This is a genomic window from Primorskyibacter flagellatus, from assembly GCF_048268605.1.
Lineage (GTDB): Bacteria > Pseudomonadota > Alphaproteobacteria > Rhodobacterales > Rhodobacteraceae > Primorskyibacter > Primorskyibacter flagellatus.
Genome location: NZ_JBLWVF010000023.1, coordinates 1 through 52206 on the forward strand (window position 1 = coordinate 1; position 52206 = coordinate 52206).

At 60.6% G+C, this 52206-nt stretch carries 52 protein-coding genes and 4 pseudogenes; 31 read left to right on the top strand and 25 right to left on the bottom strand.

The window, feature by feature from the left end; genetic code table 11:
* Nucleotides 1–71: 71 nt before the first annotated feature.
* Nucleotides 72–296 (bottom strand): annotated as a pseudogene (locus ACN0WV_RS17155) (transposase); the annotation flags it as partial.
* Between the two features lie 70 nt (nucleotides 297–366).
* Here ACN0WV_RS17155 and ACN0WV_RS17160 point away from each other — a divergent pair.
* Nucleotides 367–1269 carry a hypothetical protein gene (locus ACN0WV_RS17160; protein ID WP_417607402.1) on the top strand — a complete coding sequence of 301 codons (903 nt, stop codon included), beginning with the start codon at nucleotides 367–369 and terminating at the stop codon, nucleotides 1267–1269.
* A gap of 3 nt (nucleotides 1270–1272) precedes the next feature.
* Nucleotides 1273–1989, top strand: a pseudogene (locus ACN0WV_RS17165) (DUF932 domain-containing protein); the annotation flags it as partial.
* Nucleotides 1990–2014: 25 nt separating this feature from the next.
* Here ACN0WV_RS17165 and ACN0WV_RS17170 read toward each other — a convergent pair.
* Nucleotides 2015–2446: a hypothetical protein gene (locus ACN0WV_RS17170; protein WP_417607404.1), complete on the bottom strand. Its 432-nt coding sequence runs from the start codon at nucleotides 2444–2446 to the stop codon at nucleotides 2015–2017.
* Nucleotides 2447–2458: 12 nt separating this feature from the next.
* Entirely contained in the window at nucleotides 2459–3457 is a 999-nt protein-coding gene (locus ACN0WV_RS17175) for a hypothetical protein (RefSeq protein ID WP_417607406.1), read from the bottom strand.
* Between the two features lie 741 nt (nucleotides 3458–4198).
* Between ACN0WV_RS17175 and ACN0WV_RS17180 the strand changes: the two genes are divergently transcribed.
* Complete coding sequence (locus tag ACN0WV_RS17180; protein WP_417607408.1) at nucleotides 4199–4621, top strand: hypothetical protein; 423 nt, start codon at nucleotides 4199–4201, stop codon at nucleotides 4619–4621.
* 219 nt (nucleotides 4622–4840) lie between these two features.
* On the opposite strand, the pseudogene ACN0WV_RS17185 reads toward ACN0WV_RS17180, so the two are convergent.
* Nucleotides 4841–5191: pseudogene (locus tag ACN0WV_RS17185) on the bottom strand (DDE-type integrase/transposase/recombinase); the annotation flags it as partial.
* Between the two features lie 378 nt (nucleotides 5192–5569).
* Here ACN0WV_RS17185 and ACN0WV_RS17190 point away from each other — a divergent pair.
* The 7 genes from ACN0WV_RS17190 to ACN0WV_RS17220 all read left to right on the top strand — a co-directional run bounded on the left by ACN0WV_RS17190 (nucleotide 5570) and on the right by ACN0WV_RS17220 (nucleotide 9489).
* Nucleotides 5570–6232, top strand: a complete 663-nt coding sequence (locus tag ACN0WV_RS17190; protein WP_417607409.1) for a glutathione S-transferase family protein — start codon at nucleotides 5570–5572, stop codon at nucleotides 6230–6232.
* 51 nt (nucleotides 6233–6283) lie between these two features.
* On the top strand, nucleotides 6284–6706 hold the full coding sequence (locus ACN0WV_RS17195; RefSeq protein ID WP_417607410.1) for a VOC family protein: 423 nt from the start codon (nucleotides 6284–6286) through the stop codon (nucleotides 6704–6706).
* A 33-nt stretch (nucleotides 6707–6739) separates the two neighbouring features.
* Nucleotides 6740–7603, top strand: coding sequence for an alpha/beta fold hydrolase (locus ACN0WV_RS17200; protein WP_417607412.1), 864 nt, complete (start codon nucleotides 6740–6742; stop codon nucleotides 7601–7603).
* 62 nt (nucleotides 7604–7665) lie between these two features.
* Entirely contained in the window at nucleotides 7666–8148 is a 483-nt protein-coding gene (locus ACN0WV_RS17205) for a VOC family protein (RefSeq protein ID WP_417607413.1), read from the top strand.
* Between the two features lie 4 nt (nucleotides 8149–8152).
* Nucleotides 8153–8506: a GFA family protein gene (locus ACN0WV_RS17210; RefSeq protein WP_417607415.1), complete on the top strand. Its 354-nt coding sequence runs from the start codon at nucleotides 8153–8155 to the stop codon at nucleotides 8504–8506.
* A gap of 24 nt (nucleotides 8507–8530) precedes the next feature.
* Nucleotides 8531–8908: a DUF1428 domain-containing protein gene (locus tag ACN0WV_RS17215; RefSeq protein WP_417607416.1), complete on the top strand. Its 378-nt coding sequence runs from the start codon at nucleotides 8531–8533 to the stop codon at nucleotides 8906–8908.
* A 152-nt stretch (nucleotides 8909–9060) separates the two neighbouring features.
* Nucleotides 9061–9489 (top strand): SRPBCC family protein, encoded by a 429-nt coding sequence (locus ACN0WV_RS17220; RefSeq protein ID WP_417607418.1) that lies wholly within the window; start codon nucleotides 9061–9063, stop codon nucleotides 9487–9489.
* A gap of 451 nt (nucleotides 9490–9940) precedes the next feature.
* On the opposite strand, the pseudogene ACN0WV_RS17225 reads toward ACN0WV_RS17220, so the two are convergent.
* The 9 genes and pseudogenes from ACN0WV_RS17225 to ACN0WV_RS17265 all read right to left on the bottom strand — a co-directional run.
* Nucleotides 9941–10306, bottom strand: a pseudogene (locus ACN0WV_RS17225) (transposase); the annotation flags it as partial.
* 138 nt (nucleotides 10307–10444) lie between these two features.
* Entirely contained in the window at nucleotides 10445–10816 is a 372-nt protein-coding gene (locus ACN0WV_RS17230) for a Na+/H+ antiporter subunit G (protein ID WP_417607420.1), read from the bottom strand.
* Between the two features lie 8 nt (nucleotides 10817–10824).
* Complete coding sequence (locus tag ACN0WV_RS17235) at nucleotides 10825–11094, bottom strand: K+/H+ antiporter subunit F (RefSeq protein ID WP_084353267.1); 270 nt, start codon at nucleotides 11092–11094, stop codon at nucleotides 10825–10827.
* Entirely contained in the window at nucleotides 11091–11582 is a 492-nt protein-coding gene (locus ACN0WV_RS17240; protein WP_084353266.1) for a Na+/H+ antiporter subunit E, read from the bottom strand. Before ACN0WV_RS17240 ends, ACN0WV_RS17235 begins: the two co-directional genes overlap by 4 nt.
* A gap of 3 nt (nucleotides 11583–11585) precedes the next feature.
* Nucleotides 11586–13226: a monovalent cation/H+ antiporter subunit D gene (locus ACN0WV_RS17245; protein WP_417607422.1), complete on the bottom strand. Its 1641-nt coding sequence runs from the start codon at nucleotides 13224–13226 to the stop codon at nucleotides 11586–11588.
* Nucleotides 13223–13585 carry a Na+/H+ antiporter subunit C gene (locus ACN0WV_RS17250; protein WP_084353264.1) on the bottom strand — a complete coding sequence of 121 codons (363 nt, stop codon included), beginning with the start codon at nucleotides 13583–13585 and terminating at the stop codon, nucleotides 13223–13225. The genes ACN0WV_RS17245 and ACN0WV_RS17250 overlap by 4 nt, the downstream gene beginning before the upstream one ends.
* Nucleotide 13586: 1 nt before the next feature.
* Nucleotides 13587–16445: a monovalent cation/H+ antiporter subunit A gene (locus tag ACN0WV_RS17255; protein WP_417607473.1), complete on the bottom strand. Its 2859-nt coding sequence runs from the start codon at nucleotides 16443–16445 to the stop codon at nucleotides 13587–13589.
* A 567-nt stretch (nucleotides 16446–17012) separates the two neighbouring features.
* A complete protein-coding gene (locus ACN0WV_RS17260) occupies nucleotides 17013–17675 on the bottom strand; it encodes a nucleoside/nucleotide kinase family protein (protein ID WP_417607424.1) in 663 nt (220 codons plus the stop codon).
* Nucleotides 17676–17846: 171 nt separating this feature from the next.
* Nucleotides 17847–19463, bottom strand: coding sequence for an alpha-glucosidase family protein (locus tag ACN0WV_RS17265; protein WP_417607426.1), 1617 nt, complete (start codon nucleotides 19461–19463; stop codon nucleotides 17847–17849).
* A gap of 324 nt (nucleotides 19464–19787) precedes the next feature.
* Between ACN0WV_RS17265 and ACN0WV_RS17270 the strand changes: the two genes are divergently transcribed.
* From ACN0WV_RS17270 to ACN0WV_RS17300, 7 genes are all read left to right on the top strand, one after another.
* On the top strand, nucleotides 19788–20825 hold the full coding sequence (locus ACN0WV_RS17270; protein ID WP_417607427.1) for a TRAP transporter substrate-binding protein: 1038 nt from the start codon (nucleotides 19788–19790) through the stop codon (nucleotides 20823–20825).
* 5 nt (nucleotides 20826–20830) lie between these two features.
* Complete coding sequence (locus ACN0WV_RS17275) at nucleotides 20831–21331, top strand: TRAP transporter small permease (RefSeq protein WP_084353260.1); 501 nt, start codon at nucleotides 20831–20833, stop codon at nucleotides 21329–21331.
* 10 nt (nucleotides 21332–21341) lie between these two features.
* Nucleotides 21342–22697 carry a TRAP transporter large permease gene (locus ACN0WV_RS17280; protein ID WP_417607429.1) on the top strand — a complete coding sequence of 452 codons (1356 nt, stop codon included), beginning with the start codon at nucleotides 21342–21344 and terminating at the stop codon, nucleotides 22695–22697.
* A gap of 2 nt (nucleotides 22698–22699) precedes the next feature.
* On the top strand, nucleotides 22700–24391 hold the full coding sequence (locus ACN0WV_RS17285) for a thiamine pyrophosphate-requiring protein (RefSeq protein ID WP_417607431.1): 1692 nt from the start codon (nucleotides 22700–22702) through the stop codon (nucleotides 24389–24391).
* A gap of 23 nt (nucleotides 24392–24414) precedes the next feature.
* Nucleotides 24415–24573 carry a hypothetical protein gene (locus ACN0WV_RS17290; protein ID WP_417607433.1) on the top strand — a complete coding sequence of 53 codons (159 nt, stop codon included), beginning with the start codon at nucleotides 24415–24417 and terminating at the stop codon, nucleotides 24571–24573.
* Nucleotides 24574–25107 carry a uroporphyrinogen decarboxylase/cobalamine-independent methonine synthase family protein gene (locus ACN0WV_RS17295; protein WP_417607435.1) on the top strand — a complete coding sequence of 178 codons (534 nt, stop codon included), beginning with the start codon at nucleotides 24574–24576 and terminating at the stop codon, nucleotides 25105–25107.
* 230 nt (nucleotides 25108–25337) lie between these two features.
* The gene (locus ACN0WV_RS17300; RefSeq protein ID WP_417607437.1) at nucleotides 25338–26075 is read left to right on the top strand and encodes a sulfite exporter TauE/SafE family protein; all 738 of its coding nucleotides are present in this window, start codon (nucleotides 25338–25340) and stop codon (nucleotides 26073–26075) included.
* A gap of 87 nt (nucleotides 26076–26162) precedes the next feature.
* Here the strand turns inward: ACN0WV_RS17300 and ACN0WV_RS17305 are convergent, their stop codons facing one another.
* Nucleotides 26163–27230, bottom strand: coding sequence for a metal ABC transporter solute-binding protein, Zn/Mn family (locus tag ACN0WV_RS17305; RefSeq protein WP_084353257.1), 1068 nt, complete (start codon nucleotides 27228–27230; stop codon nucleotides 26163–26165).
* A 102-nt stretch (nucleotides 27231–27332) separates the two neighbouring features.
* Between ACN0WV_RS17305 and ACN0WV_RS17310 the strand changes: the two genes are divergently transcribed.
* Genes ACN0WV_RS17310 through ACN0WV_RS17320 form a run of 3 tightly spaced genes read left to right on the top strand, consistent with a single transcriptional unit; the run spans nucleotide 27333 to nucleotide 29349 of the window.
* A complete protein-coding gene (locus ACN0WV_RS17310) occupies nucleotides 27333–27815 on the top strand; it encodes a Fur family transcriptional regulator (RefSeq protein WP_417607439.1) in 483 nt (160 codons plus the stop codon).
* Nucleotides 27812–28561: an ATP-binding cassette domain-containing protein gene (locus ACN0WV_RS17315; RefSeq protein WP_417607440.1), complete on the top strand. Its 750-nt coding sequence runs from the start codon at nucleotides 27812–27814 to the stop codon at nucleotides 28559–28561. The genes ACN0WV_RS17310 and ACN0WV_RS17315 overlap by 4 nt, the downstream gene beginning before the upstream one ends.
* Entirely contained in the window at nucleotides 28561–29349 is a 789-nt protein-coding gene (locus ACN0WV_RS17320; protein WP_417607442.1) for a metal ABC transporter permease, read from the top strand. The genes ACN0WV_RS17315 and ACN0WV_RS17320 overlap by 1 nt, the downstream gene beginning before the upstream one ends.
* 9 nt (nucleotides 29350–29358) lie before the next feature.
* Here ACN0WV_RS17320 and ACN0WV_RS17325 read toward each other — a convergent pair whose 3' ends face one another.
* Nucleotides 29359–29826, bottom strand: coding sequence for a MarR family winged helix-turn-helix transcriptional regulator (locus ACN0WV_RS17325; RefSeq protein ID WP_417607444.1), 468 nt, complete (start codon nucleotides 29824–29826; stop codon nucleotides 29359–29361).
* 144 nt (nucleotides 29827–29970) lie between these two features.
* On the opposite strand from ACN0WV_RS17325, the gene ACN0WV_RS17330 reads away from it, so the two are divergent.
* The 4 genes from ACN0WV_RS17330 (at nucleotide 29971) to ACN0WV_RS17345 (ending at nucleotide 34805) form a co-directional block, all read left to right on the top strand.
* Nucleotides 29971–31809 (top strand): feruloyl-CoA synthase, encoded by a 1839-nt coding sequence (locus tag ACN0WV_RS17330; protein WP_417607446.1) that lies wholly within the window; start codon nucleotides 29971–29973, stop codon nucleotides 31807–31809.
* 85 nt (nucleotides 31810–31894) lie between these two features.
* The gene (locus ACN0WV_RS17335) at nucleotides 31895–32911 is read left to right on the top strand and encodes a TRAP transporter substrate-binding protein (RefSeq protein WP_417607447.1); all 1017 of its coding nucleotides are present in this window, start codon (nucleotides 31895–31897) and stop codon (nucleotides 32909–32911) included.
* Between the two features lie 60 nt (nucleotides 32912–32971).
* Nucleotides 32972–33511 (top strand): TRAP transporter small permease, encoded by a 540-nt coding sequence (locus tag ACN0WV_RS17340; protein ID WP_084353251.1) that lies wholly within the window; start codon nucleotides 32972–32974, stop codon nucleotides 33509–33511.
* 1 nt (nucleotide 33512) lies between these two features.
* A complete protein-coding gene (locus ACN0WV_RS17345) occupies nucleotides 33513–34805 on the top strand; it encodes a TRAP transporter large permease (protein ID WP_084353285.1) in 1293 nt (430 codons plus the stop codon).
* A gap of 156 nt (nucleotides 34806–34961) precedes the next feature.
* Here ACN0WV_RS17345 and ACN0WV_RS17350 read toward each other — a convergent pair whose 3' ends face one another.
* From ACN0WV_RS17350 to ACN0WV_RS17380, 7 genes are all read right to left on the bottom strand, one after another.
* Entirely contained in the window at nucleotides 34962–37154 is a 2193-nt protein-coding gene (locus ACN0WV_RS17350; RefSeq protein WP_417607448.1) for a 3-hydroxyacyl-CoA dehydrogenase NAD-binding domain-containing protein, read from the bottom strand.
* A gap of 66 nt (nucleotides 37155–37220) precedes the next feature.
* On the bottom strand, nucleotides 37221–38432 hold the full coding sequence (locus tag ACN0WV_RS17355) for an acetyl-CoA C-acetyltransferase (protein ID WP_417607450.1): 1212 nt from the start codon (nucleotides 38430–38432) through the stop codon (nucleotides 37221–37223).
* Between the two features lie 104 nt (nucleotides 38433–38536).
* Entirely contained in the window at nucleotides 38537–39175 is a 639-nt protein-coding gene (locus tag ACN0WV_RS17360; RefSeq protein ID WP_417607452.1) for a glutathione S-transferase family protein, read from the bottom strand.
* Between the two features lie 367 nt (nucleotides 39176–39542).
* Nucleotides 39543–40682: an acyl-CoA dehydrogenase family protein gene (locus tag ACN0WV_RS17365; RefSeq protein WP_417607454.1), complete on the bottom strand. Its 1140-nt coding sequence runs from the start codon at nucleotides 40680–40682 to the stop codon at nucleotides 39543–39545.
* 261 nt (nucleotides 40683–40943) lie between these two features.
* Nucleotides 40944–42722, bottom strand: a complete 1779-nt coding sequence (locus ACN0WV_RS17370) for an acyl-CoA dehydrogenase C-terminal domain-containing protein (RefSeq protein WP_417607456.1) — start codon at nucleotides 42720–42722, stop codon at nucleotides 40944–40946.
* A 31-nt stretch (nucleotides 42723–42753) separates the two neighbouring features.
* Nucleotides 42754–43161 (bottom strand): MerR family transcriptional regulator, encoded by a 408-nt coding sequence (locus tag ACN0WV_RS17375; RefSeq protein ID WP_084353245.1) that lies wholly within the window; start codon nucleotides 43159–43161, stop codon nucleotides 42754–42756.
* 220 nt (nucleotides 43162–43381) lie between these two features.
* Nucleotides 43382–43753, bottom strand: a complete 372-nt coding sequence (locus ACN0WV_RS17380) for a MerR family transcriptional regulator (RefSeq protein ID WP_084353244.1) — start codon at nucleotides 43751–43753, stop codon at nucleotides 43382–43384.
* Between the two features lie 118 nt (nucleotides 43754–43871).
* On the opposite strand from ACN0WV_RS17380, the gene ACN0WV_RS17385 reads away from it, so the two are divergent.
* Genes ACN0WV_RS17385 through ACN0WV_RS17395 form a run of 3 tightly spaced genes read left to right on the top strand, consistent with a single transcriptional unit; the run spans nucleotide 43872 to nucleotide 46166 of the window.
* A complete protein-coding gene (locus tag ACN0WV_RS17385) occupies nucleotides 43872–44300 on the top strand; it encodes a PaaI family thioesterase (RefSeq protein ID WP_417607459.1) in 429 nt (142 codons plus the stop codon).
* Complete coding sequence (locus tag ACN0WV_RS17390; protein ID WP_084353242.1) at nucleotides 44297–44806, top strand: PaaI family thioesterase; 510 nt, start codon at nucleotides 44297–44299, stop codon at nucleotides 44804–44806. The genes ACN0WV_RS17385 and ACN0WV_RS17390 overlap by 4 nt, the downstream gene beginning before the upstream one ends.
* On the top strand, nucleotides 44799–46166 hold the full coding sequence (locus ACN0WV_RS17395; RefSeq protein ID WP_417607461.1) for an MATE family efflux transporter: 1368 nt from the start codon (nucleotides 44799–44801) through the stop codon (nucleotides 46164–46166). Before ACN0WV_RS17390 ends, ACN0WV_RS17395 begins: the two co-directional genes overlap by 8 nt.
* Here ACN0WV_RS17395 and ACN0WV_RS17400 read toward each other — a convergent pair.
* The 3 genes from ACN0WV_RS17400 to ACN0WV_RS17410 all read right to left on the bottom strand — a co-directional run bounded on the left by ACN0WV_RS17400 (nucleotide 46110) and on the right by ACN0WV_RS17410 (nucleotide 49408).
* Nucleotides 46110–47297, bottom strand: coding sequence for a class I SAM-dependent methyltransferase (locus tag ACN0WV_RS17400; RefSeq protein ID WP_417607463.1), 1188 nt, complete (start codon nucleotides 47295–47297; stop codon nucleotides 46110–46112). The two genes, ACN0WV_RS17395 and ACN0WV_RS17400, sit on opposite strands and share 57 nt — an antisense overlap.
* 66 nt (nucleotides 47298–47363) lie before the next feature.
* Nucleotides 47364–47669, bottom strand: a complete 306-nt coding sequence (locus ACN0WV_RS17405) for a DnaJ family domain-containing protein (protein ID WP_084353284.1) — start codon at nucleotides 47667–47669, stop codon at nucleotides 47364–47366.
* 179 nt (nucleotides 47670–47848) lie between these two features.
* Nucleotides 47849–49408: a bifunctional metallophosphatase/5'-nucleotidase gene (locus ACN0WV_RS17410; RefSeq protein WP_417607465.1), complete on the bottom strand. Its 1560-nt coding sequence runs from the start codon at nucleotides 49406–49408 to the stop codon at nucleotides 47849–47851.
* Nucleotides 49409–49555: 147 nt separating this feature from the next.
* Between ACN0WV_RS17410 and ACN0WV_RS17415 the strand changes: the two genes are divergently transcribed.
* The 4 genes from ACN0WV_RS17415 to aroQ all read left to right on the top strand — a co-directional run bounded on the left by ACN0WV_RS17415 (nucleotide 49556) and on the right by aroQ (nucleotide 51949).
* A complete protein-coding gene (locus ACN0WV_RS17415; RefSeq protein WP_417607467.1) occupies nucleotides 49556–49894 on the top strand; it encodes a DUF952 domain-containing protein in 339 nt (112 codons plus the stop codon).
* A 37-nt stretch (nucleotides 49895–49931) separates the two neighbouring features.
* Nucleotides 49932–50990 (top strand): quinone-dependent dihydroorotate dehydrogenase, encoded by a 1059-nt coding sequence (locus tag ACN0WV_RS17420; protein ID WP_417607469.1) that lies wholly within the window; start codon nucleotides 49932–49934, stop codon nucleotides 50988–50990.
* A complete protein-coding gene (arsC, locus tag ACN0WV_RS17425; protein WP_417607471.1) occupies nucleotides 50990–51328 on the top strand; it encodes an arsenate reductase (glutaredoxin) in 339 nt (112 codons plus the stop codon). The genes ACN0WV_RS17420 and arsC overlap by 1 nt, the downstream gene beginning before the upstream one ends.
* Nucleotides 51329–51511: 183 nt before the next feature.
* Complete coding sequence (aroQ, locus tag ACN0WV_RS17430) at nucleotides 51512–51949, top strand: type II 3-dehydroquinate dehydratase (RefSeq protein ID WP_084353236.1); 438 nt, start codon at nucleotides 51512–51514, stop codon at nucleotides 51947–51949.
* Nucleotides 51950–52206 lie beyond the last annotated feature (257 nt).

The following is a 52206-nucleotide window of genomic DNA, read 5'->3' on the forward strand; positions in this document are numbered from 1 at the left end:
TGGTCCTCGCAAATGCCTTACTGCGCGATCAACGAAAATGGACAGAAAGCATGGCTTGACCAAGACGGATACTCCTCCGTCATCCGCGCCAGCTCACGCTTGAGCCGGCGGTTCTCAGCTTCATGGTCCACAGATGACGCATGTGACGCGGCCGTTGCGTACAACTTCATCCATTTGTAAAGCGAGTGGGTGCTGACGCCTAAGCGCTCTGAAACCTCACGAACTGGATATCCACGTACCGTGATCTGATGCACTGCGTCGCGCTTGAAATCCTCACTGAAATTTGGCTTCCCCATTATGGCATCCTTGCCTCAAAATTAGGGAAAAAAGCGTCTACAATACGAGGGGCTATTCAGGCTCCTTGGTGTGAAAATTCGACACCAGCGTGGGAAACCCTATGAAGAAGGCTTCCGTTCTGCTGCGCGTCGCAAAAAAGCGCGCGGCAAAACGGAAGCCAAGATCGGGAGAGCGACGAGAGGGGTGGCCCTTTCGTCAAAATTCTGGAACGGTATCCACGCAGCCATTATGCCGCGCGCGACTGTCCGCAAATACGGGACCGAATGCCAGGTGCTGCAGCCGTCGGCGCAACCACTAATCAGGAACTACGAGGCGGCGCAGGACAGCGTGGGTGAATGGTTCGGCGAAATCGGTCTCGTGCGTGGCGAACGGCGCAAGCAGGCAATCCGCGACGCGCTCAACGATGGGAGGACGCCCCCAATCAACCCGCGCCACGTTCGCCCGGCGGAATGGCGGGCGAAGGAAGAGCGACGCCTCGCCGAAAAAGCCGCTGAAGTTGAGGTGCGCGAGCGCGCCGTCGCCGAGCGGGAAGAGGATGCCGCGACGGTCCTGGCCTTCGCCGATGCGGTGTCGTCGGGCAAGATCTATACGGACGGGCGCGCGGTTAAAACCACCGACGCTGGCGCGAAACCTCCATCACCATTGCTGCTTCGAAAAGCCTCCCGCAGCTTTGCCGCTGCGAGGAAGGCCTTCCGGGCCGCTGCGAAGCGACTGCGCGCAAGCGCCGAAGCCAAGGCCCGGCGTGAGGTGCAGGAACGGGTCGCGGCCGAAATCGCCGAGATCAAGGCAGCCGATGACATCATCGTCGAAATCGGGAAAATGCTGCCCGCCGGACTGCGAGCCAAGATCGCAAATGTGCGAAAAGCGCTCATCGCGCGCATCATGTCACTCGACCCGGCGGCGAAAGGTCGACACACGCAGCCGTCGCCGCGAACGGACGGACCGCACCAGTATCAAAACTCATCTGAATGAATGTCCGAGAACGGCCGCACCGAACTGCACGCCGTCACCGGCCCCGGCGACACGCGCTGGAAGGTGCCGGGTGTGCTCGACTGGTCGACCGGTATCTACAATCCTCGCGTGGACGTCACGAAGGAGACGACGACGCTCTACGCCTCGGACCGCGACGTCTTCCTGTTTCTCGTCGACGACCTCAATCCGATCGAGGCGGGGCTGCTGCCCGATGGCTCACCCGACCTCTATTTCCGGGGGTTCTATTGCTGGAACTCGGAGGTGGGCGCCAAGACGCTCGGCATCGCCAGCTTCTACCTGCGCGCGGTCTGCCAGAACCGCAACCTGTGGGGCGTCGAGGACTTCCAGGAGATCACGATCCGGCATTCAAAGTACGCCGCTTCGCGCTTCGCGCAGGAGGCTGCCCCGGCGCTGAGCCGCTTTGCCGAGTCCTCGCCCACACCCTTCATCGACGGCATTCGTGCGGCGCGGGAGAAGATCGTCGCGCGATCGGACGATGACCGTCAGGACTTCCTCCGGAAGCGCGGATTCTCGAAGGCGGAAACGGGGCGGATCGTCGAGACGGTCCTGGCCGAGGAAGGCCGCCCGCCCGAGAGCGTCTTCGACTTCGTGCAAGGGATCACCGCGGTGGCTCGGTCGAAGCCGCAGCAGGACGCGCGGTTGATGATGGAGGGGAAGGCGAAAGTTCTTCTCGAGAAGGTTGCGCAGACCGTCAACTGAAAAAGATACAGACGGCAATACGTGTTTATCCGATCTGCTTCACTAAGTATCCTGTCATCGAGAGGCCGAGGCAAACAAGCATTGCTATGTAACTGATCCGCCAAATAATATCGACCATTTCGACCATCCAACGATACGGAACATAATCTATTCCGAGCCAAATTATGAGACAAACAACTGCGCACCCCAGAAAGCTCAGGAAAAACCGTTTTGAAACTACCGAGAGGCGATCAGCCTGAAGGTCTCGGTACATCATGGAAGCGACGAAGGAGGCTGGCACAGCAATTGCGAAACCAGTAATATAGGCCATTGCGTGCCAACTGGGGTTCGCCAGCATTGTATTTTCCGACCCCAAAAGAGACAAGTTCGCATCTAAATATATGAAGGCGGCAGATGGAACCATTGCAAGAAGGGTTTCCACCATGCTCTTCAGAAGCTTTAATATGATCTCAGGCATTATGCAGGGCTCTTACTTTTCTGAGAAAATTGGTGCGGCGAGTGTCGAAACCCGATTGTTCGCGCTGTCATTGAAACCAAAAGCCACATCTGCCATGCTCCAATTAGTCCCTTCCGCGGCATTAACAAAGAACGAAATATATCCCGAAGTCGAGCCTCCCGACTCAATCGGACCCGCTAACTTTAACGTCAATCCTTCCGGATAGGACGTGTTGAGAGCCTCCGCTACTGCCCCATCTCCATCCGGTTCTTGAAATACCGTGACAGTCATCGCAGACGGATCACCAGCATCATAACCGTCGACTCTTTCGATATCATAGGCCAAAGCCGCTAAGTAAGAAGACTCCGTTTCAGGATTGATTGAGTAATTGGCCGTTAGTCGCAGCATGGTTTTTTCTGCTGTATCTGCGCTAGATGGAAATAGAATTTCATATTCGAGTGCTATCGGAGACAGTGAGGCTTCTTGGCTCTCGGCCGTGTCGGTCCGGGGCGCAGGCGTTACTCGTCCATTTAGACCTTTGCATCCGTTGGCAACTTGCGCCTCTGAATACGTCAACTCCCGCGGTGTTCCCAAGAAATCTGCGATCAGCGAGCTGCCTTTATTGCCATAAGTAAGGCAACCCGAAATGGGCACTGGAAGGACGTCATCACGCATGCGTGGATATTGCTTTGATTGTGAGTTCGGTGTGATCCATTGATCAAATGTCGGCACATGCCAAACCACATGTAATTCTTTACCAGTTTGATTTGTAACTTGTACCCAGAACTGTCGTTTTCCGTTAGACCCTCTTGTAGCTGTTGAGTCCGTCGTGAAATCGAAAGCTGGTGGACTGTGATACTGGGGGTGCGGGATGCCGCTGAAATCCACATTGCTGGGATCTGCTGACGCAATTCCCGATAGAGTGATGGCTACAATTGATGCAACCCCGAGGTTGCTCCTATTTCGATCAGAATTTTTTCGAGGGTTGCGACCAGAAGGAACATTAGAAAACATCCGCTGAAAAATATGCATAAGTGAATCCCCGTACTGCTGGGCTAGCACCCACCAAAATCAGTCTAGCACGACGGACACCTGCGGACAAAGCGGAAGCGCTACCAGCAGCGACGTCCACGTGTTTCCGAATGTGGCATTGGAACTCGCACAAAGGGACTCAATTCTTCCCTGAGCGGCATACTCCATGGATCAGCGTGCGCATCAACGACTTCAGAGTGAGAGGGGTGCCGGGTTTTCCGTGACGGGTTTGGAGGTCGGGAGAGAGGCTCCCGGCTGGCCCGTCGCGGAGAAATCCTGATGACCACGCACCAGAAGATCACCCTCATCGCCTCGCGCGACATTCCCTTCAACAAGCTGATGCTCAGCTAGTCGAACCTGCGCCACGTCAAGGCGGGCGTGTCGATCGAGGACTTGCCGAGGACATCGCGCGGCGGACGCTGCTCAGCTCATCATCGCGGGGCCGGTGCTGGACGACATCAGCACCAAATTCGGCATGTATTCGGTTCCCACCGGATGTCGGCGGCTCCGGGAACTGGAGCTTCTCGTTAACTAGCAATAAGGTTTCGCCTGAAAGAAAGGGCGCTTTGGCGGAAAACATATTCAATCGGTTCAACTGCATAGTAGTCAATCCGCAAATTTTCTTCTTCGGTCCATTAGGTCTCGAAATTTTTCGCATCCATGTCCAGCGCAAGCCGGACGTGGCGGGCGAAAAACCCGAGGCTCCGGTGACACCGCAAACGCAAAACTGGAGTATCCCAAATGAAGAAATCGCTGTCCCAGAAACCCGCCCGCAAGCCTCGCTCGTCGCAGTTCCAGATGACCCCGGCCATGGAACTTCGAATGGTGAAAGCGATGGCCTCGGTCGGCAGTCTCGCCGACAAACAGGCCCGCAAGGACGACAAAGTCCAGCGCGAGGCCCGCATGGCCATCGCCGAGACCTTCGATGCTTGGCTCGAATGGCTGGAGGAAAACGCGCCCGAACAGGTCGAGGAGATGTTCTTCGAACTCGGCTGCTTCGCCACCGCCACCAACCGCCGCCGCCTCTTCAAGCATGCCAAGACGCCCGAGGGCGTCGCACAGCGCGCACAGGAGCAGGTCGATCGCTGGAAGGCCGAGGAGGAAGCGGCCAAGGCGGCTGCGGAAGTCGAAGCCGCGCAATCCGCTGCCGACGCCGACAACTGATCACCCCGCCAACATCAGTATTCTTCGCTTGAGTCCAAAACCTGCTCCCATAACCAAAATAAAACGCAATAACAAAAGCTTAGCGCCAGATCTAATCAGTCGGGCTTTTGGCGTTCCGATTTACATCAACACCGGACCAGAAAAACCGCATCCGCACGCATAAGCGGGGATTCGCAGACAGTGGATCTGTCGCGGTTTCGTGCCGCCCCAAGTGCTCGTTTAACCCACCTTTCGTTCGAATGAGACGGAGCTTTTCCAGCCGAGTGCTGAGTGTCGGCGGCGCGGATTGTAGAAGCCGCTGATGTATTCGAAGATTGCCATCCCGGCCTGCCGCCGTGTTTCCCACGGCCTCCGCCAGATCAGTTCAGCCTTGATGGTTTTGAAGAACGTCTCGACGGCCGCATTGTCATAACAATTGCCCTTGCCGCTCATGGATGTCCTGAACCCATGCTGGCGCAGGATCTTCTGATAATCATGCAAACAGTATTCGCTGCCGCGATCGGTGTGATGGATGCAGCCCTTGGGCGGTGTCCTGAATGCGATGGCCATGTTCAGCGCCCGGAAGGGTAAGCCGCTGCTGCACTGTTGAACCCGTGTCAGTTTTCCTCCAGATCAACCCGGGCAATTGATCTCGGGAACGGTAAATGGACATCTGCATTGACAGCAGACCAACTGGTTGGTATTTTTAATTTGAGCAAGGAGACGGAAAATGCCCAGTCGGGCTGCGAAACCGAATGCGAAACCGAATGCGAAACCGAAGCGGCGACGAAGGCGCGGGGATCATAGTCGGCTTGACCTCCGCCAGTCTCGTCGCCCACACTCAGGCGGTGCTGCAGGGTGCCTTCATACTCGCCAAGGCAACCGCGAAATCGTGCGCGACAGTTTCGATCATCTCAAACGCGACATTGAACTGCTTTTCGCGACAGGAAGCAAAACGGAGCGCTCCTGATGGCTTTCAAATCCAAACCCACCATCACCGTTTTCCAACGCTCGCCCGATCGCGGGCGCGGCCTGGCGCGCGACATGCGTGTGCGTTGGGCGCTGGAGGAGGTCGGCCAGTCCTACAATGTCCGCCCGGTCTCATTTGCGGCGATGAAGGAACCCGCTCATCGGGCGATCCATCCGTTCGGTCAGATCCCAACCTGTGAGGAGGGCGGGCTTGCGCTCTTCGAAACGGGGGCGATCGTGTTCCACATCGCAAGCCGTTGTGAAGGTCTGCTCCCCTCTGAAACCAACGCGCGCGTGCGTGCAATTAACTGGATGTTTGCCGCCCTCAGCAGCGTCGAACCGGTGATCGTCGATCGGGAAGTGGTCCTCTATCGCGAACGGAACGAAAGCTGGTTCGAACAGCGCCTCCGCTTGGTCGAGGATCGAATACGCGCAAAGCTGACCGACCTGTCCCGCCGCCTTGGCAATGCCGACTGGCTGGATGGTCAGTTCAGCGCCGGCGATCTGATGACGGTTGATGTGCTGCGCCGGTTGGGTGGTTCTGGATTGCTTGAAGAATTCCCCAATCTCGCGGCGTTCGTTGCGCGTGCCGAAGCGCGGCCCGCCTTCAAGCGTGCGTTCGAGGCGCAGCACGCCTTTTTCAACGCCGGGGCCAAGGTTTGAGCGACGGCAGAGCTTGACAGAAACACTTCGACAACAGGGGAGAACGCAGAAATGGAACCGACAATCTATCTTTTCTTCAAGGGCAACTGCCTTGAGGCGATGAACCATTACGCCGAAGTTCTCGGGGGCAAGATCAGCGGCGTGTTCCGGAACGGCGATGCGCCGGACCCGGAAAGCCGCATGCCGGGCGGCGATGACATGGTCATGAACATGGCCATGTCGCTGGGCAGTGCCATCGTCATGGCCTCCGACAATACCGAAGAGATGTATGAGAAGCCGCAGGGCTTTCGCATTTCGATCGCGCCGACGTCTCGCGAGGACTTCGACCGCATTTATGGCGCGCTGGCGCAGGATGTGGAGAGCGTCGAAATGGTGCCGGACGAGACTTTCTGGGCCGAACGCTTCGCCATGTTCACCGACAGATACGGCACGCCGTGGATGCTCAACTACGAAGGCAACAAGGCATCCGCCTGAACGAAAATCCGCTTCAGGAAAGGAGGCACAATCATGTTTCGTGCTGTTCTAGTCACTGCGGCACTCGCAGTAGCATGTCCGGCATTGGCAGACAGCAAGCCGATAGGTGACCGCGTCGATGTCAACGGCATGCAGATGTACTACGAGGTTTCCGGGACCGGCGATCCGCTGATCGTCCTGCACGGTGCCTATATGAATATCCCGTCGATGGGCAAAATCATCCCGATGCTGGCAGAGTCGCATCAGGTCTATGCGCTGGAATTCCAGGGGCACGGCCGCACGACCGACATCGACCGGCCGATCACCTATCCGAACCTTGCAGGCGATGTGGCCGCCTTCATGGATGCGGTCGGAATCGAGACGGCCGATGTGTTCGGTTATTCGATGGGGGCCGCTGCCGGGCTCCGGCTGGCGCTCGATTATCCCGAAAAGGTTGATCAACTCGTCGCGGCCTCCGTCGCCTACGATTTCGACGGCTGGCAGCCCGCGTTCAAGGACTTCGTCCCGCAGATGAGTGTCGAGATGTTCCTGGAGATGCCGTTCGCCGCAGAGTACCGCGAGTTGGCCGCCGATCCCGACGGGTTTCCGGCTCTCGTCGAAAAGCTGATCGCGCTCGAACATGAGCCGATGGCCTGGGGCGAGGCGGTGGAGGCGATGGAAACACCGGTGCTGGTCATCACCGGCGATGCCGACGTCGCGACTCTGGAACACACGGTCTCGATGTTTCGCCTGCTTGGTGGCGGCGGCATGGGCAACATGGGCCAGCCGCTGCCGGAGTCCCGCCTCGCGGTGATGCCGGCGACGTCCCACACTGCGGTCATCAACCAGCCCGAGCTTCTGCACGCCTTCATCGAACCCTTCCTTCAGGGCGAGACACCGAAGGGATTCTTTGAATAGCGCGGTACCAGACCCTCTGCGGGCGCAAGCCCTGGAACACTCAACACTGAGAGGAGAACCAAATGACCGATCTCTTCACCTGCCTGTGGTACGACCACGGCGAAGCCAAGAAAGCGGCCGAATTCTACGCCGTGACATTTCCCGACAGCCACGTCGACCGGGTGAATACCGCAGCCTCCGACTATCCCGGCGGAAAGCAGGGCGATGAACCGACCGTCGAATTCACTGTTCTCGGGCGCAAATTCGTCGCCCTGAACGGCGGTCAGACTTTCACTCCGAACGAGGCCGTCAGCTTTATGGTCGTCACCGAGAACCAGGAAGAGACCGATCGCTACTGGAACGCGATTGTCAGCAATGGTGGACAGGAAAGCGCCTGCGGCTGGTGCAAGGATCGCTGGGGGCACTGGTGGCAGATCACGCCGAAACTGTTGCTCGACCTGACGACAGGGGCCGACCGCGACAAGGCCAGGCGTGCCTTCGAGGCGATGCTGACCATGCACAAGATCGACATAGCCGCGCTGGAAGCGGCGGCAAAAGGAGAATGACCTGATGGCAAAGCATTACAAGGGCGGCTGCCAATGCGGGGCCGTGACCTTCGATGTCGAACTGAACCTCGATCAGTCGATCACCTGCAACTGTTCGCGCTGCCAGCCGCTCGGCGTCGTCCTGGCCTTTGCACCGCGAGATAGCTTCGTCTTGCACTCCGGCGCGGAGAACCTGACCGAGTACCGCTTTAACAAGCACGAGATCGCGCATCTCTTCTGCAAGACCTGCGGCATCCAGAGCTTCTCCTATGGCCATATGCCGGACGGAACCAAGATTGCCGCAATCAACGTGAACGCGCTCGAAGGGATTGATCCGCGGGAACTGTCCCCGACCCATGTCGACGGGCGTTCGATGTAAACGAAACCCGAACCGGAGGTCCAAATGTCATATATAGATGGCTTCGTTATCGCGGTACCGACCGCGAACAAGCAAAAATTCATCGACCACGCCAAGCTGGGAGACAGCGTGTTCATCGACCTCGGTGCAACTCGCGTGGTCGAATGCTGGGGCGACGATGTGCAAGTCGGAAAGGTCACGGATTTCGGAAAGGCGGTTCAGGCGAAAGAGGACGAAACGGTCGTCTTTTCCTGGATCGAATGGCCCGACAAGGAAACCCGTGATGCGGCGATGAAGACGATGTTTGACTGGATGGAATATCCGGTAAAGGCCGATCCACGCATGGATCCCGAAAAGAACCCGATGCCGTTCGACGGCAAGCGGCTGATCTATGGCGGCTTCGAACCCGTGGTCGAAGTCTGAAAATGCCGAAACGGCTATCTTGCGCGTAATCGACACTGGGCCGGTGTGTGACCAGACTTTGGATGGGCATCGCTGACTGCTGATGAGTAGAACGCTGCCGTTTCCCGCCAGTGGTGAATTTTGAAACACAACCAAGGACGAAGGAAAAGAGTATGAGCACCCAGAAGGTCACGATCGACGCCACGATCGACGCACCCGTCGAACGTGTCTGGAAAGGCTACACGACGCCGGCCGACATCACGCAATGGAACTTCGCTTCCGATGATTGGTGCTGCCCGAGCGCCGAAGTCGATCTGAGGGTCGGCGGCACCTACAAGGCGCGGATGGAAGCCAAGGACGGTAGTTTCGGCTTCGATCTTGAGGCCGTCTATGAGGAGATCGAACCTCATGAAGCGCTGACGATGGCGATGAGCGATGGGCGCAAGGCCCGAACGACATTCGAGTCCGCTGGCGGGAAGACGAAAGTCACCACCACTTTCGACGCGGAAGACCAGAACTCGATCGACATGCAGCGCGATGGCTGGCAGGCGATCCTGTACAACTTCAAACGCCATGTTGAAGCGAATCCAGTCGACGACTGAGGTGCGCGGCAAGTCGATTTGTGCCACTATGACGGCTGAGTACCTCCACCATTGAGCCATGCAACGCGCAGCGCAGGAAGTGGTACCACCGGCTTGATCGTCGGGAGCCCGACCTGGGTCCATCCCTTGGCACCCCATTTTTTTGGGGACGGGCGAAAACGTATCAGGAAGGAGATCGCACCAATGTTCTTGCTCTGATGGTGTGAGATAAAGGTTTTCCGTGTCGCCATCCGATACGAAGGACGCAAAGATACGGTGCGGCTTGAAGGCCCGTCTGTCAAAATGAGCCACCTTAGCCGCGCAACTCAGCAATCCGATCCAGTTCGCGGGCCACCGTCTCGCCTGAAAAACCACGCGAGTGCTATTCAGCATGAGGAGAGCCATCGTGCGCTGGCAGTCTGATTCTTCAAATACAAATCGAAGCTATTTATCAAGATCGGCTGATCCAAGGTCATGTTGGCAAAAAGCGCACCCAAAGTTGGATGGACGTGATGTCTATGAAGCCCAGGAAGCTTTCGGCGGCCTTATCGTAGCGGGTGGCGGCCCGGCGGGCGTTCTTCAACTTGTTGCAGCACCGCTCGGTGAGATTGCGCAAGGGAGACAGAAAATGATCCAAGCCGACGTGCAGCCTGCGTGATTTGCGCATGGGAATTTGGGTGCGCAGGTCCCGCGCCTGCATCGTTTTCCGAATGCGGCCAGCATCATAACCTCTGTCTGCCAACAGGACGCTTGGCTCTGGCAGGTTGTCGGCCATGATCAGATCGAACCCAAGGTAATCGGACGTCTGGCCTGGCGTGAACTCGGTTCTCATGGACAGCCTGGTGACGCTTTCAAATAATGTCCATTCCTCGTCCGACATCTGGTCTCGTGCCAAGTTGGTCTCCATTGCAGATACCAGCTTGACTCACGATCGGTGCCCGGTGGGAATTTCTTGTGTAAAAACGGCCTAGGGCTGTCAGCTCTTGGCGGCCGGTTCGTTCTCGGGATGGTCGAAGCTTGCCCAGGGGCGCGATGTGCCGGTGGGGGGAAGGGTGTCGGGCGTTTCGTTTCGGTGGATATGGGTCTTGGCGATGAAATGTCCGGTCACGGGGGCGGTCAGGAACAGGAACACCGTGATCATCAGCTCATGGAAGGACAGATGCGCCTCGACCAGTCCGAAATAGAGCATGGAGGCAATCAGCGCGCCGCCGACGCCCAGCGTGGTCGCCTTGGTGGGCGCGTGCAGGCGCATCATCGGGTCTGGTAGTTTGATCAGGCCGAAAGACCCGACAATGCCGAAAATACCGCTGATCACCAGTCCGACGGAGATGAGAAATTCTACGATCATGTCCAGCCTCACTCGATAATGTCGCCACGCAGCATGAAGCGCGTGTAGGAAACGGTGGAAACAAAGCCGGTCATTGCGATGATCAGAGCAGCCTCGAAATACATCGTCGTGCTTTGATGGATGCCAAACAGGGTCAACAGGGCGATGGCATTGATCACCAGCGTATCCAATGCCAAGATCCGGTCGCCGACGCCGGGGGCGATGACGATGCGGTAGATGTTCATCAACAGCGCCGCACCATAGCAGGCCAGCGCGAAAAGCAGGGCATATTCGATCATTCGAAAATCTCCTTCAGGCGGCGTTCGTAACGGTCCTTGATCTGGTCCCGCACGGCGTCGGGGTCGGGTGCATCAAGGCAATGGACCAGCAAAGCCCCACCATCACCGGACAGATCGCTGGACACGGTGCCCGGTGTCAGGGTGATCGTGCCGGCCAGGACGGTGATCGCTTCGGGTGTGCGCAATTCCAGCGGGATGGTGATCCAGGCGGGGTGGGTGTTGGCGTTGGATTTGAACAGGATGATATAGGCGACCTCGATATTGGCGACGATGATGTCCCAGATCACGATGCAGACATATGCCACGATCCCGACAGGGTTGCGCAGCCGAGCGCGGTTCGGCCAATACGCGGCAGTCACGAAAGGAATTGTCAGGCCAAGGATCAGCCCCAGCAACAGATTGCCCGGTGTCAGCTTGTTGACCAGCATCTGCCAGACCACGATCAGGGTCAGCGTCAACAGCGGGTGGGGCAGGAGTTTGCGCAACATGGCTTAGTGCTCCTTTTCAGCGGCAGGGGTGTCGGTCACGCCATGTCCATCCGTGTCGCCATAGGCGTCAGCCCCGTGGCCCTTGTCGCCCTTGTCGCCGCCGATCCGGTTCGGTCCTGTCAGCACCGCCGAGATATAGCCTTGCCGTTCGTAAAGCTGCGCGGAAGTGGCGTTCAGGTAGCCCATCACCGGTCCGGCAAAAACGGACAACAGGATGATGCCGGCAAGCAAGGAGAAGGCTGCGGTAAAGGCAAGGCCCTGCTTCGGCGCGGGGGGTGTCTCTACGGGGGCATTTTCGTCGGAAGGTTCTTCGTCCGCAGGGCGGGTCTTCCAGAATACGGCGCTGCCGCCCTGCCCAAAGCCCACGATGGCCACCAAAGACGTGATCAGGATCACGGCCCAGATTGCGGCAGCGCCCGGCAGCGGCCAGACGGATTTCAGGATCAGCAGTTTGCCGACAAAGCCAGACAGGGGCGGCATGCCAACCATGGCGATGGCCGCAGCAAAAAAGAGCGCCGCGATCAGCCCTTGCTGGTGAAATGCGGGCAGCGTGGCGTAGCCGTCGGAACTGCCCTGACGCCGCTCTCGTACCATGTCCACGGTCAGGAACAGCAACGCGGTCGCCAGTGTCGAATGCAGGATGTAATACAACGTCGCCGAGGTGGTTTCGGGCGTGAAGGAGGACATGGCCACAAAGACCGTGCCCATCGACGCGATCACCGAAAACGCCGCCAGCCGTCCCAGCCTGTTGGCTCCCAGAACGCCGATCATGCCGATGATGATGGTGATCAGGGCCGCGCCCATCAGCAGCGGTGTCACAACATCCGCCGTCGCCTGCAGGTCCGGCCCGAAGATCAGCGTATAGACCCGAAGGATCGAATAGGCGCCGACCTTGGTCATCACCGCAAAAAGCGCGGTCACCGGGGCAGGGGCCTCGGCATAGGTTTCGGGCAGCCAGAAATGCAGGGGCAGAAGCGCGGCTTTGATCGCGAAGACGGTCAGCAGAAGCACCGCCCCGATGCGGATCAGCGCAATGTCGGATTCAGGGATCTCGGCGACACGCACGGCCAGATCGGCCATGTTGAGCGTGCCGGTGGTGGCGTAGATCGTACCCAAGGCGAATAGAAACAGGGTAGAGCCCAGCAGGTTGAACACCACATATTGCAGCCCCGCGCGCAGACGCCGGGTGCCGCCCGCATGGATCATCAGACCGTATGAGGCAATCAGGAGGATCTCGAAAAACACGAACAGGTTGAAGATGTCGCCGGTCAGAAAGGCACCCATGATGCCCATGACCTGAAACTGCATGAGCGCATGGAAATGGTTGCCGCGCCGGTCCCAGTCCGTGCCCGTGGCATATAGCGTGACCACAAGCGCCAGCACCGCCGTCAACAGCACCATCATGGCCGACAGACGGTCCAGCACCAGAACGATTCCGAAAGGGGCGGGCCAGTTGCCAAGGTCGTAGACCTCTATCGTGCCGCCCGAGGACTGGACCGCCAGCCCGGCAGCGATGGCGATCAGGGCAGTCAGACCGGCAATGCTGAAGATGCGTTGCAGCAGCACATGGTGGCGCATCGACATCACGATGACGGCTGCCAGAACCGCCGGCAGCACGATGGGGGCAATGATCCAATGGGTCATTCGATGGCTCCCGGCTCTGCTTCGGGGACGGGATCGGGGTCGTCCATGTCAATCTCGTCGGTGCGCGAGGACAGGTAGGCGCCAAGCGCCAGCATCACCACCACCGCCGACATCCCGAAAGAGATCACGATGGCGGTCAGAACCAGCGCCTGCGGCAGCGGATCGGTATAGCCCGTCGCGTCATCGGTCAGGATCGGCGGCATGTTCACCACCAGCCTGCCGGACGAGAACAGGAACAGGTTCACCGCGTAGGACAGCAGCGATACACCTAGGATCACCGGAAAGCTGCGCAGCCGCAGCACAAGATACATGCCCCCGGCGGTCAGAACGCCGATTGCACTGGCCATGAGAAGCTCCATCTCAGGTCTCCTTTCCGTCGGCGGGCGGGTTTTCGCGGCCCGGATTTACATCCATCGGGAAGATGTTGACCTGTTCGCCGGTACGGCGCGACATGCTCGACAGGCTGTGCAGGGCCAGCATGACGGCCCCCACGACGGTCAGGAACACACCGGTGTCAAAAGCCATGGCGGTCGCCCATTCGAACTCCTCTATCGGGGGGATGTGAATATAGCCGTAGGACGAGCTGAGGAACTGCCGACCTGCCAGCCAGGAGCCCATGCCGGTCAGCGCGGCGAGCATCACACCGGCCGCGATCACGGCATGGTAGTGAAAGCGCTGGCGCTCTTCGGCCCAGGCGAAACCGGATGCCATATACTGCATCAGCAGCGCGATGGCGACGATCAGGCCCGCGATGAAGCCGCCGCCGGGCGCGTTGTGGCCCCGCAGGAAGATATAGGCACCGACCATGATCGCAATCGGCATGATCATCCGGGTGATGACCACCATCATCAGCGGGTGGCGGTCGCCCGCCTCGTCTTCGTCAGGGCCCCAGTTGACCAGCCAGCGACCACCGGGACCACGCAGTACGCCCATCGTCAAGGCGTAGATCACCAGCGCGGCGATGCCCAGGACGATGATCTCGCCGAAAGTATCGAAACCACGGAAATCCACCAGGATCACATTGACCACATTGGTGCCGCCGCCGCCCTTGTATGAATTGGCCAGATGATAGGCAGAAATGCTCTCTGCCGCGAAGTCTCGCATCAGGATGGCGTAGGTCAGAACCGACACGGCCAGCCCGGTGCCGCCCGCGATCACCGCGTCACGGACACGGCGGGGTGCGCCGCTTTCCACAGGCGTGCGCCGGGGCAGAAAGTTCAATGCCAGCAGCAGCAGAATGATCGTGACGATCTCGACAGAGATCTGCGTCAGGGCAAGATCCGGCGCCGAGAAGTAGACAAAGGCCATCGACACGGCCAGACCGATCACACCCAGCAGAACCAGCGCCAGGATGCGGTTGCGGTGGAAGGCGATGATACATCCGGTCGAGATCACCAAAAGCACCCAGCCGATTGCCATGATCGGGTTGATCGGCAGCGCGTCACGGGTTGTAGGCCCAATCGGGCTTTCGACCCAGGCAAAGACACCGGCTGCGGTGATGGCGGCGGCGAAGATCGCCCCGTAGCGGGTGATCGACCCGTTATGCAGCGTGTCGGTCAACCAATGCGAAGACCGTGTCGCCGCGCGTGTGATGGCGTCGAAAATCACTTTCGCTTCGGGGCGCGGGGCGGCATTCCAGCCGCGCGCCAGACGGCGGTGCTGCGACAGCAGCCCCGCCCCGGCTGCGACCGCGATCACCGACATCCAGAAGGCCGGAACCAGCCCATGCCAATGCGCGATATGCGCGTGCGGATGACCACCGGTCACCGCCGCCGCCGTCACATCGACCAGCGGACCGGCGATCAGGTTCGGCATCAGACCGATCAGGACGACCAGAACCACCAGCAGGGCAGGAGCCGCCCACATGCCGAAGCCCGGATCATGCGGCTTCGCGGGATAGTCGTCGCGTTTGGGACCAAGGAAGACATGCACGATCAACCGCAGCGAATAGGCGACCGAGAATACCGCCCCGAATGTCGCAAGTGCGGGCAGGATCCACGGGTTGTTCAGCCAAGCGGTATGTGACGCCTCCTCCAGCATCATTTCCTTGGACAAAAAGCCGTTGAGCGGCGGGATGCCGGCCATCGACAGCGCCGCGATCGTCACGATGACAAACGTCACCGGCATCAGATGGCGCAGCCCGCCCAGACGTTTGATGTCGCGCGTATGCGCCTCGTGATCGACGATCCCTGCGCACATGAACAGCGATGCCTTGAAGGTGGCATGGTTGATGATGTGGAACACGGCGACCAGTGCCGCAGCCTCTGTCCCGAAGCCCAGAAGCATCGTGATCAGGCCCAGATGCGACACGGTCGAGAACGCCAGCAGCGCCTTGAGATCATCCTTGAACAGCGCGATCACCGCACCCAGCACCATGGTGATCAGGCCCGTGGTGGCGACGATATAGAACCATTCGGGCGTGCCCGACAGAACCGGCCACATCCGCGCCATCAGGAACAGGCCCGCTTTCACCATCGTGGCGGAATGCAGATAGGCCGAAACGGGCGTCGGTGCGGCCATCGCATGCGGCAGCCAGAAGTGGAACGGGAACTGCGCGGATTTGGTGAAACAGCCGATCAGGATCAGGATCAGCGCGGGCAGGTAGTAGGGGCTGGCCTGGATCAGCTCCTTGTTTTGCAGGATCACCGACAGATCGAAGCTGCCGACGATCTGGCCCAGGATCAGCATGCCTGCAATCATCGCCAGCCCGCCAAGCCCGGTGACGGTCAATGCCATGCGCGCGCCCTGACGGCCCTCGGGCAGATGCTTCCAATAGCCAATCAGCAGGAAGGACGACAGCGATGTAAGCTCCCAGAAAACCAGCAAAAGCAGTATGTTGTCGGACAGAACAATGCCGACCATCGCGCCCTGAAACAGCAGCAGATAGGTGTAGAACTGACCCATCGGGTCTTCGCGCGACAGGTAGAAACGGGCGTAGAGGATGATCAGCATCCCGATGCCAAGGATCAACCCGGCAAACAGCAGGCCCAACCCGTCGAGCATGAAATTGACGTTCAGCCCAAGCGCCGGCAGCCATTCGAGCTGGAATTGCAGAACCTCGCCGCGCATCACCGCAGGGGCTGACAGCATCAGCAGGATGAAGGCAAGCGCGCTGGCCATGAATGTGTAGGTGGCACAGGCCGTGCGTCCTGCATGGATCATCACGCCCGGTATCAGGGCTCCGACAAATGGCAAGGCGGCAATGATGGGAAGATAAATGCCGCCGGTGTCCATTCAGCCTGTCCTTTCAGTCGTCGTTTCGTCTTTCCCGAAGCTTACCTGCCCGCTTTCATACCGCGGCCGGTTCGATTCTGGCCCGGATGTTTCCGGGAAATTTCATGGCAACCTCTGCTGCCCGGTCTGGGTCGAGGTCCGCCGCGCGCCCCTCTATGTGTTCTGCGCCAGCGTCGCCGCATCTCGGGCGCTTTTGGCCTGGGTGTGGTGAACCATAGCGGTTACCCGCTCTTGTGGCCCAAGCGCCGTTTCCGCGCCGCGTCCCATACGCTTGTTCAGCAACGACACCTTTGGCGCAAGACCCTTTTCTGCGGCTAACGCGCAGGTGATGTCCACCTCCTTGCGCAACAGCGACAATTTGAAGCCGGTCGTAAATGCGCTACCACGTTGGCGGTCGTTGATCCGCCCACGACGCCAAGTCCCATGAACGCGATCGGCATTCTGTCCCTTTCACCCACCTTCCTGTCCATCCGCAATGCAACACGCCAACGGATGCGGCGTCAAGCAGTTGAAACCGTGCAATTGATGCCGGAACGCCGTGTCATCGGGCATTCAGCCAGACGGAGATCGCAAACGGTTTTGTGCGTCAAAATGTTCCACCACCAGATCGGGGCGCCTGCTTTCGCGGATCACTGTCCGCGCATTGGGCAGATCATTGCCTTCCATTTTCGTAATCAACTCGTCCCCTTGTAGCGCACCCCAGCGTTCTGCCAGCCGTCTTTCCAGCTCTGCAAAGGGCACCTCCAGAAAGACGGTCAGGTCAAACTGCGCGGCCAGCTCGTCCCATGGCGCTTGGTTCAGGAGAAGATAATTTCCCTCAACGATGACGTGGCGCACCGATTGCGGGATCAGCCGGGCACCCGCGCGGGCGATCTCGATAGAGCGGTCAAAGACCGGAACGGCGATTTCCGGATCGCAATTCGCCCGCATCCGCGACAGCATATGCGCAAACCCGGCCACATCGAACGTGTGCGGCGCGCCTTTTCGCGGACGCCAGCCACGGGCGTTCAGAACGGTGTCATCATAGTGGTAGCCATCCATCGGCAGAACGGCGGCGCTTCCCGGCACCTCGTCGTTCAGCGCCTCTGCCAGCTTATCTGCCAAAGTCGACTTGCCTGATCCCGGCGCGCCCGCGATCGCCGTCAGGTATCTTTCGGTGCCGGGCTGCGCGCGCAGTTTTTTGCAAAGCGCGTCGATGGTGATTGTCTGTGGCATGACGGGCCTCCGGTGGGCGGATTGCAATGCGTCGGTGCAGCATGGGTGCATCTCGTGCAGGTCGCAAGCGGATCCGTGCCCGAAGCGTTCCTATGGCCACAGGCCCTTTCATCAACATCCGCCAGTCACGTCCTGCGATGTCGGGATAACGACGCAAACGGGAACTTGGGCTCAGGGCTTCAGCGTCAGATCGGGCGCGCCGGTCAGCCAGGCATGTCCGTTCGCCGGAAGGCTCAGCGACGATCCGTCAAGCTTGGCGGTTGAGGGCCCGACGAGTTCAGCAGCGCCGACCTCCAGCCTCTGCGGTTTCGGCGACAGGTTGAAGATGCAGGTCAGCGTCTGGCCATTGGCCTCTCGTGTGAAGGCAAGGATCGGTTCGGGCAGATCGATGAACCGCGTCTTGCCCGAGGCCAGCGCAGGGTTGGCCTTGCGCCACGCGATGATCTGTCGGTAGCCGTGCAACACACTGTCGTTTTGCGCCTCTTGTGCGCTGACCGCGCGGGCCAGATGCGGTTCCTTGACCGGCAGCCATGGCTTGGCAGCGGAAAACCCGCCATTGGTGGCCTCGGCGTCCCAAACCATCGGGGTGCGGCAGCCGTCGCGCCCCTTGTTTTCGGGCCAGAAACGCAGGCCGGGCGGGTCGGTCAACTCGCTGTATTCCAGCTCTGCTTGCGGCAAGCCCAGTTCCTCGCCCTGATAGATGCCGATGGTGCCTTCGAAGCTGAACAGCAAGGCCGCCATCTGGCGGGCCAGTGTATCCTGATCCAGCGCGTGTTTCGCCCAGCGGGTCACATGGCGGGGCACATCGTGGTTGGAAAAGGACCAGGACGGCCAGCCATCCGGCGCGCCTTTCTGGAAGCCTTCGATGGTACGGCGGAAATGCGCGGCGGTGAAGGTGGGGCCCAGCATTTCGAAGCTGTAGCACATGTGCAGCCTGTCGGTGCTGCGCGTGTAATCGGCCATGATGTCAATGGCTGTCTGGCCGCCGTCACCGACCTCTCCGACCATCATGCGGGCGTCGAATTCATCCGTCAGGGCGCGCAAGCGCTTGAGAAAGGCGATATTCTCGGGGCGGTTCTTGGAATAGATATGCTGCTGCATCCCGTAGGTGTCGGTCGCCATTTCCTGATGCCCGTCCGGATTGGGCGGGTTGTCGCGCAATTGCTGATCGTGGAAATAGTAGTTCACCGTATCAAGGCGGAAGCCGTCAACGCCCCGCTCCAGCCAGAAGCGCATCGTGTCCAGCAGCGCGTCCTGCACGGCGGGCGTGTGCATGTTCAGGTCCGGCTGCTCGATCAGAAAGTTGTGGAGGTAGTATTGCCTGCGGCGCGGCTCCCATTCCCATGCCGGGCCGCCGAAAACCGAGGGCCAGTTGTTGGGCGGGGTGCCGTCAGGGTTCGGATCGGCCCAGACATACCAGTCGGCCTTGGCGTTGTTCCGGTCGGCGCGGCTTTCGGCGAACCATTCATGCTTGTCCGACGTGTGGCTGATGACCTGATCGATGATGACCTTCAGGCCAAGCTCATGCGCGCGGTCTATCAGCGCATCGAAATCCGCAAGACTGCCGAATAACGGGTCGATGTCGGTATAGTCCGACACGTCATAACCCATATCCTTCATCGGCGAGGTGAAGATCGGACTAAGCCAGATTGCATCCGCGCCCAGCCCCGCGATGTGATCCAGCCGCGAAGTGATTCCGGGAAGGTCTCCGATGCCGTTCCCCGTGGCATCCTGATAGGACCGGGGATAGACCTGATAGACAATTGCGCCACGCCACCATTCAGCCATCAGAAAAACTCCTTGTGGATCGCGAGGGTTTCGCGCTCGGTGCAAGTGTCGCTGCGCGATTCGTCCATGTTAGCGATACCAGTGATCGCCTTGAAGCGCATAACGGCGCGACATCGGCATGCGCGAGCATCCGGTCGGGAAAGGCCGGTTCCGGTTCCGCAATCAAAGGCTCTCTATGCGATAATCAAACGCGGCGCTTGCGCTTTATGCTTGTACCGAGTGCCGTATGCCGGTTTCGCTGACGTGCAAATCAGTGGTCGCTGTAGACAACTGACCCGTAGAGGCTAAGGTTTCGCAAGGGATTTCATGATCAGGGAGGATAACATGAGACGGAATTTTCTGACGACGGCCATTGCGGCCACGGTAATCGGTCTTGCGGGCACAACAGCCACGCTTGCCCAGGAATACACCTTCAAGCTGCACCATTTTCTGGGTGCCAAGGCCCCGGCGCAGACCCAGATGCTGGAGCCTTGGATAAAACAGGTCGAGGAAAACTCTGGCGGCCGGGTGAAGATCGAGATCTTTCCCGCGATGTCGCTTGGCGGCAAACCGCCAGAGCTGGTTCAGCAGGCCCGCGACGGCGTCGTGGATCTGGTCTGGACGGTCAACGGTTACACGCCGGGCCTGTTCACCCGCACCGAGGTGTTTGAGCTTCCGGGCGTCTATACGAATGACACCGTGGCCACCAACCTGGCCATGTACGATATGTTCGAGGATGACCTGAAAGAGGAATACAAGGGCCTGGAGGTCATGTGGCTGCATGTCCATGCCGGGCAGGCGATGATGATGGTGGATAAAGAAGTCCGCAGCCCGGCCGATCTGGAGGGGCTGAAGATGCGTATCCCGACGCGCACCGGCGCGTGGGTGATCGAGGCTCTGGGTGCGTCTCCACTGGCGACACCGGTGCCAGAGGTGCCGACGGCGCTGTCCAAGAAGGTGATCGACGGCACGCTTCTGCCATGGGAGATCATCCCGCCGCTGAAGCTTCAGAACCAGATCGAGTATTTCATCGAAGGCCATGAAAAGACCCGTCTGGGCACGACCACGTTCCAGGTGTCGATGAATGGCGAACGCTGGAACGGCTTGCCCGACGACATCAAGAAAGCGTTCAGCGACGCGTCGGGCCGTGACTGGTGGGGACAGGTCGGCGAATACTGGCGTGCCTCGGATGATTTCGGCATTAGCCTGGCCGAGAAAGCCGGCAAGCAGCATGTCACGCTGACCGAAGAAGAAACCGACGCCTTCATGTCGCAGCTTGAACCGGTCGTTCAGAAATGGGTCGATGATGTTACCTCCAAGGGCATCGACGGCGCGGATCTGGTGGAAAAGGCGCGTAGCCTGTCCAAGCAGAATGCGATGTAATCCGCATGGCTGACATGCACCTCGCGTCGGGAACGGGGCCTTCGGGCCTCGTTTCGCGTCTGATCACGGGCTGGGCGCTGCTGGGCGGTCTTGTCCTGCTGGCAGTCGTTCTGATGAACACATGGTCGGTGATCGGCAATCAGTTCGGCACGCCGTTCCCCGGCGATTTCGAGATGACAGAGGTTGGCATCTGCGTCGCCGCCTTTGCTTTTCTGCCCTATTGCCAACTGTCCGGCGCGAATGTGACCGCCGACATCTTCACCAGCGGGGCAAGCCCGTTCTGGCTGGCGATTTTCTCGCTTGCGGCATCCGTGGTCGCGCTGGCGTTCTCGGCGCTGTTGCTGTGGCGGATGTATGCCGGGTTGCTTGATCAGAAGAATTACGAATACACGACGGCGATCCTGCAATTCCCGCATTGGCTGGCATTTATCCCGATCCTCATTTCGCTGGCGCTTCTGGCGGTGGCCTCGATCATGACACTCGCCGCTTCGGCGCGACAACTCTGAAGGCGGCGACATGGATGCATTGATGATCGGGTTTCTGGGCCTCGGCGTGCTGGTTCTGCTGATCGGCCTGCGCATGCCGATCGCCTATTCGATGATTCTGGTGGGCGGGGTGGGCGTGACCATCCTGAACGGCCCGTCGATCTTTTTCTCGCAGCTCAAGACCTTGGCTTATGGCCAGTTCTCCATCTATGATCTGTCGGTCGTGCCGATGTTCGTGTTGATGGGCAACTTCTCGACCAAGGCGGGACTGAGCCGTGCGCTGTTCCGTGCAGCCTCTGTCTGGCTGGGCTGGATGCGCGGCGGGGTGGCGATGGCGGCCATTGCGGCCTGTGCGGGCTTCGGCGCGGTTTGCGGCTCGTCGCTGGCCACCGCGTCCACCATGGGGCAGGTCGCCCTGCCAGAGCTGAAACGCTACAACTATTCCAACGCGCTCGGCACCGGAACGCTGGCGGCAGGCGGTGTGCTGGGCATCCTGATCCCGCCCTCGGTGGTGCTGGTCATCTATGCGGTGATCGTCGAGGCGAATATCGTCACCATGTTCATGGCGGCGATGATCCCCGGCATTATCGCGGTGCTGCTGTTTCTTGTGACCATCGCCATTTATGTGCGCATCAACCCCAATGCCGGGCCTGCGGGCGAATTGGCGGACCGGGCAGAGTTCATCTCGTCGTTGGTTGATGTTATCCCGGTCGTGCTGGTTTTCGGACTGGTGATCGGCGGCATCTATGGCGGGTTCTTCAACCCCACGCCCGCGGCGGCAGTGGGCTGCGTGCTGGTCTGGCTGTACGGTGCCGCGCGCGGTTTCATCAAGGTGAAGGAAACACGCGACGCGCTGCTGGAAACCGCCAAGACCACCGGCATGATCTACCTGATCCTGTTGGGCGCGGAGATGCTCAAGATCTTCATGTCGCGCGGCGGCGTCCCGCAAGCGGTGGCAGAGTGGATGGCCAATTCTGGCTTGGCCCCGATGATGATCCTGGTGATCCTGCTGGCGGCCCTGATCTTTCTGGGCATGCTGATGGACAGCCTGTCGATGATCCTTCTGGCCATTCCGTTCTTCTGGCCGGTGCTGGTGGAAATCAACGGCGGCGATTTCGTCACGGCAGCCGAGGCGGGCTTTGGCATGACCTCCGATGATCTCAAGGTCTGGTTCGGGGTCCTGGCGTTGATTGTGGTGGAGTTGGGGCTGATCACGCCCCCTGTGGGCATGAACGTCTTTGTCATATCCGCCATCGCCAAGGACGTGCCCATGCGCGAGACGTTCGCCGGCGTGATGCCCTTCTTTCTGGCAGAGCTGGTGCGCGTCGCAATCCTGTTGGCTTTCCCGGCGCTGACGCTCTGGCTGCCAACCTATCTCGGAGGATAACCATGGCCCGCATGACAGCAGGTGGCGCGATTTTCCCGCGGTTGAAGGCGCTGGGGGTGGATTATGTGTTCGCCAATTCCGGCACGGATTTCCCGCCGATCATCGAAGGCCTGGCCGAGGCTGCGGCGCAGGGCGAAGACCTGCCGCAAGCCGTGGTGATCCCGCATGAACACGCGGCGATGGGCATGGCACATGGCTATTACCTGGTCTCGGGGCGGCCGCAGGCGGTGATGATGCACACCAATGTCGGACTCGCCAACGGCTCTATCGGGGCGATCAACGCGGCCTGCGAGAATATCCCCGTGCTGATGATGTCAGGCCGCACCCCGGTGACGGAATCGGACCGTTTCGGCGCCCGCACCGTCCCCATCGGCTGGGGGCAGGAAATGCGTGACCAGACGGCGCTGGTACGGGAAGCATCCAAATGGGACTACGAACTGCGTTTCCCCGAACAGATCTCGGGTCTTCTGGATCGTGCTTTTGCCATCGCCAACTCGACACCCAAGGGGCCGGTCTATCTGTCCCTCCCGCGTGAGGTTCTGTGCGAGGAAGTGGACGCAGATGCGCTGTCCGCCCCCGCCACGATCCGCCCGTCGCTGGGGGCAGGCGATCCGGCCGCCATTGCCGAGGCCGCCGCCCTGTTGGCCAATGCGCGAAACCCGTTGATCATCGCACAACGCGGTGTCGGCACCGATGCGGTGTTTGACGCCTTTGGGGATTGGGTCGCGCGCCACGGCATTGCGGTCGCGTCCTGGTGGGCCACGCATCTGTCGCTGCCCACCGATCATCCATGTCACATCGGTGCCGACCCCGGTGCGGCGATGGCCGCGGCCGATGTGGTGCTTGTGATAAACTCGCTGGCACCGTGGTGGCCGGACAAACACAAGCTGGCCGGCGACACCAAGGTCATCAACATCGGCCCGGACCCGATTTTCAACCGCTTTCCTGTCCGCATGTTCCCGTCGAACGTCACCATACAGGGCGAGACCGCGCTGATCCTGCCCGCTTTGATGCAGGCGGTGGACGACGCGCCTGAGCACCCAGACACCGGAGCACGCCGCGAGACGCTGGCGGCTGCCTCAACGAAACGTGTAACGGCCGAGCGTGCCGCCGCGTTGGGCGACACCGCCAAGGGTATCACCAAGGCACAGGTCAGCCACGCGCTTGGCGAAGCACTGGTCGGACAACCGTTCAGCGTCTTTTCCGAACTGGGCGCTCAGCTTGGCCCGCTGGCTTGCCGCGAACGGCTGAACTGGTTTCAGGAGCCGCATTCCGGCGGGCTTGGCTGGTCCTTCCCGGCAGCACTTGGCGCGCAGCTGGCCGCACCTGACCGGCTCTGCATCGCGACGCTGGGGGATGGCAGCTATATGTTCGCCAATCCCACCGTCTGCCACCAGATCGCCGAGGCTTTGGATCTTCCTATTCTGGTGGTAATCCTGAACAACTCTGAATGGGGGGCGGTGCGCCAATCGGTGTCGCAGCTCTATCCCGGCGGCCATGCCGCGCGCGCCAACACCATGCCGCTGACCAGCCTTTCGCCGGTGCCGGATTTCACCCTGACCGCGCAGGCCAGTCGCGCCTGGACGCGCGACGTCACCGACCCCGCCGAGGTCGCCACCGCCATCGACGATGCCCTGCGGGTGATCCGCGAAGAGCGCCGCCTTGCGCTGCTGAACATCCGCATTCTTCCCTGAAGCGGCAGCCAAAGCGGATCAAAATGAGCACTCTCAAACCGCCCTTCCGCGCCGACCATGTGGGCAGCCTGCTGCGTCCGCAGGCAATCACGGCCGCTCGCAAGAAACACCCCGAAGGGGACGGCCTGTCGCCCGCTGGTCTCAAAACGGTCGAAGATGCCGAGATCCCCACGCTGATCTAGATGCAAGAAGAGGTCGGCCTGAAAGCCGTTACCGACGGCGAGGCGCGACGGTCCTTCTGGCATTATGATTTCATGGGAATGCTCGACGGGTTCGATCTGGTCGAACGCGAAGAGGGTGTGCAATTCGCGGGTGTCAAACTGCGGCCCATTTTCCCGACGATCTCCGGCAAGCTCGGCTTTCCCGATGACCACCCGATGCTCGTGATCTTCAACAAGAATGACGTGGACATCTACTTTATGGAGTATGACATCGACCGCGCCGGCGGGCTGGAGCCGCTGAAGCTGCTGCCCAAGGGTGCCAAGCGGGTCATGCCGGGTTTTGTCACCACCAAGACCGGTGATCTGGAAACACTCGACGATCTCAAGGCGAAGTTCGACGAGGCTTCGAAATATGTCGATATCGACCAGTTGGGCATTGCTCCGCAATGCGGGCTTGCTTCCACCGAGGAAGGCAACTCGATCACGCCCGATGATCAGCGTCGCAAACTGGACCTGATCGTGAAGGTCGCCGAAGAGGTCTGGGGCGGAGTCTGAGGCCCAGTTCCGAAACCGACCGGCAGACGCGACAGGATGTTGCGGCTGCCGCGTTGTAAAACCAATACGCGGCTCTGTGCCACGCAGCGGCACGCGCCCCGGCCTCGAGCCGGGGCCTTTGCTCTTTCCGCATAATAGTGCAACACACCACCAACGGGCACAGGGGTGCGGCGCAGAAAACTGCTGTCTTGCTCTGACACATGCCGAGGCGCGCAAAGGTAGACCGCAAAGTGATAGACAATAGCCTCCTGTTGATCGGATTGGCCTTCGCATTGGGCGGGATTCTGAAAGGGGCGACAGGGGCAGGGGCACCGCTGATTGCCGTGCCGCTGATCGCAATGCTCTATGACGTCCGGCTCGCCGTTGCAGTGTTCGCGCTCCCCAATGTGGTGACGAATGCCGTTCAGGTCTGGCAATTCCGCGACGCGCGCGTGCCGAAACTGTCGTTGCGGTTTGCGCTTGCCGGGGCAGTGGGGACAGGGGTGGGCACTCTGGCTCTGACCGCCCTGAACGCTGCGGCGCTGCTGCTGGTCGTGGCGGCGGTCATGTTGCTTTATATTGGGTTCCGGATGGCGCGTCCTGACTGGTCGTTGTCGTTCGCACTGGCGTCGGTCCTGGCTTGGCCGATGGGGGCTTTGTCGGGCGTCTTGTTCGGGATTTCGGGCCTGTCCGCGCCGGTCAGCCTGACCTATCTGAATGCAACCGGTTTGGATCGCCGTAACTTTATTGCGACAGTAACGTCACTGTTTCTGGCCTCGGGGTTGGTGCAGATTCCGCTGTTGTTGTGGTACGGCATCATGTCGTCACAGACTATCCTGTTGGGCCTCGCCGCCATTGCGCCGCTGCTCGCCGGGATGCCCGTGGGGGCATGGCTGGCGCGCCGCATCTCGAAACAGGTTTTCGACAAGACGATCCTGGCGCTGCTCTGCGTTTTGGCGGTCAAGCTGGTCTGGGACGCGCTGATCTGACATGCGGCGGCCTTTGGCCTGGTTTGTCCGCCATTGCGCGCCGCAGCCCCGGAGCGTCAATGGCGGATCGATCCCCCCGACGGCCCGCTAGCGTGCGCGGCCCAAACACTCTTCGATCGTTGTGGAGAGCGCCTCAAGCAGTCCCGCATAAAGCCCGGCCCCCGCTGGCAGTTCCGCGCCCAACGGGTCAAGCACCGCATGAGCTGCGCCCTCAGGACTGACGGCCCGGATAAGGCCCGCGTTATATTGCGGCTCCGAGAACACGCACTGCACGCCGGCATCCGTCAGGCGATCGCGCAGCGCTGTCAGACGTGCGGGACCGGGTGCCGATGCATCGTTCATCGCGATGGCACCCAGAGGCGTCAGACCAAAGCGATGTTCGAAATACTGGAAGGCATCGTGATAGACGGTGAAGGATCGTTTCGACAGCGGTGAAAGCCGGTCCGCGATGTGTTGCTCCTGCACTTCGAGAGCCTCTATCGCCGTCTGGGCATTCGCGCGGTAGGTGTCGGCATTGTCCGGATCGGCATCGCCGAGCGCTTGTGCAATAGCTGCCAGCCAAACCCGTGCATTGGACGGATCGAGCCATGCATGCGGATCGGGGCCGGAATGGGTGTGGCCCGACGCCGCGTGATGGTCGTCGTCACCGTGCGCTTCATGCTCGTGACCGTGATCCGTATCGTCCTGTGCATGTTCCGACGCCGCATGGTCATCGTGAGCGTGCCCATCGTGCGATTTTTCCTCGGGTGCGTCCTCTGCGTGAACCTCATCTGCGTGGGCGTCGTCGTCATGAGGATGCTCTGCTTCAAACAGCGGCCCTTCGCGTGTCTGCAGAACTTCAGTTCCGGCGGCGTCCAGCAGCGCGACATGCAACGCCTCCCCCGACAGCGTTTCCAGCGGTCCCGTCAGCCATGGCGTCAGCGCAGGACCGACCCAGAAGACCAGCTCGGCCTCTTGCAGGGCGCGGGCCTCGGTCGGGCGCAGCGCGTATCCGTGTGGAGACGCACCGGGGCGCAGCAGCACATCCGGCGTGCCCAGCCCGTCCATGACCTGCGCCGCCAGCGATTGAACGGGCAGGATGTCGGTGACCACATCGGGGACGTCGGCATTTGCAGCGCCGCAGAAAACTGTGGCGGCCAGAATGAAAGATCGCATCGTATCGGCTCCGGATTTTTCAGCTATGAGTCGGCTCTTGTTAAATGTAACAGTATAACATATCAAGCGCTGACTGCGGAGGTGACCGCAAGGAGGCAGCAGATGGCAACACTCGGATTTGAAGCGCATGACCATAAACACTGCATCACGGATGGGCTGGAAGAGCTTCGCACCCAATGTGCTGCGAAGAATCTGCAACTGACGCCGGTCCGCAAGCGGGTGATGGAGCTGCTTCTGGAAAAGCACCGTGCACTTGGGGCGTATGAAATCCTTGAACATCTGCGTGCCGAAGGGCTGGGAACGCAGCCGCCGGTGGCTTATCGGGCGCTGGATTTTCTTGTCACAAACGGGTTTGCTCACCGGATCGAGCGGCTGAATGCCTTTGTCGGCTGCGCCCATCTGGGCAAGCAGCACATCCCTGCCTTTCTGATCTGTCGCGGCTGCAACGCCGTGGCCGAATCGCCTTCGGGGCGGGTCAGCCGGGTGTTGGGACGCGCGGCCCGCGAGATCGGGTTTCAGGTCGAAAAACTGGTCGTCGAGGCTGAGGGTGTCTGTCCGTCCTGCGCCGGAAAGGCCCCTGCATGAGCCTGATCGAGGCGCGTGGGCTGGCCGTCCGGTTGGGCGCGCAAACCGTGCTGAGCGGGGTAGATTTCGACATCTCTCCACGCGAGATCGTCACCGTGGTTGGCCCCAACGGATCGGGCAAGTCCACCCTGCTGCGGGCGCTGATCGGTGCCGTGCCAATATCGGCGGGCCGAGTGACGCGGGCGCAGGGGCTGCGGCTGGGCTATGTGCCGCAAAAGCTGCAAATCGACCCGACGCTTCCCATGACGGCGCGGCGGTTTTTGAATTTGCCGGTGCGCGCGACGCCACGAAAGACGGCCGCTGCGTTGGAGCGGACCGGGGCGGCCGGCCTTGAGGCTCGGCAATTGGCGGACCTTTCGGGCGGGCAGCTTCAGCGCGTGGTTCTGGCGCGCGCGCTGCTGGCCGATCCACAGATCCTGCTGCTGGACGAGCCGACACAGGGGCTGGATCAACTGGGGTCCGCCGCCTTCTACCGGTTGATCGAGGACATCCGCACCGATCTGGGTTGCGCCATTTTGATGGTCAGTCACGAGCTGCATGTGGTGATGAGCGCCAGTGACCGGGTGATTTGTCTCAACGGACATGTATGCTGTCACGGCACGCCAGAAGTCGTGGCAAGCGCGCCGGAATACCGCGCTTTGTTCGGCAGCGGGACGCAAGGCGCATTGGCGCTGTACCGGCACGAACATTCGCACCGGCACGACCACGCCCATGACCACAACCATTCGCATGAAGAGGCGCATTGATGCTGGACGATTTCATGGTGCGCGCGGCGCTGGCGGGATTGGGCGTGGCCTTGGCCGCGGCACCGTTGGGATGTTTCGTGGTTTGGCGCCGCATGGCCTATTTCGGGGACGCCACGGCCCATGCGGCGATCCTTGGCGTGGCGCTGTCATTGATGCTGTCGATCTCTGTTTTCGCTGGCGCTATGGCGGTGGCGTTGCTGACGGCGGTGACGGTCACGGCTCTGTCGGGGCGCGGGCAGGCTGTGGATACGTTGCTGGGCGTGGTGGCGCATTCCGCGCTGGCGGTTGGCTTGGTCGCGGTCAGCCTGGTCGGCGGGCGCGTTGAGCTTTCAGCCTATCTGTTCGGTGACATACTGGCAGTGGGGCGCGGCGATCTGGCGGTGATCTGGGGCGGCGCAGTGCTGGTGTTGGGGCTGCTGGCGTGGAAATGGTCTGACCTGCTGACTGCGACGATGGGCGCGGATCTGGCGCGCGCCAGCGGTATAGATCCCGGGCGTATCCATATGGGAATGGCGTTGGCGCTTGCCGTTGTGGTTGCCGTGGCGATCAAGGTTGTGGGCGCGCTTTTGATCGGCGCGCTTCTGATTGTGCCCGCCGCCGCCGCACGTCCGCTTGTCCGAACGCCCGAGGCCATGGCCGCCATGGCGCTCGGCATTGCCGTGCTGTCCGTCACGGGCGGTCTGTGGGGTGCCTATTACGTCGATGCGCCCGCCGGACCAGCCATTGTTTGCGCGGCGGCCTTGGTCTTTGTTCTGGTCAATATAGGCAAGCTTCTGGCGCGCAAGTAAGCGGCTGGGCTATAGTTGCAAATATTTGCGCAACAGGCGGATCAGCTGCTTCGCCTCCTCATCGCTGAGCCGGTCCAGCTCATGTTCGGTATGGGTGAAAAACGCCTCTTGCCGGTCATCGACAAACCTGCGGCCTTTGCCGGTCAGGCGCAGTTCCATGCCGCGCCGGTCATTGTCAGGGACGGACCGGATAATCAGCCCGCGCTCTTCGAAATGCTGAATCAGCTTGGTCATGTGGGGCCGCTTGATCCGCAACCGGTTCGCCAACGCCCCCTGTCGGATGCCGGGGTTTTCATGTAGCAGCCAAAGCACGGAAAATTCACCCGGTTTCAGCCCATATTGCGACAGGTTCTCAAAAAAAGTTTCGAACACTTCAACCTGTGCCATCCTCATCACAAAGCCGAATGACGTGCCAAGCCGTCCGAGGTCGATTTCATTCCCGTCTTTGGGTGGGTCGGGGGGCTGTTTTATACTCATGTCTCCTGCGAGTGTGCTGCCGTGGCGGCCAAGTATATGTGCAAAGTAACGCAGATCGCCTTCGTCCTTGCTTTGTGTTGCGGATTTTGTTTCGATGTGAACAAGTTTCGCCGACCGCCGTGGGAGGGTGCGATCAGCAACACCATGAACATCCGCAAACCAAAGGTATGGGCACACGTTCTTGAAAGCAAGACGCGCGCGGATGGCACTATTTTGATCCGCCGGGTTGATCCTCTCAGGGCGTATCCGGAGGCTATTACAGCGTGCATTGCACATTGGGCCGACGTCGCGCCGGACCGGACCTGGATGGCAGAGCGCGGCGCGGATGGTGACTGGCTGCGGGTCAGCTACGCTGAGCTTCGCAATGTCGTGGCACGCGTCGGGCAGATGCTGCTGGAGGCTGATCTGTCGGTCGAGCGGCCGTTGCTGATCCTGTCGCGGAACTCGCTTGAACACGCGATCATGGCTTTGGCTGCGCAGCATGTGGGGATCGCATCGGCCGCGATCTCATCCGCCTATTCGTTGGTCTCGACCGATCACGAAAAACTGCGCGCGATTATTGGACAAATCACGCCCGGCTTGGCGTTCACCCAGTCGGGATCCGAATATCGGTCAGCAATCGAGGCTTCTGTGCCTGCTTCTGTTCCGGTCGTTTGTGTGACGGACCCGTTCGCGGGGCGCGCGGTCCGCCTGTGGGACAACGTCGTCGCCACCCGCCCGACAGAGGCTGTGGCACAGGCGCATGCTGCCGTCACACCCGATACAGTGGCAAAGTTCCTGTTCACATCGGGCACGACAGGCAGTCCCAAGCCGGTGATCCGGACACATCGAATGCTGTGTGCCAATCAACAACAGGTGCGCGATTGTTTCGCCTTCATGGCGGACGAGCCGCCGGTGCTGGTGGACTGGGCACCTTGGAACCACACCGCGAGCGGCAACAAGTTGTTCAACATGTCGCTTTATAACGGCGGCACCTATTACGTTGACCATGGACGCCCCAGCCCCGATGGCATGGCCGAAACGATCCGCAACCTCAGGGAAATCGCGCCGACATGGTTCTTCAACGTACCTGCCGGGGTCGAGCTTCTGGTTCACGCAATGGAGGACGACGCCCAGTTACGCGAGAATTTCTTCAGCCGTCTGAACATGTTGATCTATGCCGGGGCGGGATTGGCGCAACACATATGGGACCGGCTTGTCGAACTGTCACAAGAGGCGCGGGGCGCTCAGGTCCTGATGACCACCGGGCTGGGCGCGACCGAGACCGGGCCGTTCTCGCTTTATTGTACGGAACCCCAGGCACGGCCGGGCAATGTCGGCATTCCTGCACAAGGCGTCGAGATGAAGCTGATGCCAGCGGACGACAAGCTGGAGCTACGTCTGCGCGGGCCCAACATCACGCCCGGTTATTGGCGCATTCCGGGATTGACGGCGGCGGCATTCGACGAGGAAGGGTTTTACCGTTTGGGCGACGCGGTGCGTTATGCCGAAGCCGGTGTGCCCGAACGCGGGTTCATTTTCGATGGGCGCATTGCCGAGAATTTCAAGCTGCGCACCGGAACCTGGGTGGCCGTCGGTGCGCTGCGGGCAAAGCTGTTGGACCAGTTGGGCGGCGTCGTGCGCGATGCCGTCATCACCGGCGAGAACGAGGCAGAACCGGGCGCATTGCTGGTGCCGTTCTGGCCGCGGCTGCGCGGGCTTGCGCCTGACGCCGAGACCGAGGCCGAGGTGCTGGCGCATCCAGCAGTGCGGTCCGCAGTGGCCCAAAGGCTGGCGTCCCATGTTGCGGCTTCGACCGGATCGGCGTCATGCATCACCCGTGTCATCGTGATGGCCGACCCGCTGGATCTGGACAAAGGCGAAGTCACCGACAAGGGTTCCGTGAACCAGCGCGCCGTGCTGCACCACCGGCAGGATCTGCTGGCCACGCTTTACACCGACGATCCACAGGTCATCCGACCGGATAACGGACGCGCGGCATAAATCACTTGGCACTGCCCGGACAGCCGGGCAACGTCTGAACAAAGGCACGCCAAAAGGCGGCACATCACTTAAAGGGAGGAATTTTATGAAACTCAGAACATTGCTTGGCGCGACTGCGGCGTTGGCGGGGCTTGCTGGGGGTGCAACCGCGCAGGAAATCAACCTTCGGATTGCCAATTGGTTGCCGGCGACCCATCCGGTTCAGACGCTCGGTATCGAGCCATGGGCCCAGTCGCTGAGCGAGGCCTCGGGCGGGCGCATTGGCGTGACGATCTTTCCGTCCCAGCAACTTGGCGCGGCACCTGACCACTACGACATGACGCGCGACGGCATTGCCGATATCGGTTATGTGAACCCCGGCTATCAGGCGGGCCGTTTTCCGGTCTATAGCCTGATCGAGATTCCGTTCCACATGGACAATGCCGAGCGCGGCGCGCAGGCGATGCACGAATGGTACGCGCCGATTGCCGAGACAGAGATGGCGGATGTCAAATTCTGTCTCGCCAACCCGCATGATCCCGGCACGTTTCATTCCAAAGAGCCGATCCTTGAACCCGGTGACGTTAAGGGCCTGAACGTACGCCCCGCCCATGCCACCATGTCGCGGTTCGTGTCGATGCTGGGCGGCGGTCCGGTGCAGGTGCCTGCCCCAGAGGCGCGCGAAGCCATTGCCAACGGTACGGCCGATGCGATCACCTTCCCGTGGAACTCTATCTGGATCTTCGGGATCGACAGCGAGGCGAAGCAGCATCTCGACATGCCGTTCTACGTCTCGGCGCAACTGCTGCTGATCAACAAGAACACCTACGATTCCATGCCGGATGATTTGAAACAGGTGATGGACGATCACTGTACTCCTGAATGGTCTGCACGTTTTTCCAAAGGTTGGGCCGAGAACGAAGCCTCGGGGCGCGCCAAGGCGCTGGACGATGCCAGCCATACCGTAAACGTGCCCACCGAAGAACAGGTGACGATGTGGCAGGACGCTGCCGCGCCGCTGGTGGATCAGTGGAAGGAAGACGCGACCAAGGCGGGTGTAGATGCGCAGGCGGTCTATGACAGCTATATAAGCAAGCTCGAAGAGCACGACGCAAAGTTCTGACCCCCATTCTTTAAGGAGAGCGGGCGTTGCGCTGATCGGTGCAACGCCCCTTTTGACCCCATGTTGAAATTTCAACACGCACTGGACCGGATCTCGCTTGGCATCGAAATGGTCGCGGGCGCATTGATGGCGCTGGTCACCGTGCTGGTGGTGATCTCCGCCATCAGCCGGTATCTTTTTGCCTATCCGCTGCCCGACGCATTTGATCTGGGCCGCCTGTTGCTGGGGGCTGCAATCATGTGGGGCTTTGCCAGCGTCGGTTATCGCGGCAGCCACATCAAGGTGGACATTTTGGCAGAGATAGCCGGACCGGGCATACGCCGTTGGATTGATGCCTTTGCCTGGACGCTGCTGCTGATTTTTACCGTGGTGCTGTGCTGGAAAATGTTCGGTCGGGTCGTGGGTGCCGCCACGTCGGGGGAATCCACGATGGACCTGCGGCTGCCTGCCTGGCCGGTGATGGCCCTGATTTGGGCCGGGGTACTGGTGTCCATTCCGGCGATTGTGGCGCGGCTGATCCTCGTTGTGTCGGGGCGCGGCACGTTGGACCATTTTGACAGCGCCGATGTCGGCGATCCGGATGATAGGGGTGCCGTTTGATATGAGTTCCGACTTTCTTGCCATTGGCGGCTTCGTAGCTCTTTTCGTGATGATGATCCTGCGTGTTCCCATCGGCATCGCCATGGGGATCGTCGGCATCGGCGGCTTTGCGTCGGTCGTCGGCTGGGGTCCTGCGCTGTCAGTGCTGGCGCAATCACCCATTCGCACGATCACCGATTTCAATCTGTCGCTGATCCCGTTCTTCGTGCTGATGGGCGTTTTGGCCACCAATTCCGGCATGAGCCGCGAGCTGTTCCGCACTGGCCAGAAATGGCTCGGCGGCTTTCGCGGTGGCATGGCATTTTCGACCATCGGGGCCTGCGCGGGCTTTGCGGCGATCTGCGGGAGTTCCGTCGCCACGGCCGCTACCATGACCAAGATCGCCTTGCCGGAGATGCGCCGTGAAGGTTACCCGGATGAGGTGGCCACCGGCGTCATCGCGGCGGGTGGCACGCTTGGCATCCTGATCCCGCCCTCGGTCGTGCTGGCCGTCTACGGATTCATCACCGAACAGGATATCGGCACGCTGTTCATTGCGGGCATCGGGCCGGGGCTGCTGGCAATCGTAATGTATATGGTCGCCGTGCGCGTCGCCTATGGTCGTGTCCTGCCGCCGGGAAAGCGCTTTGATCTGGGCGAAGCGGTGCGGTCCCTATCGGGTGTGTGGGCGGTGATGCTGCTGTTCGTCGCCATCATCGGGTCCATTTACTTTGGCCTCGCCACCGCGACAGAGGCCGCCGCCGTCGGATCCTTCCTGACAGCACTTATCGGCATCGCGAGGGGGCGGCTGAACGCACGACAATTGATGGACAGTCTGGTCGAGGCGCTGCGGACATCTGTGGCGATTTATACCATCCTGATCGGCGCCATTCTCTTTGGCTATTTTCTGGCGATCACCCAGACCCCGCAGAAGATCACCGCGTGGCTTGTGGCGATGGATATCGGCACCTATGGCACGCTGACGCTGATCCTGATTTTCTTTGTGCTGATGGGCTGTATTCTGGATGCCATGGCGATGATCATCCTGTTGGTGCCCATCGTCTATCCGGTGATTATTCAGTTGGGGTTTGATCCGATCTGGTTCGGCGTCATCATCGTGATGACGGTGGAACTTGGCCTGATCACACCGCCCGTGGGCATGAATGTCTTCGTCATCAACTCCATCGCGCGAGAGGTTTCCTTGCCCAAAATCTTCAAGGGCGTACTGCCTTTCGTGGCAGCAGACATCATCCGGCTGGTTCTGCTGATCGCGTTCCCGGCCATCGTGATGTTCCTGCCGACGACGATGAACTGATGCACTGGCGATACGCCTCCGGTGCGGAGTCGGTATAACTCTGAAGCCTTCACGCACAAAGCGGGACCAACGGCCCCGCTTTGCTGATTAGCAACGATGTTTGCTGCACAGCCCGGTTAGGCCGTGCGAGGGGGCGGTGTGCCCCATTCCGCAGTGTCAGGCCGCAGCAGGCTTCGAGCCGAACCGTCCGTAGAAGTCTTGCCCTTTGCTTGCCATCTCGCGCAGCAGGTCGGGGCAGGCGAAACGGTCGCCATGCGCGCTGGACAACTGATCGCAGCGCTCTGCCGCATAGGGTGCGCCGATGATGTCGAGCCAACTGAACGGGCCGCCGGACCACGGCGCGAAACCCCAGCCCAGGATTGCACCCACATCGCCTTCGCGGATGTCTTCCAGCACGCCTTCTTCCAGCGCGCGGACCGCTTCCAGCAGCTGCGCAAACAGCAGCCTGTGTTGGACTTCGATCAACGAGGGTTGTTCGTCCGCCACGGCGTAGCGTTCCCCCAGACCAGACCACAGACCCTGACGCTTGCCCTTGTCGTCATAGGTGTAGAAACCGGCTTTGGATTTGCGGCCCAGACGACCTTTGTCTTCCATCCAGAAGATCACCTCGTCCACCGCGCCGTCGGGATAGGCATCTCCCATAGCGGCCTTGGTCGCGCGGGCAATCTTGGCACCCAGATCAATCGAGGTTTCGTCGACCAGTTGCAGCGGGCCCAGCGGCATGCCGACCATCTTGGCGGCATTCTCGATCAGGGCGGGCGCGACACCCTCGGCAACCATGCGGATGCCTTCGTTGATATAGGGGATGATGCAGCGATTGGCGTAGAAGAACCGCGCATCGTTCACGACGATGGGCGTCTTGCGGATCTGGCGCACGAAATCCAGCGCCTTGGCAACGGCCCGCGTGCCCGTTTCGCGGCCCTTGATGATCTCGACCAGCATCATTTTCTCGACAGGGCTGAAGAAATGGATGCCGATATACTGCTCGGGCCGCTTGCTGGCCTTTGCCAGATCGCTGATCGGCAGGGTAGAGGTGTTGGTGGCGAAGATGCAGTCCTCGCCGATCACGGCCTCGACGGCCTGCGTGACCTCTGCCTTGATCTTGGGATCCTCGAACACCGCCTCGATGATCAGATCGCAGCCTTTCAGCGCTTCATAATCGGTGGTGGCGGTGATCCGGCCCAGCACCTCTTCCTTCTTCTCGGGCGTGGCCTTCTTGCGGGCGATGCCCTTGTCCATGTAATCCGCAGTATAGGCGCGGCCCTTGTCGGCGGCCTCTTGCTTCTGGTCCAGCAGAACGACCTCTATCCCGGCCTGCGCCGACACCAGAGCGATACCCGCGCCCATCATGCCCGCGCCCAGAATGCCGACTTTCTTGACTTTCTGATCCGCGACATCGGGACGGTTCGCGCCTTTTTCCAGCGCTTCCTTGTTGATGAAAAGCGACCGGATCATCGCGCCGGAGGATGGGTTCAGCAGCACATTGGTGAACCAGCGCGCCTCGATCTTGAGAGCGGTATCAAAGGGCACCATCGCGCCTTCATAGACCGCAGACAAAAGCGCCTTGGCCGCCGGATAGACGCCCTTGGTCTTGCCGTTCACCATCGCGCTGGCACCCACGAAGGTCATGAAGCCAGCCGGATGATAAGGCGCACCGCCGGGCATCTTGTAGCCTTTGGCATCCCAGGGCTTGACGATATCGGCGTCTTTCGCCTCCAATACCCAGGCCTTTGCGGCAGCCAGCGGATCCTCGAAAACTTCGTCGATCAGTCCAGCGACCTTGGCTTTCTTCGGGTCAAGCAGCTTGCCTTCCAGCAGATAGGGTGAGGCCGCCATCGCGCCCATCTTGCGCACCAGTCGGGTGGTGCCGCCAAGACCGGGGAAGATGCCGACCATGATTTCCGGCAGGCCGATCTTGGCCTTGGGGTCATCGGCGCAGAAAATGCGGTGGCAGACCAGTGGCAGCTCGTATCCGATGCCAAGTGCCGTGCCGGGCAGGGCGGCGGCGATGGGTTTGCCGCCCTTGTTCTTGTCGTCCATGCCTGCGCGCTCGATCTTGCGCAGCAGCTTGTGCTTGGCCATCGTGCCTTCGAACAGCCCGCGTGCAGGATCGTCGCCCGCGCTTTGCTTCATCTTGGCGATGATGTTGAGATCCATGCCGCCCGCGAAGGTCGACTTGCCGGAGGTGATGACAATGCCCTTGACGGCGTCATCGGCGAGGGCGTCGTCGATCAGGCCGTCAAGCTCGTCAAAGCCTTCCAGCGACATGACGTTCATGGATTTTTCCGGAACGTCCCAAGTGATGACGGCAACGCCGTCGCTGTCTGTGGCCATCGTGAAATCGGTCATGGCAGGTCTCCGTGGATCAGTGTTTCTTTGCGTGAGCATGCGTGTTGGGCAGGGTAGCGGCGGTCATCAGACGCGTTCGATGATGGTCGCGGCCCCCATGCCGGAAGCGATGCAAAGCGTCGCCAGACCGGTGCTTTTTCCGGTGCGCTCCAATTCGTCCAGAAGCGTGCCGATGATGATCGCGCCGGTGGCCCCCAAGGGATGGCCCATGGCGATCGACCCGCCATTGACGTTGACGCGGTCGTCACTCACGTCAAACGCCTGCATGAAGCGCAGCACTACGGCGGCAAAGGCCTCGTTCACCTCGAACAGGTCGATATCCTTGATGCTCATGCCGCTGTCGGCGAGGATCTTCTCGGTCACGGGAACCGGACCGGTCAGCATGATGGTCGGATCGGTGCCGATCTTGGCAGTGGCCTTGATGCGGGCGCGGGGCGTCAGCCCATGCGCCTCGCCAAAGGCCTTGCTGCCGATCAGCACCCCGGCAGAACCATCGACGATGCCGGAAGAGTTGCCCGCATGGTGAATGTGGTTGATCCGCTCCAGATGCGGGTATTTCATCAACGCCACGGCGTCGAAGCCGGGCATGACCTCGCCCATTTGCTGAAAGCTGGGATTGAGCGCCCCAAGCGATTGCATATCGGTGGCGGGCCGCATGTATTCGTCGCGATCAAGGATCGGCAGACCGTTCTGATCGCGTACGGTGATAACCGATTTCGCGAACCGGTCATCTTTCCACGCTTCGGCGGCACGGCGCTGCGATTCCACCGCCAGCGCATCGGCCTGATCCCGCGTGAAGCCATATTCGGTAGCAATGATATCGGCGCTGATGCCTTGCGGGACAAAATAGCTGTCCATGGCAAGACTGGGATCGACCGCGATGGCAGCCCCGTCAGAGCCCATGGCAACGCGGCCCATCATCTCGACCCCGCCGGCAATATAGCCGTCGCCGGCCCCGCCGCGGATCTGGTTGGCGGCAAGGTTCACCGCCTCCATACCCGATGCGCAAAAGCGGTTGATCGCCAGTCCGGGAATGGACTCGTCCAGATCCGAGGCAAGCACGGCAGACCGCGCCAGACAGCCGCCCTGTTCTCCGACTTGCGTGACATTGCCCCAGATCACGTCCTCGACGGCGTGGCCTTCAAGCCCGTTACGCTCTTTCAGAGCATTGAGAACCTGTGCGGACAGCCGCAGGCTGGTGACTTCGTGCAAAGCGCCGTCCTTGCGGCCCTTGCCGCGAGGTGTGCGCACCGTGTCGTAGATGAAAGCGTCGGTCATGGTCGTGTCGTCCTTTGCAAGGTCGGTGTCTGTACCTGACTTGGGGGTGTAGGGGGGCGGGGATCAATGGTGACGTGGCGACGTTTTGCGTAAACTACGTTTCGTCACACCCTGTCGGCGGGTGAACCCGGCATCAAATCATAAGGGTGCTTCCAGCCCGGTTGTTGGCTGAGCCGGGTCAGCCAGGCATCTATGTGCGGCCAGTCCTCGCGAATAAATCCGAAAGGTTCGGGATAATAGAGATAACCACAGCAGCTGAGATCGGCGTTGGTGGGGCTGTCGCCGACGATCCAGCCCCGGCCCTTCAAATGTGCGTTGAGGACGTCGTAGGCCGCTTTGAGCCTGCCTTGCGCGAATGCGATGACCTCGGAGGGACGTTTGGCTTCGGGCAGGAAGTTCATCAGAAACCGGGTCATGCCAGCCTGACTGGATAGTTTGTGATTGTCCCAGAACATCCAACGCATGACCTCCCGCGAATCTTCGGGTGTGACGCCTCCAAACCTCCCTGATTTTTCTGAGACGTACTGCTGGATCACACCAGATTGCGTGATCGTGACAGAGCCGTCGACCATCACCGGCACCTCGCCCATATTGTTGAGCGTATCGCGATAGTCGCGCGCCCGTGTCGCCCCGCTGAAGAAATCGACATAGACCGGTTCCCAGTCCAACCCAGAAAACTGTAGAGCGAGCGCTGCTTTATAGGCATTACCGGATTCGCCAAAGCAATGCAGTTGGATGGTCATGGGGCAAGCCCTCCTGTTGTGAAGTTGGCGGAGGTTGTAGCGGGGGCTTCGCGCCCCCACACCCCCGCAGAGTATTTGTACCAAGAAGAAGCGGTATTCGCGAGCTTGTGGTAACCGGGCATTAACGTTAATGCGCCTATCCTGTCTTTGCGGAACAGGCTGGAGAGCCGATGGCCGCCCGAGGAGAAGCCCCGCCTCGTTCCGGATGCCGCTTGGCTGGTGTTCGAGGTGGGGTGGACCGCCTGCTGCCCACGCCGAAATACGGGTTCGATGTTCGGACCTTCTTCTTGGGGAAAATACTCCACGGGGGTCCGGGGGTGTGAAACCCCCGGCTCTTCATAAGCAAGTTGCGATTCCAACTGTCGTGTCACAGCGTTCTCGCAATCAGCTCTTTCATAATCTCATTCGTGCCGCCGTAGATTCGCTGCACGCGTGCATCTGTCCACATTTCGGCCACTGCGTATTCCTGCATGTAGCCGTAGCCACCATGAAGTTGCAGACAGTCGTCCAGTACTTCGCCCTGGGTGTCGGTGAGCCAGTATTTCGCCATCGCGGCTTTTTCGACGCTCAGTTCTCCGCGCAGATGGTCCGTGATGCAGGCATCCAGGAAGGCGCGGGCGACGGTGGTCTTGGTCTGGCATTCGGCCAGCTTGAACCGGGTGTTTTGAAATTGTGTCAACGGGCCGCCAAAGGCTTCGCGCTCCTTGCAATAGGCTATCGTGCGCTCCACTGCGCCTTCCATCGCGCCGACGGCACCGCACCCGATGATCAGCCTTTCCTGTGGCAGCTGCTTCATCATCTGATAAAAGCCGCGGCCCTCTTCCTGACCAAGGATGTTTTCCGGCGGGATCTCGATATTGTCGAAGAAAAGCTCTGACGTGTCCGCCGCGTGGCAGCCGATTTTGTCTAGATTGCGCCCTCGTTGAAATCCCTCGGCTCCGTCCGTCTCGACAACAACCAACGAGACGCCCTTGGCACCTTCGGCAGGATCGGTCTTGGCGGCGACAACGATCAGATTGGCATGTTGGCCATTAGTTATAAACGTCTTCTGCCCGGTCAGTCGGTACGCATTGCCGTCGCGGATCGCGCGGGTCTTGATGTTTTGCACATCAGAGCCCGCCGAGGGTTCGGTCATCGCCAAAGCGCCGACAAGCTCTCCGGTTATCATCTTCGGCAGCCAGCGGTTCTTTTGCTCTTCGGTGCCATAGGCCAGCACGTAATGCGCCACGATGCCGGAATGAATGCCGTGACCCCAGCTGGCGAGGTTGGCCCGGCTGCCTTCCATCAGGATCACCGCTTCATGGCCGAAATCACCACCGACGCCGCCGTATTCTTCGGGAATCGAAGGGCAGAGCAGGCCCAGTTCACCGGCCTGCGCCCAGGTTTCGCGGTCCATCTGGCCTTGTTCGCGCCAGCGGTCATACTGCGGCATCCATTCATCGGTGATGAACTTCCGCGTCATCTCGGCGAGCATTCGGTGCTCGTCAGTCATCCAGTCCGACGTCATGGGCCTCCCCTCCCTTGTTGTCAGTGTTGACCGGCCCGCTTGCAGAACAGGGGCGGTCAGCGATCTACAGGCCTCGCCGTCCACCAGGTCAGGCCGAAACGTAGCAGAGGGAACGACAGCCTGTCGTCGCCGTCAAGTCAAACGCGATCAGAAAAGCCGTATTTCAAAAACAAGGTCTTGGAATGCTTGTGATTTCGGCGCGGAACACCGGAACAAGACGTGGGGCGGAAGAGGGTGGGGCGTTGGCCCCACCCGCAGTCGTCAGAAGTTTGCGGCGTCCAACGCCATGACAGTGTCGGCACCGCTTTCGATGCGCGCAAGATGCATCTTCGTGGCGGGCAGGTGACGTGCCATGTAATAGCGCCCGGTTGCCAGCTTGGTTTCGTAGAATTCCGCGTCGGAGGCACCGCCATCCAGTGCGGTTTTCGCGGCCAGACCCATGCGCGCCCACATCAGACCAAGGCAGACATGGCCGAAAAGGTGCATGAAGTCATACGACCCGGCCAGCGCGTTGTTGGGGTTCTTCATGCCCTGCTGCATGAAATACATACCCGCCGCCTGAAGATCCTTTGAGGCGGCCTTCAGCGGATCAAAGAAATCCTTGTCGAAAGCTTCATCGCCGCCGTTATCCTTGATGAAGGTCTTGACCAATTCGAAGAACGCCATGACGTGCTTGCCGCCATCCTGTGCCAGCTTGCGGCCGACCAGATCCAGCGCCTGAATGCCATTCGCGCCTTCGTAGATCATCGCGATCCGGGCATCGCGCGCAAATTGCGACATGCCCCATTCTTCGATATAGCCGTGGCCGCCATAGACTTGCTGCGCCTGCACGGCCATCTCGAACCCCTTGTCGGTCTGGAACCCCTTGATGACAGGGGTCAGAAGCGAGACCAGCCCTTCGGCGTCCTTGTCATCCGAGCGGTGCGATTTGTCGATCAGATGCGCGCCCCAGAAGGTGAAGGCCCGCGCGCCTTCGACAAAGCTTTTCTGGTCCATCAGGCTGCGGCGAATGTCCGGATGCACGATCAGCGGATCGGCGGGGCCATCGGGGTTTTCGGCACCGGTCACGGCCCGCCCCTGAAGACGGTCATTGGCGTAGATCACGGCGTTCTGATAGGCGGCTTCGGCCTGCGCATAGCCTTGCAGTCCGACGCCCAGCCGGGCCTCGTTCATCATGGTGAACATGGCGCGCATGCCTTTATGCGCCTCGCCCAGCAGATAGCCCGTGGCACCGTCGTAATTCATCACGCAGGTCGAGTTGCCGTGGATGCCCATCTTTTCTTCGATCTTGCCGCAGGTCACCCCATTTCGTGCGCCAAGGCTGCCGTCGTCATTCACCAGGAATTTCGGCACGATGAACAGCGATACGCCCTTGATACCTTCGGGACCGCCCGGAATTTTGGCCAATACCAGATGGATAATGTTGTCGGCCAGATCATGCTCGCCTGCGGAGATGAAGATCTTCTGCCCGGTGATCTGATAGCTGCCGTCATCCTGTGGTTCCGCCTTGGTGCGCATCAGGCCCAGATCTGTGCCGCAATGTGGCTCGGTCAGGTTCATCGTGCCGGTCCATTCGCAAGTGACCAACTTGGGCAGATAGGTGGCTTTCTGGTCGTCGGTGCCATGTGTGTGGATCGCCGAATAGGCACCATGCGTCAGACCCTGATACATGTTGAACGCCATGTTCGCGCCGACGAAAATCTCGCCAACCGCAGTGTTCAGCAGGTAAGGCATGCCCTGACCCCCGAATTCCGGGTCACAGTCCAGCGCGGTCCAGCCGCCGTCCTGTATCTGCTTGAACGCTTCCTTGAAGCCCGACGGCGTGCGCACAACGCCGTTTTCCAGCACGCAGCCTTCTGTATCGCCCACCGTATTCAGCGGTGCCAGCACTTCCGTCGCCAGCTTGCCCGCCTCTTCCAGGACAGCGCCGGTGAAATCGGCTTCCATCTCGTCATAGCCGGGAATGCCGGTTTCTGCGGCGTTGAGCACTTCATGCAGCACAAACTGCATGTCTTTTGTGGGAGCGATATAACTGGGCATTTGGGTCCTCCGGTAGATGGCGGGGCAGTCCCTATTCGGCCGCCCGCTTGGTCTGGTTCATCGAGGTGAGCATCTTTTCACCCCATTTTATCTGGTCGTCGAGTTCGGCGATGGCAGAGTTCAACTCGTCCCTCTGGCGGATCATGTCATCCAACCGGTCTTTTGCTATTTCGACGGTGCGCGTCAGCTGCGTCTGCTGCTGATCGCCAACATGGTAGAGATCAAGAAGCTGTCGGATCTCCTCCAGGCTGAACCCAAAACGCTTGCCTCGCAAAATAAGCTTCAGCCGGGCACGGTCACGATGGGTGAACAGGCGTTTCTGGCCTTCGCGGATCGGAAACAGCAGTTCCTTGGCTTCGTAAAACCGCAGCGCTCTGGGGGTCACGTCGAATGCGTCACACATCTCCCGTATTGTCATCGTCTCATTAACGTCATTCATCACCTGGGCCTCCACTCGTAAGGTTATATGGACTGTAGGTGGCTTTCTGAGAGCATTCATACAATGGGAATTTTGTTTGCGCAGACGCAACGCTACGTCAAATTGCTGTTGACGTAAGATCATGTCGCGTCAGCCGGTTCGGCCTGAAACTATCTTTCAAAGCGCTTTAATTTTACCGCTTGGTAAAATGTTTGTATTGCTTACCCGAGGTCAGAGCGACTCAGTCTTTCAGCGATGCGGCGACCTCGTCGCGCAGCGCGCGCAGTTCTGCCTGCGCTTCGTCGAGCTGGCGGCGCTGTTCGTCAAGCTCGCCCAGCTGGCGGGTTGCGGCCTCGACCCACAGCCGGTTCTGCGCCTCCGTGCCTTCGTTCTCATAGATCATAAGCCACTGGCGAATCTCTTCCAGTTGAAAACCGAAGCGGCGTCCCCGCATGATCAGCGTCATTCGTGCGCATTCCTTCGCGCCATAGAACCGCGAGCGGCCGTCACGCTCTGGCTGTAGAAGTTCGATATATTCGTAATAGCGCAGGGTGCGCGGCGTGACGTCGAAACGCGTGCACATTTCCTTAAAACTGAGGCGGGTGTCGGACATGCTTTGGATTCTCCTGAGCCCAAGTCTAACGTGGTCTGCGCGAAGGGCAACAGGTGGGGTTGCAGCCCGCGTGCGAAGCGGCCCATAACGGCGGGGCACAAGCAGGACACCCAGACCGATGAGCGATAAGCGAGCCCGCATGGCGCGGGATTTCATTCAGGCGATCCCACATGCCCAGGCACTTGGCATGCAGCTTGGCGATATTGGTGAGGGCACAGCCGAAATCAGCATGGCGTATGATGCAAAGTTTATCGGTGACCCGGTGACCGGGGTGATCCATGGCGGTGCGGTCTCGGCACTGATGGACACCTGTTGCGGTGCCGCGGTGATGAGCCACCCGGACCTGCCATCCGTCACCGCGACCATCGACCTGCGCATCGACTACATGCGCCCGGCAACGCCGGGGCAGGCGATCACCGCGCGTGCGACCTGCTATCATGTGACCCGCTCGGTTGCCTTTGTGCGCGCGGTGGCAACAGACGAAGATGCCGAAAATCCCGTCGCGACGGCCACCGGCGCGTTTACGGTGGAGCCAGCAAAACCATGATCCGCAAAACTCCCGAACCCGTGCAGGTCGTCAAACAGCGGCGCGATACCGCCCTCAGCGCGCTGGTCGAAGGCGTGCCTTATGCGCAATTCCTTGGTATCAGCTTTGATCGGCGCGGGGACGAACTGACTGCGGTGCTGAAATATGATGAGAAATTGATCGGCAATCCGCTCCTTCCTGCTTTGCATGGCGGGGTGACGGCGGCATTTCTTGAGGTCACGGCTATCATCGGTCTTAGCTGGGCAATGCTGTGGGAAGGGATCGAGACCGGGCGTATCGACGTTGCCACGCTGGAAAAGGGTACGCTGCCGCGCCTGCCAAAGACCATCGACTTCACGACGGATTTTCTGCGATCCGGTCTGCCGCGTGATGGCTATGCGCGCGCACATGTCACCCGGTCCGGACGACGCTATGCCAGCGTGAACGCCTATGCCTGGCAGGACAATCGTGACCGGCCAATCGCTCAGGCCACGGGACACTTTCTGATGCCGCGCACCGATGTCTGAAATGACGCAGGATATTTCGCATCGCAGGGTTCTGAAAATTGCGCTGCCGATCGTGCTGGCCAACGCCACCGTGCCAATCCTCGGTGTCGTGGATACCGGGGTTGTCGGACAATTGGGTGAGGCCGCGCCGATCGGTGCCGTGGGGATCGGCGCGATCATCCTGACCGCGATCTACTGGATGTTCGGCTTTCTGCGCATGGGAACCGTCGGGCTGACCAGTCAGGCGGCGGGTGCGGGCAATACCGCCGAAGTTGCGGCGTTGCTGACCCGCGTGATCATGATTGGATTGACGGCGGGGGTCGCCCTGATCGCCCTTCAACAGTTGATTTTCGCCGGAGCTTTCTACCTGTCGCCCGCCTCGGCCGAGGTCGAGGGCATGGCCCGCGATTATCTGGCCATCCGCGTCTGGTCGGCCCCCGCGGCCATTGCGATCTTCGGTATCAGCGGTTGGCTGATCGCACAGGAGCGCACCCGCGCCGTGCTTGTGCTGCAATTGTGGATGAACGGGCTGAACGTGGTGCTGGACCTTGTTTTCGTCCTACAGCTTGGGTGGGGCGTAAACGGCGTCGCCATTGCCACGTTCTTCGCGGAATGGAGCGGCCTGGCCCTGGGGCTGTGGCTGTGCCGGGCAGCCTTTCGCGTGCCGGACTGGCGCGATTGGGCGCGGGTGTTCGACAAGGTGCGGCTGAAGCGGATGCTGGGTGTGAACACGGATATTCTGATCCGATCGGCGCTGTTGGAGGTGGGGTTTGTGTCCTTCCTGTTTCTCGGGGCGGATTTTGGGGATGTGACGCTGGCGGCCAATCAAGTGCTGCTGCAATTCCTGCACATCACCGCCGCCGCGATGGACGGGTTTGCCTTCTCGGCCGAGGCGCTGGTGGGGCGGGCCTTTGGCGCGGGCGTCGTGGCGCGTGTGCGCCGCAGCGCCATTGTCACCAGTATCTGGGGGCTGGTCACCAGCCTTGTCATGGTGGTGGCCTTCGCCTTGCTTGGCGGGATCATCATCGACCTGATGGCAGACGCGCCGGAAGTGCGCGCCGAGGCGCGGCTCTATCTGCCCTACATGGTACTTGCGCCACTGGCCGGTACGGCGGCGTGGATGCTGGACGGGATCTTCATCGGTGCCACCCGCAGTGCGGATATGCGCAACATGATGGCGCTCAGCTTTGTGGTCTATGTCGGCTCGGTGCTGCTGCTGGTGCCCAGTCTTGGCAATCACGGGCTATGGCTGGCACAGTTGGTTTTCTTCATCGCGCGCGGCGTGTTCCTGTGGTTGCGCTATCCGGCGTTGGAGGCTGCCGCCTCACAACCCGGAATAGACCAGCAACCCCCAGGGACGCAGGGCACCATCCACCTGTGACCAAAGCGTGCTGGCCTGCATCGGGTCCAGCCGCGCCGCGTTGAGGATTTGCGCCACGCTGCGGCGTCCGTCGATGCCTGCGATCAACGGCGCGGCCTGTTTCGGCAGATCAAGCCTTGTCTCGACGCCGGAAACCGTCAGCTTTGGGCGTTTGCCCTGTGCGATGGCCTGCGCCAAGGGCTTTGCCCCGACGCCGCGCAGATGCGGCACGGCGCTGCGGTTGCGTCCCGATGCGACGCGCGCGCCACTGCCCGCGGGCGCGGCATAGCCCACATGCAGCTTGATCGTGCCGCGCAGTTTCTCTGCGATGGCCATGGCAGCGGCGCGGTCCATACGATCCGGGACATCCGCAATGCGCGACAGATCATAGAGCGCGGGTTGGGTGAAATCGGCCAGCTCCCATCCGGTGGATGCGAGGACAGACATCAGAGACGCGACATCGAAGGCGCGATCCTGTGAATGCAGCAGCAGGTCGTAGAAACCCGCGTCACTTTGCCGGTGATCCACCAGATGCGGGTTCAGCCGGAACGGGTGGCCTTCGGGCAGCTGTTCAACAAGGTGCCGCGCCTTGGCCAGCCGTTCGGCGGGGGCAAGACCCTCCAGCAACGCGCCGAACGCCTGTTGCAAGGGATAGACGCCCGATCGCCCGTAAGGCGCATAGACCATGAAGCCGAGGCCCCCATCAGGGGCCACGGCGGCACGAAGGGCGGCAAACCCCTGCGCAGGATCGGGCAGGTGGTGCAAGACGCCACAACAATCAATGTAGTCGAAGGTGCCAAGGTCGGGCGCGTCCAACAGGCTGCCGGTGTGAAAGGTGATGTTGGTCAAGCCACGCGCCTTCGCGCGGGCCTCCGCCACTCGTCGTGAGGCGGTGGACAGATCGACATAGGTGATTTGATGCGGATGACCTGCATTTGCCAGATGCTGCGCCAACATGATCAGCCCGTCGCCCGTGCCGCCGCCTGCGACCAGAACGCGGAACGGCCTGGACCAGTCGCGCTGGCCGGTGAACAGGAAATGGTCAATCTCATGCGGATGGCTGGGCGAGCCTTCGATCAGGCGTTTGGATTCGTCTGCCGGATCGCGTTCAGGATAGGGATAGGCTTCGTATTGTTCGGACACAGTGACCATTGATTGCCTTTCCTGACGCGGCGGTTGCGCGGGCAATCTGGCACGCGGATGCGGGAAAGACAAAACCTAGCGCGCGGACTTGCGCGCGATGTCGATCCGCGCCTCCATCATCGACATTTCCTTCATGATCTCGTGTCGCCTGGTGCGGTCGCCTTCGTCGCGCAATTCCGCACGCAGTCGCGCCAGTTCGCGCGACAAGGAAACAAATTCAGGAGCTGCGCCGTTTTCTTTCATCAGGCGATTGATCAGCGCATTTTCCGGATCGTCACAAGGCGGCAAGGGCTTGCCCGCGCCGGGCAGGTTGTCAAAAGCACCTTCCGCCTCTGCTGCGCGGATACGGGCGTTTACGAGGTCAATGAGCGGGTGGTCCATCTGCGGATCCTCTTGGCATCGCATAAGCATAACATCCGCGATCGGCGGTGTCATTTTCGCGCGCGTCCTCAAAAAAGCAACGGTTTTGCACGCGGACGTGTCGTGCATCGCCTGTGCTGAAACGAAACAGGCCCCGGCTTGATGCCGGAGCCTGCGCAGAATTTACAAGTCGCTCAGGGTTACTTCAGCGTGATGCGTCCATCCGTGTAGGGCGTGTAAGGGCCATTTTCCGCAAGATATTCGGCGGTCACATCGGCCAGGTCCGGGCCGAAGTCATAGGCATTCTCGGCATCGACAAACATCTTGTAGCCATCACCGCCATTGCGGACATAGTTGTTGGAGACAACCCCGTACATCTTCTCGGGCTCGATCGGCGCACCGTCAACCATGACGTCGGACACGCGGCTGCCCGGCTCTGCCGACGGATCGGCTGTGAAGGTCAGGCCGGCCACCTGCGGGAAACGGCCCGCGCCTTCCTCGATCTGGCTGACACCGTTTTCAAGCGCCTCGACCACGGTCGCACCGGACACCTGGAAGGTGGACAGCGTGTTCTGGAACGGCAGCACGGTCAGCACTTCGCCCATGGTCACTTCGCCCGCGTCGATAGAGGCGCGCAGACCGCCGGAGTTCACAAAGGCGATCTCGATGCCCTGATCCTTGACCCGTGCCAGAATGGCGTCAGCCACCAGATTGCCCATCGAGCATTCCATCACGCGGCAGACATCGCGGTTGCCTTCGATGGTCTCGGAAGTTTCCGCCACGACCTTGTTGCGGATCTCTTCCAGCGGTGCGGCGGCTTCGGTGATGCGCGCGACGGTTGCCTCGTCCTCGGTGACAGCACCGTCAAGGATGATCGGCTCGCCCACAGCTTCGGTGATGTTGCCTTCGTCGTCGAAGGTCACGTTCAGCTCGCCCAGGAACTTGCCGTAAGCATAGGCCTGCACGATGGCGGTGTTGCCGACCATCACCGGGTAGGGGCCCTTGGCGCCTTCGATGGTGTTGGACAGCAGCGAGTTGTCATGCCCGCCGACGATCACGTCAACGCCGGTAGTGTTTTCGGCGACAGTCGTATCAACGTTTAGACCCGAGTGCGACAGCACGATGATCTTGTTCACGCCCATTTCGGTCAGCTTGTCGACCTCGCCCTGCACCGCATCGCTGGGATCGGTGAAGATGATGTTCTTGCCGGGGCTGGCAAGCTCATCCGTGTCTTGCGGTGTCAGGCCGATCAGGCCCAGCTTTTCGCCGCCCCGCTCGATCACGGTGGATTTCATCAGAACATCGGCCAGCAACTCCTCGCCCGAGACGTCGGCATTGGACATCAGCACCGGGAAATCGACCGCATCCATGAAGCCGCGCAGAACTTCGGGGCCGTCGTCGAATTCGTGGTTGCCCACGGTCATCGCGTCATAGCCCATCTTGTTCATCATTTCGGCGGCAAGCTTGCCCTTGTAATAGGTATAGAACAGCGTGCCCTGGAACTGGTCGCCGCCATCGACAAGGATCGCGTTGTTGCTGCGCTGGCGCGCTTCCTCGATCGCCGAGACCAGACGCGCGGAGCCGCCAAAGCAGTCGCCCGCGGTGTTGTCTTCCGCCGAGCAGGGGGAATCATATTTTGAAATAGGTTCGAACCGGGCGTGGAAATCATTGGTATGAAGGATCGTCAGGGAATAATCTGCGGCGGCGGCACCTGCGGTCAACGCAAGAGCGGCGGCACCGGTCAAAAGGCGGATGGACATGTTCAGTTCCTCTCTGTCGGAAGTCTTATGCGCAGGATCGTGCCGCTTCCGTCGGGCTAAGTCAAAGCCCGTCGCAACGTCATCGGCGGTTTTTGTCACAATTGCATGACGCTTGACGATAAGCCGTCCAGAAGGCATCTCAACGTCATGCTGATCTACAAGATATTGCGCGCCGCCGAATGGCAGGCGCTGGAGGTCTCGGGCGAAACCGCCGGTGCCCCGATCGACGTGGCCGATGGCTACATTCATTTTTCAACCGCGCTGCAAGTCCGCGAGACAGCCGCCAAGCATTTCGCCGGGGAGGACGGGCTGGTTCTGGCCGCGTTCGATACCGAGACAATGGGCGAAGCCCTGAAATGGGAGGTCGCGCGCGCAGGTGCCGAGTTTCCGCATCTTTACGGACCGCTGAGGCGCAAGGACATTGTGTGGTCCTGCGCCTTGCCCTTGGTGAATGGGACACATGACTTCCCGCGGGATATGGCATGAGCAACGTCGCTTGCCACCCAGATCCGGGCGTGCGGATATGAGCTTGTTTGAACAGGCCGGGCTGCGGGTTTTTCGCCATATGGATCCGGAAACCGCGCATGGGCTGGCACTGCGGGCATTGCAACTTGGCGTCGCGCCGTCCCCCGGTCTGGTGACGTCAGACAGATTGCGCTGCGAGGTGGCGGGGCTGCACCTGACCAATCCGATCGGGCTGGCGGCCGGGTTCGATAAGAACGCGACAGCACTTCTGGGCCTTGGCCGTGCGGGGTTCGGCTTTGTCGAAGTGGGGGCCGCAACACCGCGCGCGCAACCCGGCAACCCCAAGCCGCGTCTGTTCCGCCTGACCGAGGATGGTGCCGCGATCAACCGGTTCGGGTTCAACAATGACGGGATGGAGGCGATTGCCGCAAGGCTGGCGAAACGCCCGCGCGACGCGGTGATCGGCCTGAATCTTGGGGCCAACAAGGATAGCGGGGACCGGGCCGCGGATTTTGCCCGCGTGTTGGGCCATTGCGGCACATGGCTGGATTTTGCGACCGTGAATGTCTCCAGCCCCAATACCGAAAAGTTGCGCGACCTACAGGGCAAGGCAGCCTTGGCCGGATTGCTGGCCGGCGTGATGCAGGTGCGTGACGGTATGGACCGGCGGGTGCCGGTCTTTCTGAAGATCGCGCCGGACCTGACGCCGGGTGAGCTGGCGGATGTGGCAGAGGTCGCTCTGTCCTCGGGCGTGGATGCGGTGATCGCCACCAATACGACGCTGGATCGCGACGGGTTGCGCAGCCGCCACCGCGATGAAAAGGGCGGGCTGTCCGGCGCGCCCCTGTTCGAGAAGTCCACCCGCGTCCTGGCGCAACTGTCGGTGCTGACCGAAGGCCGCCTGCCGCTGATCGGGGTGGGGGGCGTCGGCTCTGCCGAACAGGCCTATGCCAAGATCCGTGCCGGGGCGAGCGCCGTGCAGCTTTATACCGCTCTGGTCTATGGCGGGCTGAGCCTTGTGGAAGAGATCGCAAGGGGCCTTGACCGGCTGTTGGCGCGGGACGGGTTCGATAATGTGGCGGATGCGGTCGGCACCACAAGGGAGGACTGGCTTTGATGGAATATTGGCACAACCCCCGATGCAGCAAGTCGCGGCAGGGCCTGGCGCTGCTTGAGGAGAACGGCGTGGCACCGACGGTGCGCCGCTATCTTGACGACACGCCCTCCGTGTCGGAACTGAAAGCAATGCGCGCGGCGCTGGGCCTGCCTGTGCTTGCAATGATGCGGTCCAAAGACCCGCTATTTGCAGAGCTGGGCCTGACGAAAGACAGCGATGACGCGGAACTGTTTGCTGCGATGGAAGCGCATCCAAAGCTGATCGAGCGGCCGGTGCTGATCTCAGGCGATCGCGCGGTAATCGGACGCCCGACCGAAAAACTGCTGACCCTCACCTGAAGCCGACAAGGCAAGCTCCTTGGCTTGTGTCCGGACGCGGTGAATTTGGACCAAACCGAAGTGCCGGTGCTGTAAGGGTACTGCCTGACCTGCCGCGTGACCGGCGCTTGCCAAAAGGCGGGCAGGGGGGCAGATTGCCCGCCAAGCTCCGCAAGCAGGACCACTAAACCAAGGACACGCCCCGTGACCAAGACCGTCTATATTCTGAATGGCCCGAACCTGAACCTTCTGGGCAAACGCCAGCCCGAGATCTACGGCCACGATACGCTTGCCGATGTGGAGGCCGTCTGCGCCGAGCTGGGCGAAAAAATTGGCCTAAAGACGCGGCTGTTGCAGTCCAACTGGGAAGGCCAGATCATTGACTGGATTCACGAGGCGCGCGACGCGGCACAGGGCATCATCATCAATCCCGCAGCGCTGACCCATACCTCGGTCGCGGTGCTGGATGCGCTGAACACCTTCGACGGGCCGGTGCTGGAGGTCCATATTTCCAACGTCCACCAGCGCGAAAGCTTTCGCCATCATTCCTATGTCAGCCAGCGGGCTGACGGGGTGATCGCGGGCTTTGGCGTTGAAGGTTACGCGTTGGCGCTGCGGCGCATGGGTCGTCTTCTGGCATGACCGTATGCACCGGGGCCAGAGGCCTTGCGGATGGTCGCAGCGGCCGCGAAAGAGCAGCGGGTGATATTGCAACATGTATAACCGCCCCTTGCGCAAGAGGATTCTTCAGAGCTGATTTTGGCGCGTCATCGGGTGCTGACATGTATCCGGCCTCATGATGCGGCTTCGCACATGCCGCGGGCCCGTATGGTGTTCGAAGGTCGGGTCCAGATCAAAGCCGCGTGCTCGATGGCACTCTGTTGCACACTGGTTCTCCC

Coding starts and splice junctions, on each gene's coding strand:
- ACN0WV_RS17275 (WP_084353260.1), top strand. CDS start 20,831: ATGGCTGACATGCACCTCGCGTCGGGAACGGGGCCTTCGGGCCTCGTT.
- ACN0WV_RS17285 (WP_417607431.1), top strand. CDS start 22,700: ATGGCCCGCATGACAGCAGGTGGCGCGATTTTCCCGCGGTTGAAGGCG.
- ACN0WV_RS17210 (WP_417607415.1), top strand. CDS start 8,153: ATGGCAAAGCATTACAAGGGCGGCTGCCAATGCGGGGCCGTGACCTTC.
- ACN0WV_RS17410 (WP_417607465.1), bottom strand. CDS start 49,408: ATGTCCATCCGCCTTTTGACCGGTGCCGCCGCTCTTGCGTTGACCGCA.
- ACN0WV_RS17325 (WP_417607444.1), bottom strand. CDS start 29,826: ATGAGTATAAAACAGCCCCCCGACCCACCCAAAGACGGGAATGAAATC.
- arsC (WP_417607471.1), top strand. CDS start 50,990: ATGGAATATTGGCACAACCCCCGATGCAGCAAGTCGCGGCAGGGCCTG.
- ACN0WV_RS17365 (WP_417607454.1), bottom strand. CDS start 40,682: ATGACGTCGGACTGGATGACTGACGAGCACCGAATGCTCGCCGAGATG.
- ACN0WV_RS17315 (WP_417607440.1), top strand. CDS start 27,812: ATGAGCCTGATCGAGGCGCGTGGGCTGGCCGTCCGGTTGGGCGCGCAA.
- ACN0WV_RS17190 (WP_417607409.1), top strand. CDS start 5,570: ATGGCTTTCAAATCCAAACCCACCATCACCGTTTTCCAACGCTCGCCC.
- ACN0WV_RS17375 (WP_084353245.1), bottom strand. CDS start 43,161: ATGAATGACGTTAATGAGACGATGACAATACGGGAGATGTGTGACGCA.
- ACN0WV_RS17235 (WP_084353267.1), bottom strand. CDS start 11,094: ATGATCGAATATGCCCTGCTTTTCGCGCTGGCCTGCTATGGTGCGGCG.
- ACN0WV_RS17305 (WP_084353257.1), bottom strand. CDS start 27,230: ATGCGATCTTTCATTCTGGCCGCCACAGTTTTCTGCGGCGCTGCAAAT.
- ACN0WV_RS17380 (WP_084353244.1), bottom strand. CDS start 43,753: ATGTCCGACACCCGCCTCAGTTTTAAGGAAATGTGCACGCGTTTCGAC.
- ACN0WV_RS17175 (WP_417607406.1), bottom strand. CDS start 3,457: ATGCATATTTTTCAGCGGATGTTTTCTAATGTTCCTTCTGGTCGCAAC.
- ACN0WV_RS17385 (WP_417607459.1), top strand. CDS start 43,872: ATGAGCGATAAGCGAGCCCGCATGGCGCGGGATTTCATTCAGGCGATC.
- ACN0WV_RS17265 (WP_417607426.1), bottom strand. CDS start 19,463: ATGGCTGAATGGTGGCGTGGCGCAATTGTCTATCAGGTCTATCCCCGG.
- ACN0WV_RS17345 (WP_084353285.1), top strand. CDS start 33,513: ATGAGTTCCGACTTTCTTGCCATTGGCGGCTTCGTAGCTCTTTTCGTG.
- ACN0WV_RS17260 (WP_417607424.1), bottom strand. CDS start 17,675: ATGCCACAGACAATCACCATCGACGCGCTTTGCAAAAAACTGCGCGCG.
- ACN0WV_RS17330 (WP_417607446.1), top strand. CDS start 29,971: ATGAACATCCGCAAACCAAAGGTATGGGCACACGTTCTTGAAAGCAAG.
- ACN0WV_RS17180 (WP_417607408.1), top strand. CDS start 4,199: ATGAAGAAATCGCTGTCCCAGAAACCCGCCCGCAAGCCTCGCTCGTCG.
- ACN0WV_RS17405 (WP_084353284.1), bottom strand. CDS start 47,669: ATGGACCACCCGCTCATTGACCTCGTAAACGCCCGTATCCGCGCAGCA.
- ACN0WV_RS17200 (WP_417607412.1), top strand. CDS start 6,740: ATGTTTCGTGCTGTTCTAGTCACTGCGGCACTCGCAGTAGCATGTCCG.
- ACN0WV_RS17355 (WP_417607450.1), bottom strand. CDS start 38,432: ATGACCGACGCTTTCATCTACGACACGGTGCGCACACCTCGCGGCAAG.
- ACN0WV_RS17220 (WP_417607418.1), top strand. CDS start 9,061: ATGAGCACCCAGAAGGTCACGATCGACGCCACGATCGACGCACCCGTC.
- ACN0WV_RS17415 (WP_417607467.1), top strand. CDS start 49,556: ATGCTGATCTACAAGATATTGCGCGCCGCCGAATGGCAGGCGCTGGAG.
- ACN0WV_RS17335 (WP_417607447.1), top strand. CDS start 31,895: ATGAAACTCAGAACATTGCTTGGCGCGACTGCGGCGTTGGCGGGGCTT.
- ACN0WV_RS17340 (WP_084353251.1), top strand. CDS start 32,972: ATGTTGAAATTTCAACACGCACTGGACCGGATCTCGCTTGGCATCGAA.
- ACN0WV_RS17370 (WP_417607456.1), bottom strand. CDS start 42,722: ATGCCCAGTTATATCGCTCCCACAAAAGACATGCAGTTTGTGCTGCAT.
- ACN0WV_RS17245 (WP_417607422.1), bottom strand. CDS start 13,226: ATGACCCATTGGATCATTGCCCCCATCGTGCTGCCGGCGGTTCTGGCA.
- ACN0WV_RS17310 (WP_417607439.1), top strand. CDS start 27,333: ATGGCAACACTCGGATTTGAAGCGCATGACCATAAACACTGCATCACG.
- ACN0WV_RS17250 (WP_084353264.1), bottom strand. CDS start 13,585: ATGGAGCTTCTCATGGCCAGTGCAATCGGCGTTCTGACCGCCGGGGGC.
- ACN0WV_RS17360 (WP_417607452.1), bottom strand. CDS start 39,175: ATGACCATCCAACTGCATTGCTTTGGCGAATCCGGTAATGCCTATAAA.
- ACN0WV_RS17420 (WP_417607469.1), top strand. CDS start 49,932: ATGAGCTTGTTTGAACAGGCCGGGCTGCGGGTTTTTCGCCATATGGAT.
- ACN0WV_RS17290 (WP_417607433.1), top strand. CDS start 24,415: ATGAGCACTCTCAAACCGCCCTTCCGCGCCGACCATGTGGGCAGCCTG.
- ACN0WV_RS17390 (WP_084353242.1), top strand. CDS start 44,297: ATGATCCGCAAAACTCCCGAACCCGTGCAGGTCGTCAAACAGCGGCGC.
- ACN0WV_RS17240 (WP_084353266.1), bottom strand. CDS start 11,582: ATGTTGCGCAAACTCCTGCCCCACCCGCTGTTGACGCTGACCCTGATC.
- ACN0WV_RS17170 (WP_417607404.1), bottom strand. CDS start 2,446: ATGCCTGAGATCATATTAAAGCTTCTGAAGAGCATGGTGGAAACCCTT.
- ACN0WV_RS17280 (WP_417607429.1), top strand. CDS start 21,342: ATGGATGCATTGATGATCGGGTTTCTGGGCCTCGGCGTGCTGGTTCTG.
- ACN0WV_RS17195 (WP_417607410.1), top strand. CDS start 6,284: ATGGAACCGACAATCTATCTTTTCTTCAAGGGCAACTGCCTTGAGGCG.
- ACN0WV_RS17295 (WP_417607435.1), top strand. CDS start 24,574: ATGCAAGAAGAGGTCGGCCTGAAAGCCGTTACCGACGGCGAGGCGCGA.
- ACN0WV_RS17230 (WP_417607420.1), bottom strand. CDS start 10,816: ATGATCGTAGAATTTCTCATCTCCGTCGGACTGGTGATCAGCGGTATT.
- ACN0WV_RS17215 (WP_417607416.1), top strand. CDS start 8,531: ATGTCATATATAGATGGCTTCGTTATCGCGGTACCGACCGCGAACAAG.
- ACN0WV_RS17395 (WP_417607461.1), top strand. CDS start 44,799: ATGTCTGAAATGACGCAGGATATTTCGCATCGCAGGGTTCTGAAAATT.
- ACN0WV_RS17205 (WP_417607413.1), top strand. CDS start 7,666: ATGACCGATCTCTTCACCTGCCTGTGGTACGACCACGGCGAAGCCAAG.
- ACN0WV_RS17350 (WP_417607448.1), bottom strand. CDS start 37,154: ATGACCGATTTCACGATGGCCACAGACAGCGACGGCGTTGCCGTCATC.
- ACN0WV_RS17270 (WP_417607427.1), top strand. CDS start 19,788: ATGAGACGGAATTTTCTGACGACGGCCATTGCGGCCACGGTAATCGGT.
- ACN0WV_RS17320 (WP_417607442.1), top strand. CDS start 28,561: ATGCTGGACGATTTCATGGTGCGCGCGGCGCTGGCGGGATTGGGCGTG.
- ACN0WV_RS17400 (WP_417607463.1), bottom strand. CDS start 47,297: ATGGTCACTGTGTCCGAACAATACGAAGCCTATCCCTATCCTGAACGC.